We start from the raw sequence: 55646 nt of genomic DNA on the forward strand, positions 1-55646 counted from the left end.
GCCGGACAGTCGGTGACCGCGGGCGCCAACTTCTCCTACAGCGGCAGCAACGCGGCCCCCACCTCGTTCGCGCTGAACGGCGTCGCCTGCACCGGTGCGCACGCCGCCCCCACGGTCGCGCTCACCAGCCCCTCGGCGGGCGCGAACTACGCCGCCGGCGCGGCGATCCCGCTGGCCGCCAGCGCCGCCGCGGCGGACGGCGCGTCCATCAGCAAGGTCGAGTTCTACGACAACACCACGCTGATCGGCACGGCCACCACCGCGCCGTACACCTTCAGCTGGACGGGTGCCGCCTCCGGCAGCCACTCCGTCTACGCCAAGGCGTACGACAGCCTCGGTGCGACCAGCGAGTCGACCCCGGCCGGCATCACCGTCGCCGCCGGCCCGTCGATCACCGCGGTGCCCACCACCCTGTCGGTGACCCAGGGCAAGACCGGCACCTTCGCCCTGAAGCTGTCCTCGCAGCCCAGCGGGAACGTCACCGTCACCACCACCCGCACCTCGGGCAACACCGGGCTCTCCATCAGCGCCGGTGCCGCGCTCACCTTCACCCCGTCGAACTGGTCCACCGCGCAGACCGTCACCCTGGCGGCCGACGCCGGCTCCACCGGCTCGGCGAGCTTCACCTCCACCGCCACCGGCTACACCAGCTCGGTGGTCACGGTGACCGAGCTCGCCGCCGGGACGGGCGTCTACGACGACCGCTTCCTGCAGCTCTACAACAAGATCAAGGCGCCGGCGAACGGCTACTTCTCGCCCGAGGGCATCCCCTACCACTCGGTGGAGACCCTGCTGGTCGAGGCGCCGGACCAGGGCCACGAGACCACCTCCGAGGCCTACAGCTACCTGCTGTGGCTGGAGGCGCAGTACGGCCGGGTGACGAAGGACTGGTCGAAGTTCAACGCGGCGTGGACGCTCATGGAGACGTACATGATCCCCACGCACGCCGACCAGTCGACGAACGGCTTCTACAACGCGAGCAAGCCGGCGACCTACGCCCCCGAGCACCCGCTGCCCAGCGACTACCCGTCGCAGATGGACGGCTCGGTGACCCCGGGCAACGACCCGATCGCCGCGGAGCTGAAGTCCGCCTACGGCACCGACGACATCTACGGCATGCACTGGCTGCAGGACGTGGACAACGTGTACGGCTACGGCAACTCGCCCGGCACGTGCGAGGCCGGCCCGACCGACACCGGACCGTCCTACATCAACACCTACCAGCGCGGCCCGCAGGAGTCGGTCTGGGAGACGATCCCGCAGCCCACCTGCGACAAGTTCGCCTACGGCGGCAAGAACGGCTACCTGGACCTGTTCGTCAAGGACGCGTCCTACGCCAAGCAGTGGAAGTTCACCGACGCGCCGGACGCCGACGCCCGCGCCATCCAGGCCGCCTACTGGGCGGACACCTGGGCCAAGGCCCAGGGCAACGGCTCGCAGGTCGCGACCGCCGTGGCCAAGGCCGGCAAGATGGGCGACTACCTGCGCTACTCGTTCTTCGACAAGTACTTCAAGAAGATCGGGAACTGCGTCGGCCCGACCGTCTGCGCGGCCGGCTCCGGCAAGAGCAGCGAGCACTACCTGCTGTCCTGGTACTACGCCTGGGGCGGCGCCAACGACAGCAGCGCCGGCTGGGCCTGGCGCATCGGCGACAGCGCCGCGCACGGCGGCTACCAGAACCCGATGGCCGCCTACGCCCTGGTGAACAACACCGCCATGGCGCCCAAGTCGGCCACCGGCAGGACCGACTGGACGACCAGCCTGGGCCGCCAGGTGGAGTTCCTGCAGTGGCTGCAGTCCAGCGAGGGCGCCATCGCGGGCGGTGCCACCAACAGCTGGGACGGCGCCTACGCCGCCCCGCCGGCCGGCACCCCGACCTTCTACGGGATGTACTACGACGAGGCGCCGGTCTACCACGACCCGCCGTCCAACCAGTGGTTCGGCTTCCAGGCCTGGGGCGTGGAGCGGCTCGCCGAGTACTACTACGCGAGCGGCGACACCAAGGCCAAGGCCGTGCTCGACAAGTGGGTCACCTGGGCGCTGGCGAACACCACGTTCAACAGCGACGGCAGCTTCAAGATCCCGTCCACGCTGGCCTGGAGCGGCAAGCCGGACACCTGGAACGCGAGCGCGCCGGGCAGCAACGCCTCGCTGCACGTGACCGTCGTCGACCGGACCAGTGACGTCGGCGTCGCGGGCTCGTACGCCAAGCTGCTCTCCTACTACGCGGCGAAGTCCGGCAACGCCGCGGCGAAGACCGCCGCGCAGAAGCTGCTGGACGGCATGTGGGCCAACGACCAGGACGCGCTGGGCATCTCCGTCCCGGAGACCCGCACGGACTACAGCCGGTTCAAGGACTCGGTCTCCGTCCCGTCCGGCTGGACGGGCACCATGCCCAACGGCGACCCGATCGACTCGACGTCCACCTTCCTCTCCATCCGCTCCTTCTACAAGAACGACCCGGCCTTCGCCAAGGTCCAGTCCTACCTGGACGGCGGCGCCGCGCCGACCTTCACGTACCACCGCTTCTGGGCGCAGGCGGACATCGCGACCGCCCTCGCGACCTACGGGGAGCTCTTCAACTCCTGACGGCAACACGGGGTTGCACCCGTCGCGACCTGACGGACGAACAGGACAGGTGCCCGGCCCGGCTGACAGCGGGCCGGGCACCGCTGTTGTGCGCATTTCGTGTCCGTGGTCTTGCGGATCACCACGCGCGTTCAATAGCGTCCGGTCCACCTCACGTGCCACCGCCACCAGCGGGGCACACTTCGAGACTCCGGAGGGTCAACCCCTATGAGTGTTCCTCGGATACGCCGGACCAGGACGGCGGCGCTGGGCCTCGCCCTCGCCACGGCGGGAGCCATCGCGCTGCCGTCGGGAACCGCCGCCGCGGCCGGCGCCGCGGACGCGCCCGGCCCACTGCTCAGCTACGTGGTGAACACCAAGGCCAACCACGGCCAGGTGAAGAAGGCCGAGCGGGAGATCGCCGCCCTGGGCGGCACCGTGGTCGTCTCCTACGAGCAGATCGGCGTGGTCGTCGCCCGCTCCACCGACAAGGACTTCGCGACCAAGCTGCGTTCCTCGAAGACCGTCGACTCGGTCGGTGCCAGCCGCACCGCCGGGATCGTCCAGAGCAACGACGTCGAGGTGGCCGAACCGGCCGCCGTCCCCACCGCCGCGCCCGCCGACGGCTCCGAGCCGCTCTGGGCCAACCAGTGGGACATGCGGAAGATCGGGGTCGACAAGGCCCACGAGAAGACCCTCGGCAGCCGCCGGGTGGTCGTCGGCGTCCTGGACTCCGGCATCGACGCCACGCACGAGGACCTCGCGCCCAACGTCGACGCCTCGCTCTCCGCCTCCTGCATCAACGGAGGCAAGGCCGACACCTCCTGGCAGTCCTGGCAGCCCACCTCCAGCGACCACGGCACCCACGTGGCCGGCACCATCGCCGCCGCCAAGAACGGCAAGGGCATCGAGGGCATCGCGCCGAACGTCCGCCTCGCCGCGGTCAAGGTCGTCGACGACGGCGGGTTCATCTACCCCGAGTACGCCATCTGCGGCTTCGTGTGGGCCGGTGAGCACCACTTCCAGGTGACCAACAACAGCTACTACATCGACCCGTGGCTGTTCAACTGCAAGACCGACCCCGACCAGGCCGCGATCGTCACCGCCGTCAAGCGGGCCGTCGCCTTCTCGCAGCGCAACGGCGTGCTCAGCGTCGCCGCCGCCGGCAACGAGAACATCGACCTCGCCCACAAGACCACCGACACCACCAGCCCCGACGACACCACCCCCGCCCCCCGGCCGATCGACGACAACTGCGTCTCGCTGCCGACCGAACTGCCCGGCATCGTGGTGACCACCTCCGTCGGTGACAAGGGCGACAAGTCCTTCTACTCCAGCTACGGCCTCGGCAAGGCCACCGTCGCGGCCCCCGGCGGCGACTCCCGCTACCAGCTGCCGGACACCCCCGACAAGAACGGCCGGGTCCTCTCCACCGTCCGCGGCAACAAGTACGCCTACATGCAGGGCACCTCGATGGCCTCCCCGCACGCCGCGGGCGTGGCCGCGCTGCTCGCCTCCACCCACCCGTGGGCCGGCCCGGACGAGCTCCGCGCCATGCTGCAGCACCAGGCCGACGACCACTCCTGCCCGGCGACCTTCGACCCCAGCGGCGACGGCGCCTGGAAGGCGGTCTGCGAGACCTCCGGCCACGGCAACGGCTTCTACGGCGCGGGCATCGTCAACGCCGACAAGGCCGCCGACTGGTGGCGCCTGTGACGTCGGCGACGCCCTGGGCTTCGGCCGGCTGAACGACGGACGAACTCCCCTGCCCCGCCCGAGTATCCGTACTCAGGCGGGGCAGGGCCGTTTCCGGCGACCCTCGGTACGGGGGCCGGAGGAGCGGGGGAGTGGTCGGGATGGACGGGACGGACGGGACGGACGGACGGCGCAGGACCGGCGCGGTGCTGGTGCTCGCGGGCAGCCTGGTGGTCGCGGTACCGGGGCTGGTGCTGCTGGCGATCGGCGTCTGCTTCGGCGTGGGCGGGACGGCCGCGGCCGGAGCGGGAGACTGGCTGCGGGCCGGCCTCCTCGTGCTCGGCGGCCCGCTGGCCGGCCTGGCGGCGGCGGCGCTGCTGCTCTCGACCCCGCGGGTCCGCCGGTTGGATTCCCTGGAGCGGGCCGCACTGGTGGCGTTCTGCCTCTTCTGCGGCACCCTCGCCGAGGGACTCCTGCTCGCCGCCGGCGCCGAGCCGGTACCGCCCTTGTATTGAGGGAGTTCCCTCAGGGGCGCGGGGAACTGCGCAGATGTGGGGTACCACCCAGGGGCGCGGGGAACTACGCAATTCGGATGCGGAGACCGTACAAATCGGGGTTGGCCAGAACTGTCGTGACGACCACCCGGATTGCGCAGTTCCCCCCCCAGCCTTCGGCCGGAGGTGCCCCCAGGCGCCCCTGGGATGCTGCCACCTGAGGTCGCGCCGCCTATCGGTCCGCCCTCGTCAGCCGATGTGGCGGGTCCAGTCGGATTCGACCTGGGCGAGGCCGTGGCGGTTGGGGACCTGCTTGAGCCAGGCGGGGCGGGCGGCCATGGTGGCCGCGGCGCGGCGCTCCTCGGCGGCCCGCAGCTCCTCGGGCGAGGCGAACTCGGTCGGCAGCCAGGCGGCGGACCCCGCGGCCCGTTCGGCGAGGTGCGCCACGTACGCGTCGCGGACGGCCTGCGGCGAGTCGAAGCCGGTTTCGTCGGCCAGCCAGGGCTCCGGCACCAGTTCGACGACCTCGCGCAGCAGCTCCTCGGTGACCAGTGGTGCGAACTCCTCGTCGGCCGCGGCCACCGCCGGCCGGAACGCGCCGAGGGCGTGTGCGTTCATCGGGTACGGCTTGAGCACAGAGGCGGCCGCGCCGGACCACCGGTGATGGAAGATCAGCCCGGCGCCGTTGTCGATCAGCCAGAGCCGCCGGTGCCAGACCATCAGGTTGGGGTTGTGGACGGTGCGGTCGACGTTGCCGGTGAGGGCGTCCAGCCAGACGATCCGGCCGGCCTCCAGCGGGTCGACGGGCAGGGCGCCGGGGGTGAAGTCACGGGCGCCGGGCAGCAGGTCCATGCCGAGGTTGAGTCCGGCGCTGGATCGCAGGATGTCCTGGATCTCGGTGTCCGGTTCGTGGGCGGCGACGGCGGGGTCGAAGTCGACCAGGACGAGCGGCGGCACCCGCAGCCCCAGCCGGCGGGCCAGCTCGCCCACGATCACCTCGGCGACGAGGGCCTTGGCACCCTGGGCCGCGCCGGTGAACTTGACCACGTAGGTGCCCAGGTCGTCCGTCTCGACCACGCCGGGCACCGACCCGCCGGCACGCAGCGGATCGAGGTAGCGGAGGGCGGTCACCTGATCGAGCACACCGGCAAGCCTAACCCGCGCCCCGGGGTGAGTCGCGGGTGCGGCGGGGCCGGTGTGGTTGGCTTGGGCGCGTTCGGCCGGCGCCCCCGAGCGGCGGCGGCGAAGTCCAGTGAAGGAGAGCCCCCATGGGCAAGGTCCAGGCCATCACCGAGCGGGTCTACCAGGCGTCCCCGCAGCGGGTGTACGAGGCGCTCGCCGACTACGCCACCGTCCGGCCGCGGCTGCTGCCCGAGCAGTACAGCGAGTACGAGGTCCGTGCGGGCGGTACGGGCGCCGGCACCCAGGTGCATTGGCGGCTGCAGGCCACCGAGAAGCGGGTCCGGGACTGCCTGTTCTCGGTGACGGAGCCGCGGCCGCAGACCCTGGTGGAGACGGACGCCAACTCCAGCATGGTGATCACCTGGACGGTCACCCCGGCGGGGGAGGGCACCAAGGTCGTGGTCGACGCCTCCTGGCAGGGTGCGACCGGCATCGGCGGCTTCTTCGAGCGCACCTTCGCGCCCAAGGGCCTCAACCGGATCCACGGTGCGGTCCTCGACCGGCTCTCCACCGAGGTCGAGTAGCCGTCGGGCGGCCGTCGAGCAACCGGTCGCCGGCTGGTCGATCGGCCGTACGGCCCTGCGCACACCCGTGCGGACGACCCGCGCCGTACGGGTGGTACCCCGTCCCCGGGACGGGTGATCCCGGGCCCGCCGGAGGCCGCCCCGACCTAGGCTCGCGGCCGTGTATCTGACGATCCTTCATGCCGCGCAGCCGGTCGACGGCGGGGTGGCCCGGGTGGTGGTGGACCTCGTCCGCGGGCAGCGCGAGGCGGGCCACCGGGTGCTGCTGGCCTGTCCGCCCGGCGGGCTGCTCGGCACCGAGGCGGCCGCCGCCGGTGCGGAACTGCTGGACTGGCCGGCCGGCCGGGCGCCGGGCCCCGCCACCGCGGGGGAGGTGCGGCGGCTGCGCCGGGTCGTGCGTGCCGCCGAACCGGACGTGCTCCACCTGCACAGCGCCAAGGCCGGGCTGGCCGGCCGGCTGGCGGTGCGCGGGTCCGTCCCCACCGTCTTCCAGCCGCACGCCTGGTCCTTCGCGGCCGTCGAGGGCGCGGTGGCCCGGGCCGTCCTGAGCTGGGAGCGGTACGCCGCCCGCTGGGCGCACGCGCTGGTGTGCGTCAGCGAGCAGGAGCGGGCCGACGGTGCCGCGGCGGGGCTCGCGGCCGCCTGGCGGGTGGTGCCGAACGGGGTCGACCTGGAGCATCACGTGCCCGCCGGCGCCGCCGACCGGCGGGCCGCCCGCGCCGCGCTCGGGCTGGCCGGCGCCGGACTGGACCCGGAAGCCCCGCTCGCCGTCTGCCTGGGCCGGCTCTGCCGGCAGAAGGGCCAGGACGTGCTGCTGGACGCCTGGCCGCGGGTGGCCGAGGCCGTGCCCGGCGCCGGGCTGGCGCTGGTCGGCGGGGGTCCGGACGAGGCGGTGCTGGCCGAGCGGGTCCGGGCGCTGCCCGGGCCGCGCCGGGTGCTGATGGCGGGCGGGGTGGGCGATCCGCGGCCCTGGCTGGCCGCCGCGGACCTGGTGGTGCTGCCGTCCCGCTGGGAGGGCATGGCGCTGGCCCCGCTGGAGGCGATGGCGGCCGCCCGCCCGGTGCTGCTCACGGACGTGCCCGGGGCGCGCGAGTGCCTGCCGCCCGGGGGCGCCGTACCGCCGGTGCCGCCCGGGGATGCGGCCGCGCTGGCCGAACGCCTGGTCGAGGAACTGGCCGATCCGGACGCCTGTGCGCGCCGCGGGGGGCTGGCGAGGGCGTACGTGGCGGACCGGCACGACGTCCGCCGCACGGTCGAGCAGGTGGAGGCGGTGTACCGCGCGGTGCTGCCCGCGCGTCCGTCCGGTCGCCCCGATTCCCGTGTCCCCCAGGGATTCTGATCGTTTATCCGGCCGTGGGGGTCCCCGCGGGCCGCTGCCCAGTCCGCAGTCGCCGCCGGGTCGGGGGCGCCGCGTACGAGTCGTCCGACAGTCCGACCAATGAGCAGGTGGCATGACACGGCACGTCAACTCGCCGCAGTGACAACGGCGATCGTTATTGTCTGATTTTGCCTGATTCGCACCTGTTCGGAGGGTCCACTTCGTCGTGCCCGGCACCGGGCACGGTTCGGGCCGGTCGGCCGCCCCCGCGACCGCGGGTACACCACAGGGGAGTTCGCGCACCGATGACCATTGACCACGAGAGCGTGCCGCGGCCGGGGGGCTCGCTGTCGGCCCGGCGGCGGCTCGGCACCGAGCTGCTGGAGCGGCCCGCCGCAGGTCCCCGGGCGCGTCCGGCACCGCAGGTCGGCCGCCACCGCCGGCCGCTGCGCTCTCGGGTCGCCCTCCCGGCCGGACTCCTCGGCTGCGACGTCCTCGCCCTCGCCGCCGCCGCGGCCCTGACCGCCCCCGGCCCGCCGCCGCTGGCCGCCGCGCTGCTCGGCCTGCTCCTGCCGCTCAACCTGGCCGGCGGCCTCTACCGCAGCCGGCTCACCGTCTCCGCGCTCGACGACCTCCCCGCCCTCGCCGGACGCGCCGCCGTCTCCACCGCCTTCGCGGTCACCCTCGCCGCCTGCCTCGGCCGGTTCGTGCCCGGCCCGGCGGCGCTGTTCAGGTTCGCCGGACTGCTCACCGCCTTCACCCTGCTCGCCTGCCTGGGCCGGGCCGCCGCCTACACCCTGTTGCGCCGTGCCCGCCGCAGGCGCCCCAGCCCGACCCTGGTGCTCGGCGCCGGCCAGCTCGGCCAGCGGATCGCCGCCGTCCTGCTCGAACACCGCGAGTACGGTCTGCGGCCGGTCGGCTACCTGGACTCCCAGCCCGTCCTGCTCGCCCCGGACGCCCCGCTGCGGCTCCTCGGCGGCCACGACGCCCTGGAGAGCCAGATCCGCCGCAAGCGCATCCACCACGTGATCGCCACCGAGGGCGCCGCCGACGACGCCGCCACCGCCGCCGCGCTGCGCACCGCCGCCCGGCTCGGCTGCCGGGTCTGGGTGGTGCCCCAGCTGCGCGAGTACGCGGCCCTCGGCCGGCGCGGCACCGACCAGCTGTGGGGCTTCCCCTGCCTGCCGCTGGAGCGCCCGGCCGTCCGCCGCCCCGGCTGGGTCGCCAAGCGCGCCCTGGACGTCGCCGCCGCCGGGTTCGGCCTGCTGCTGCTCTCGCCGGTGTTGGCCGCCTGCGCGCTCGCCGTCCGCTGCGACACCGGCCCCGGGGTGCTCTTCCGCCAGCAGCGCACCGGCCTCGACGGCCAGGTCTTCACCCTGCTGAAGTTCCGCACCCTGCGCCCCAGCAACGAGCACGAGTCGGCCACCCGTTGGAACATCTCGCAGGACCACCGGATGGGCGCCGTCGGCCGGCTGCTGCGCCGCACCTCGCTGGACGAGCTGCCGCAGCTGTGGAACGTCGTCCGCGGCGACATGAGCCTGGTCGGCCCCCGCCCCGAACGCCCCTACTTCGTGATGCGCTTCGGCCAGGCCTACCCCGAGTACCAGGACCGGCACCGCGTCCCGGCCGGCCTCACCGGCCTCTCCCAGGTCAACGGCCTGCGCGGGGACACCTCCATCGAGGACCGGGCCCGCTTCGACAACCGTTACATCGAGAGCTGGAGTCTCTGGCAGGACGCCAAGATCCTGCTCCGCACCGCCGTCCTGATGCTCCACCCGGACGGGAGCTGACGTGACGTCAGGAACGCTGCCGGCCCGCACCGCGCCGCTGCCGCAGTGGTGGCGGCGGCTGCCCGCCGCACCCCGGCCCGCCGCGGCGGCCGCGGCCGCCACCGTGCTGCTGGTCTGCGTGCCCACCGGGGAGAAGGACGTCACCGCCGCCGTCCACGTCACCCCGGCCGACCTCGCCTCGCTGCTGCTGGTCGCCCTCACCGCCGCCGACCTGCTGCGCGGCCGCGCCCGGCTGGAGCGCACGGTCTGCCTGCTGTTCGGCGCGGTGGTCTGCGCGGCCGCCGCCGCCACCCTCGCCTCGATCGACCCGCAGGCGAGCACCACCGGCTTCGTCCGGCTGGTGCAGATCTTCGTGCTGGTGCCCGCCGCCGTCGCCTGCGCGCTGCGCACCCGCCGCGACCGCCGGCTGGTGCTGGGCGCCTTCGTCGCCGCCGCCCTGGTCGAGGGCGCGGTCGGCGCGCAGCAGTACCTCACCCGCACCGGCGCCTCGTACGCCGGCCAACCGGTCCGGGCCGTCGGCACCTTCGGCGCGCTGGACATCATGGCGATGTCCACCGTGGTCAGCTTCGGACTGCTCGCCGCGCTCGCCCTGGCGCTCGGCGAACGCGGCCCCGGCGGCCGGCCCGTCCTGCGCCGGGTGCTGTACGCCGCGGCCGCGCTGCTGACCTTCCCGCTCGCCGTCTCCTTCAGCCGCGGCAGCTGGATCGCCTGCGCCGCGGCCGTCGCCGTGCTGATGCTGCGCGCCGACGCCCGGCTCGCCCTGCGCTGCGCGGTGATCGGCGCGGCCGCCGCGGTGGTGCTGATCGGCGGACTCGGCCTCGGCGCCTCCGGCGTCGCCGAGCGGCTCGGCAGCATCGGCTCGGTGCAGGCCGCCCCCGACCAGTCGGTCAGCGACCGCTACGACCTGTGGGCGACCGCCGGACGGATCTGGCAGGACCACCCCACCACCGGCGCCGGGCCCAAGGCCTTCCAGCAACTGCGCGACGGCCACGCCCCGCTGCGGCTCTCCTCCGGCAGCGACGCCGAGGACGCCACGATCGGCTTCCAGCGCGAACCGCTGCTCTCACCGCACAACATGTACTTCCTGGTGCTCAGCGAGCAGGGCCTGCTGGGCATCACCGCGTACGCCGCGCTCTTCCTCGCCCTGCTGACCGGCTGCCTGCGCCGGGCCGGCGGCGGCGCCCTGGCCGCGCTCGCCCTGCTGGTCTGGATCCTCGTCGACTTCCTCTACGCCGACATCGGCGGCACCACCACCGTGCTGACCTCGGTGGTGCTCGGCCTCGCCGCCCGGGCCGCCTTCCCCGGCCCGGCGGACCCGGAGGCGCGATGAGCGGCGACCGGCCGACCGCGACCGCCCGGCCCGCCCGCGCCGCCGTCCCCGGCCCGCGGCACGCCGCCGCCCGGCCCCGGCGCGGCGGCTTCGTCGCCCGCGCCTTCGGCGTCACCGCGGTGCTCAGCGCCGCCGGGTCCGGTCTCGGCCTGCTCCGCGACCTGCTGCTCGCCCGGTACTTCGGCGCCACCCGGGGCACCGACGCCTTCCTCGTCGCCTGGACGGTGCCGGAGACCGCCGCGCCGCTGCTGATCGAGGACGCGATGGCCTTCCTGATGGTCCCGGCGTTCAGCCTGGCCCTGGTGCTGCGCGAGGAACGCCCGCACGGCCCTGACCCGGTACGGCAGTTGGTGCGCGCCACGCTGCCCTGGCTGCTGCTCGCGCTGTGCACCCTCACCCTCGCCGCGGCGGTCGGCGCCGGCCCGCTGGTCCACCTGCTCGCCCCCGGCCTGGCCGACCCCGCGCTCGCCGTCACCTGCACCCGGATCACCGCCCTGACCGTGCTGCCGTTCGGCGTGGTCGGCTACCTCTGCTCGATGCTCCGCGCCCACCACCGGTTCACCGCCCCGGCCGGCATCTACGTGGCGTACAACCTGGGCATCCTCGCCGTGCTGCTCGGCGGGCACGCCCTGCTCGGGGTCCGCTCCGCCGCGCTCGGCGTCACCTGCGGCAGCCTGCTGATGGCCGGACTGCTGCTCGGGCCCGTCCGGTGGATCCTGCCGGGCGCGCGACGCCGGATCTCCCCCGGTCTTCCGCCGGGAGGCGCCCCCACGACCGCACGCACGCCCGAATCGCCCGAGCGCGTCCAGCACGGGGACGACCCGGGCGCGCGCCCGGACGGGTGCCCGACGCCGCGCGCCGATCCGGCCGGATCCGCCGGACGGACCCGGGCCGCCCGACGGACGGCCCGCCCGGCCCGCGGTGCCGCGGCCGGCGGCCTGGTGCTGATCCCGCTGGCGATGCTGCCGGTCGCCGCCTTCACCCTCACCCGGCAGGCGCAGGTCTTCGTCGAGCGCTACCTCGGCTCCGGCCTGCCGCCGGGCACCATCTCGCACCTCAACTACGCCGCCAAGGTCTCCCAGCTCGCCATGACGGCGGGCATCCTGATCGTCACGGTGACCTTCCCGCTGGTCGCCAGGGCGCTGGCCGCCGGGGACCTCGCCGCCGCCCGCGACCGGGTGGAGAAGGACCTCGGCCAGGCCGCCGCGGTCGTGCTGCTCGGCACCGCCTTCCTGATGGCCTGCGCGCCCTCCGTGGTCGCGCTGCTCTTCCAGCGCGGCGCGTTCGGTGCGCACGACACCGCCGCCACCGCCGAGGTGATCCGGGTCTACAGCTTCGGGCTGCCCGCGCAGGCGCTGATCGGCGTGATGGTCCGGCCGTTCTTCTCGCTGCGGCCGGTGGTCCGCCGGGCCGGCGACCCGGAGCCGGCCGGGCTGAGGCCGCTGGACTGGTACCCGGTCGCCGCGATGGCCGTCGGCCTGCTGGTCACCGCCGGCGTCGGACTGGCCGCCACCCCGCGGTACGGCGCCCTCGGCCTCGCGGCCGGCAACGCGGCCGGCATCACCGCCGCCGCGGTGCTGCTGTTCCGCGGCCTGCTGCTGCGCGGCATCGCGCTGCGCCTGTCCCGGGTGCTCGGCGGCCAGGCCCGGCTGCTGGCCGCCGCGGTCGGTGCCGCCGCGGCCGGCGCGGTGGCCGCCTCCGGTCCGTCCGCGCCGCTGCCGGCCACCCTGCTCGGCGGTCTCACCGTCGTGCTCGTCTTCGCCGGGCTCGGCACGGTCCTCGGCGCACCCGAGGTCCGTGACCCGGTGCGCGCCCTCCTCCGGGCCGCGGGCCCGGTCACCCAGGCTGCTGAGAGGAAGCCCCATGGACGCTGAACCGGCCCGTGGCCCCGCCCTGCCCGCCCAGCCGCACCCGGCCCGGTCGGCGCCGTGGATCCTGATGTACCACTCGATCACCCACGAGGAGCGCGACCCGTACCTGCTCACCGTCAGCCCGGAGCGGTTCGCCGCGCAGATGGCCTGGCTGGCCCGGAGCGGCCGGCGCGGGGTGAGCGTCCGCGAACTCCTCCGGGCCCGGGCCGCGGGCGCCGCCGCCCGGCTGGTCGGGCTGACCTTCGACGACGGCTACGCGGACTTCGCCCGGTACGCCGTGCCGGTGCTGCGCCGGCACGGCTTCACCGCGAGCGCCTACGTGGTGCCCGACCTGCTCGGCGGCCACAACGGCTGGGACCCGGACGGCCCGCGCAAGCCGCTGCTCACCGTCGACCAGGTGGTCGAACTCGCCGCCGCAGGCTGGGAGATCGGCTCGCACGGGCTCTCCCACCGCAGGCTGCCGGGGCTGTCCGCGGACGAGCTCGCCGACCAGGCCCGCGGCAGTCGGCGGGCCCTGGAGCAGTTGGTCGGCGGCCCGGTGACCGGCTTCTGCTACCCGTACGGGGCGGTCGACCGGCCCGCGGCGGAGGCCGTCCGCGACGCCGGGTACCAGTACGCCTGCGCCATCGAGCACGGCGAGCTCACCGGCCGGTTCGCGCTGCCGCGCTGCTACGTCGGCGACCGCGACGGCGCGCTGCGGCTGCTCGCCAAGCAGGGCCGGCACCACTGGCGGGACGCCGTGACCGGACTGCGCGCCACCGCCCCGGTGCCCGCCGCCCGCCAGGAGGCCTTCCGATGAAGGTCCTGCACGTGGTCACCGGCCTCGCCGCGGGCGGTGCCGAGCGCCAGCTGCACCTGCTGCTGCGCCACCTGCCCGACCGCCACCACTGCGAGGTGGCCACCCTCACCAACCCGGGCACGGTCGCCGAGGCGCTGCGCGCGGACGGCTTCGCCGTGCACGAGCTGGACATGCGCGGCAACCGCGACCTCGCGGTGCTGCCGCGGCTCACCCGGCTGATCCGCCACCGGCGCTACCAGGCCGTGCACACCCACCTCTACCGGGCCGGGCTGTACGGCCGGCTCGCCGCCCGGCTGGCCGGCGTGCGGACGGTGCTGGCCACCGAGCACTCGCTGCACCCCGGGGTGATCGAGGGCCGGCCGGCCGGCCGCGGGGTCCGGGCGCTCTACCTGGCCGCCGAGCGCCTCGGCCGGACGACCGTCGCCGTCTCCGGACAGGTCGCCGCGACCCTGCACGACTGGGGCGTGCCGCCGCACCGGGTCCACCTGCTGCCCAACGGCATCGACGCCGCCGGGTACGCCGTGCCGGCCCGCACCCGGGCCGCCGTGCGGGCCCGACTCGGCCTGCCGGAGCGGGCGTTCACGGTCGGCGCGGTGGGCCGGCTGGTGCCCGGCAAGCGGTTCGAGGTGCTGGTGGAGGCGGTGGCCGCGCTGGCCGCCCGGCCCGGCCCGGACACCCGGCTGCTGCTGGTGGGGGAGGGGCCGGAACGCTCCGCCCTGGAGGCGCAGGCCGCCCGCGCCGGGGTGGCCGCCGTCTTCACCGGCGAACGCGACGACGTCCCCGAGCTGTTCGCCGCCATGGACGTGCTGGCGGCCCCCTCGACCGAGGAGACCTTCGGGTTGACGGTGCTGGAGGCACTGGCGGCGGGCCTGCCGGTGCTGCGCACCGCCTGCCCGGCCCTGGACGCGCTCGGCCCGGACGCCGCCCCCGCCGCCCGCCGGCTGCCGTCCACCGCCGGGGCCTACACCGAGGCCCTGGACGGGCTGCGCGCCGCACCGCCGCGCCGGCTCCCGCCGCCGCCCGCCGTCCACCACTACGACATCGCGCGGATCGCCGCCGAACTCGGCGACCTCTACGACCGGCTCGGCCCCGCCCGCACCGCGCCGCCCCGGCCGGCCGCCCTGCGGGCCTGAACGCGCGACACCACCGACCGAGCCAAGGAGTTCCGATGTCCGAACCGCGCCGATCCGTCCGGGCCGCCGTCCGCCGCTGGTGGCCGGTGGCCGTTGCCGTCCCGCTGGGCGCCGCCGCCGGCGCCGGCTACGCCGCCGTCGCACCCACCGCCTACACCGCCAACTCCTACGTGGTGGTGGTCGCGCAGAACCCGGGGGAGGGCGCCACCGCGGTCAACTTCGCGCAGGCGTACGGCCGGCTCGCCGGGCAGCCGCAGGTGCTGGTCGCGGCTGCCGCGAAGACCGGCCGCACCGTCTCCGCGCTGTCGGACAGCGTCCGGGGCACCACCTCGCCGGACGCCCCGATGATCGAGATCACCGGCACCGGCCCGCGTGCCGCCGACGCGGTGCGGGCGGCCGACGCGGTGGCGACCTCGCTGATCGCCTTCGCCAACACCAGCAGCCAGGACACCGGCGTCAAGCTCGTCCCGCTGGCCAAGGCCGCCTCCCCGGACGGCCCCTCCTCGCCGTCCGCGGCCCTGGACACCGCGGTCGGCGGGGCGGCCGGCGTGCTGGTCGGCGCCCTCGCCATGGCCGCCCGGCGCCGCCCGGCCGGGTCGGGCGGCACCGACGCCGCCGTGTCGGTGCCCGGGCAGCCGGTGGAACGGCAACCCGCCGGGGCCGTCCGATGACCACCGACACCCCCGCCCCGGCACGGGCCGGGGCCGCCGCCGAGGTCTGGACGGCCGAGGTGGACCGCGGGGACGACGCCCTCGACCGGATCGCCGCCGAGTGGGACGCGCTCGCCACCCGCTGCCGTACCGCCACCCCCTTCCAGGACGGCGCCTGGCTGCGCTCCTGGTGGCGCCGGTACGGCCGACCGGGCGCGCTGGTGCTGGTGCTCGTCCGACGGGACGGCCGGCTGGCCGGCGCCGCGGCCCTGCGCCGCCGCGGGGCCCTGGGCGGTCTGACCAACCTCGGCGGCGGGCTGGCCGACTTCACCGACGTGCTGCTCGACGACGACTGCCGCAGCCGGGCCGCCGCCGAACTGGCCGCCGCCCTGCCGCTGCGCCGCCCCTGGCACAGCCTGGAGCTGCGCGAGGTGCACCCGGAGGCCGCCGTCCAGCAGGTGCTCGCCCACCACCGCGGCACCACCCGGCGCTACCGGGACTCGCTCTGCCAGCACCTGCCCGCGCTGCCCGTCGAGGAGCTGCTCAAGCGGTTGCCCGGCAAGACCGCCCAGCGCAACCGGGTCAAGCTGCGGAAGATCGCCGCCTCCGGGGTGCAGGTGGACACCGCGCCGCCGGAGGAGGTCCCGCAGGCGGTGGCCGAGCTGCTGCGGCTGCACTTCCTGCAGTGGCAGGAGCGCGGGGTCACCGCCGAACACCGCACCGGGCGGTTCGCGGCGCACCTGGCCGAGTCGACGGCCTCGATGGCCGCCCGCGGCCGGGCCGCCGTGCACCGCTTCCGGCTGGACGGCGAGCTGGTCGCGGTGCACCTGGTGGTGCTCTGCCCGTCCTTCGGCGGCCTCTACCTGTACGGCGCCCACCCGCGGCTGCGCGAGCGGCTGGACGTCTTCGGGATGCTGTTCGGGGCGGCGCTGGACGAGGTCCGGGCGGTGGGCATCCCGGTGCTCAGCCTGCTGCGCGGCCAGGAGCCGTACAAGCAGCGGTGGCGCCCGGACGCCCTGCGCAACGAGCGGCTGGTGGTGGGCCCGTCGGGCCCGGCCCCGGCGGCGGCCCTGCTCGCCCTGCTGGTGCTGGCCCGGCAGGCGGCGGTGACCGTGCTGACCGCCCGGCTGCCGCGGCTGAAGGAGGCGCTAGCGGCGCGCCGGCGCGCGTGAGGAGACGCCGCCCGGCGCCCCCTTGGAGCCGGACATCAGCTGCCGGAAGACCGCGGCCGACCGCGGATTGCGGTCGCAGCCCCAGAAGCCGTGCGGGCAGTAGTCGGTGACGGTCTGGTAGGCGGTGTCGTGGGTGCGCATCCACTCGATCATGCGCCGCACGTACTCGGGGTTGTCGCCGTTGCGGAACAGCCCCCACTCCGGGTACGAGACCGGTTTGCCGCGCCGGGCGGCGAACTCGACCTGGTCCTGCAGCCCGTAGGGCTCGGTGACCATCTCCTCGAAGGAGGCGTCGGCCGGCATGTCGTAGGCGTCCATGCCGATGATGTCGACCACGTCGTCGCCCGGGTAGCAGCGCGTCCAGGGGATCGCGTCGAGCCCGCGGGTGGGGGTGAAGTCGAAGCGGAAGTGCTGGCCGGGCACCGAGCGCATCACGGTGACGATCCGGCGCCAGTACGCCTTCCAGGCCGCCGGGTCGGGCCGGCAGCGGGAGCTGTAGGTGGTGCCGTTCATCTCCCAGCCGAGCGTGAGCACGGTGTCGCCGCCGCCGAACCCGACGAGCTTGCGGGCCAGTTTGAGGAAGCGCTGGTCGAACTCGCCCTTGGTGCCGCGGGCGAGCAGTGCGGCGACCTGCCCGTCGCTCAGGTTGCCCTCGTTGGGCACCAGCATCGGCACGCCGAGCACCAGGGTGCGGGCCGGGTCGCGCAGCCGCCACTGCGACCACAGGCCCAGCACCTGGTTCTCGCCCTCGACGTCGGCCCAGCCGTTGCCCGCCAGGTAGGTGTGGCCGACCTGCAGGTCGGCGTTGCGCAGCCAGGTGGAGAGCTTGGCGATCTGCGGGATGTAGGTGTCCCAGGAGCCGACGAAGGCGCCGAACGGCACCTCGTGCGGGGGCCGCAGCACGGCGGGCTTCGGGGCGGCCCCGCGCCGGCCGTCCTCCGCGGTGTCGGCGGAGAAGACGTCGTGCCGCGCGGTCTGGCTGAGCGGTGTGCCCGAGGGCACGCTCGCGGTGGTCAGCAGCAGCAGCAGCGCGCTGGCGGCCAGCGCGAGACGGCCGAATCGCATGGGGCACTCCGGGAGCGGTGCGGGGGCGGGTGCTGCTCGTCCGACAGTAATCCCACAGGGCGTCAGAAATATCCGATATCACCCGAAAGTGGTGGTTCGCACGGGCGCCCGCCGAGGCCCGCCGGGCGCACGCACGGTGATCGTTTCGGTGCGGCCCGTACCACCTGTGTAACAGTCGCCCCGCCGGGCGGGCGCCCCCGGCGGCCGGGCGGCCCGCGGGCGGCGCCGCCGAGCCGCAGGTCGAGGGCGCCGCACCGGGGCCGCCGTGACCCTGCGCACATCCGTGGGGCGCCCCGAATTCCGGCTGACGTACAGGCGTGCGGCAGGTACGCTCCGCCCGTGTCCTGGAAGCCGCTGCGAAGCCTGACCCGCCGTTCCGTGCTGCCCGCGCTCGCCGCGCTGCTGGTGCTCGGCGCGGGTGCCGCCGCGCACGCCAACCGCCCGGTGCCGTTCGGCGACCGGGTCGCGGAGCCGGGCGTCGCGGACGCCAGCCCGGTCGGCGCGCAGGTCCTGGACGCGGGCGCGCTGGAGCTGAAGGTCGGCCCCGGCCTGGAGGCGTACGACCGCGCGACCGGCGACCACCTGTGGTCCTACCGCCGCGAGGACGCCACAGCCCTGCACCTCGCCATGGCCGGCGAGAGCGCGGTCGTCGTCTGGGACGACGGACTGGTCACCTCGGTCCGCCCGAGCGACCACCAGGTGCGCTGGCACCGCGCGGTGCCGGGCCTGGCCGACTGGCTGCGCGCGGACGGCGAGCCCGGCGCCGCCGACCGCACCGAGGAGCAGAAGCAGGCCACCGCGGTCCGCCGGGCCGCCGCCGCGCTGCAGACGGCCCTGGAGGACGAGCCCTGGGTGGCCGTCGTCACGCCCTCGCTCACCATGGGCTTCCGCGACCGCGACGGTGACCTGCGCTACAACTCCCGCCCGCCGCAGGGCTGCTCGTACGACCCGCTGCGCGCGGTGCACACCGACAACGCCGTCCTGGTGCCGCGCACCTGCGTCACCGGACCGAACACCGGCAAGCTGCTGCCCGGCGGCGTCAACGGCTTCCGGCTGGCCGGCCGCGGCTGGCAGCTCAACGCCGGGCCGGAGGTCGTGCTCAAGCGACTGGACGCCCACCGGGTGACGGTCGAGGACGGCCCGATCCTCGGCACCAGGGTCTTCGACACCCGGCGCGGCGCCCCGGAGACGGTCTGCACCAGCCCGCAGCTGCCGTTCGCGGCGGTCTCCCCGCAGGAGGGCTGCCCGACGGGCTGAGCGGCGGTCCGGCCGGGCTGCGCCCGGCACAGCCCACGGGGAATCCCCGGCCGCCCGGTAGACTGGGCCGTATGGCTGTGTTCCCCGGGCATTAGGCGCCGGTCGGCGAGCATTCGAAGGCCCGCCGCCGCCCCGCCCTTCCGCCTGCATTCCGCCCGGCCGCCGGGCCCCGCCCCCGTCCCTGGAGAGACCCAGCCATGATTTCCGCGAACGCCCTGGAGCTGCGCGCCGGCGCCCGCGTCCTCATCGAGTCCGCGTCCTTCCGGATCGCCCCCGGCGACCGGATCGGCCTGGTGGGCCGCAACGGCGCCGGCAAGACCACCATGACCAAGGTGCTGGCCGGCGAGGGCCTCCCGGCGGGCGGCACGGTCACCCGCACCGGCGAGGTCGGCTACCTGCCGCAGGACCCGCGGACGGGCGACCTCGACGTCCTCGCCAAGGACCGCATCCTCTCCGCCCGCGGCCTGGACACCGTGCTCCGCAAGATGCGCGAGAACGAGGACCGGATGGCGAACGGCCAGGGCGCCACCCGGGAACGCGCGATGAAGAAGTACGCCAACCTGGAGACCGAGTTCCTCACCAAGGGCGGCTACGCGGCCGAGGCCGAGGCGGCGACCATCGCGGCCGCGCTGGGCCTGCCGGACCGCATCCTCAACCAGCCGCTGCACACCCTCTCCGGCGGTCAGCGCCGCCGTGTGGAGCTGGCCCGGATCCTCTTCTCGGACGCCGACATCCTGCTGCTCGACGAGCCGACCAACCACCTCGACGCCGACTCGATCGCCTGGCTGCGGGACTTCCTGAAGACCTACAAGGGCGGTTTCATCGTCATCTCGCACGACGTCGACCTGGTCGAGACGGTCGTCAACAAGGTCTTCTACCTGGACGCCAACCGCGCCGCGATCGACATCTACAACATGGGCTGGAAGCAGTACCAGCAGCAGCGCGAGGACGACGAGAAGCGCCGCAAGCGCGAGCGCGCCAACGCCGAGAAGAAGGCCGCCACCCTCAACGCGCAGGCCGACAAGATGCGCGCCAAGGCGACCAAGACCGTCGCCGCGCAGAACATGGCCCGCCGCGCCGAGAAGCTGCTCTCCGGCCTGGAGCAGGCTCGGGTCTCCGACAAGGTCGCCAAGCTGCGCTTCCCCGACCCGGCGCCGTGCGGCAAGACCCCGATGACCGCCTCCGGCCTGTCGAAGTCCTACGGCTCGCTGGAGATCTTCACCGACGTCGACCTGGCCATCGACCGCGGCTCCAAGGTGGTCGTGCTCGGCCTCAACGGCGCCGGCAAGACCACCCTGCTGCGGATGCTGGCGGGCGTCGAGAAGCCGGACACCGGTGAGGTGATCCCCGGTCACGGCCTGAAGATCGGCTACTACGCCCAGGAGCACGAGACCCTGGACCCGGACCGCACGGTGCTGGAGAACATGCGCTCCTCCGCGCCGGACACCGACCTGGTGCAGATCCGCAAGATCCTCGGCTCCTTCCTGTTCTCCGGCGACGACGTCGACAAGCCGGCCGGCGTGCTCTCCGGCGGTGAGAAGACCCGGCTCGCGCTGGCCACCCTGGTCGTCTCCAGCGCCAACGTGCTGCTGCTCGACGAGCCCACCAACAACCTGGACCCGGCCAGCCGCGAGGAGATCCTCGGCGCGCTGCGCTCCTTCACCGGCGCGGTCGTGCTGGTCACCCACGACGAGGGCGCGGTCGACGCGCTCCAGCCGGAGCGGATCATCCTGCTGCCCGACGGTGTCGAGGACCTCTGGAGCCCGGCGTACGCGGACCTCGTCTCGCTCGCCTGAGAGCAGGTCCGAGCGCCGGTCCGGGCACCGGCCCGAATGCCGCCCGAGTGCCGACTTCCGGCGCCGAGTAGACACCGGATCAGCCGATCATCGTAGAAATCCCGGTCCGACGAAGACCGCGGGAATGCGTCTTCCGGTGAATGCGTTGACGACGGCCCCGCCGCGATTCCGCGGCGGGGCCGTCCGTTCTGATCAGCCGATTCTCGCCCGGCGGCCGACGCCCGCGGGGGCGCGTGCACCCAGGGTGAGCGCCCTTGTGCACTGCGGGCACCACCGGCAGACTGCGCTTTCCCGGGACAGACCTTGTCGAATGGGTGGCCAGGAGACTGGCTATGGGTGATCATGGGAATCTGACCGAGCACAGCTACGAGGAGGCACGGGTGGCCGAGACTCTGAAAAAGGGCAGCCGGGTAACAGGTGCCGCGCGTGAGAAGCTCGCGGCCGATCTCAAGAAGAAGTACGACTCCGGGGCGAGCATTCGCGCGCTCGCGGAGGAGACGGGTCGCTCCTACGGCTTCGTGCACCGCATGCTCAGCGAGTCCGGGGTGAATCTCCGGGGCCGCGGCGGTGCGACGCGCGGCAAGAGCAAGGTGACTGCCGCAGCGGGTTCCTGACGGTTCATCAGACAAGCCGGTTCCGTGTCGGACGGTCGGGGAGTGCCCCTGGTCCGGTCGCGGACGAGCAGCGATCCGGTGGTGGAGCAGCCGAGCCGGATCGGCCCCCGTGCGGTTGCCGGCGGCGCCCGAGGCGCGGCCGGCACGTGCGGACGGAACGGCGGCCGGGTCTCCCGGGCCGCCGTTCGTCGTTTCCGGTGCGGCCCTGTTCGGTCGCCCCGGCTTTTGTTACTCTCCAGTAGCTCTACTGTCCCCCGCTGGAGGTAACCCCCATGACCGCTCCCGCCGTCGGTACCGACCCCCAGGACTGGGCGCAGGTCGGCGTCCGCCTCGACGTCGAGGGCGAACTGGCGCTGGTCACGCTCTGCAACCCCGCGCGCCGCAACGCGCAGAGCCCGGCGATGTGGCGGGCGCTCGCCTCGGTCGGCCGCACCCTGCCCGGCACCGTCCGCGTGGTGGTGCTCCGCGCCGAGGGCGTCTCCTTCTCGGCCGGCCTCGACCGCCAGATGTTCACCCCGGAGGGCATCCCCGGCGAGCACTCCTTCCTCAAGCTCGCCGCCGGCAGCGACGAGGAGACGAGCGCCGCCATCGCCGAGTACCAGGAGGCCTTCACCTGGTGGCGCCGCCCGGACGTGGTCACCGTCGCCGCCGTCCAGGGCCACGCGGTCGGCGCCGGCTTCCAGCTGGCGCTCGGCTGCGACCTGCGGGTGGTCGCCGAGGACGTCCAGTTCTCCATGAAGGAGACCTCGCTCGGCCTCGTCCCGGACCTCGGCGGCACCAAGCCGCTCACCGACCTCGTCGGGTACGGCCGGGCGCTGGAGATCTGCGCGACCGGCCGCTGGGTCGGCGCCGAGGAGTCCGTGGCGATCGGCCTGGCCAACCTGGCCGTCCCGGCGGAGCAGCTGGAGGGCGCCGCCCGCGACCTGGCCGCCGCGCTGCTCGCCGCGCCGCGCAACGCCGTCATCGAGACCAAGGCCCTGCTGCAGGGCGCCGGCGGCCGCTCGTACGACGAGCAGCGCAGCGCCGAGCGGGCCGCCCAGCACCGCCGGATGCGGGACCTCGCCGGCATCGGCGACTGACCGCAGCCGCCCCGAGGGCCCGGACCGTCGCACCGGCGGTCCGGGCCCTCGGCGTTCCCCGGCCCGGCGTCCGGTGCCCGGGCCGTCCCGTTCCGCTCCCGACGCGCGGCCCGTGCGGCGAAATGTCAGAGTTGGGCTGATTTGCGATATAGCTGGAGACGACACAGGAGACCCCGCCATGCCGCAGACCCCCACCCCCGCCGACCTGCAGAAGGGCCACACCGGGCCCGAGGAGACCACGCTCGCGTCCGAGCGCGGCCGCACCGCGCTCGCCGTCGGCGTGATCGAGAAGATCGCCGGGATGGCCGCCCGGGAGATCTCCGGGATCCACGCCCTCGGCTCCGGCTTCACCCGGACCTTCGGTGCCGTCCGCGACCGCGTCCCGGGCTCGAAGTCCGGCGCGGGCCGCGGCGTCAAGGCCGAGGTCGGCGAGAAGCAGGCCGCCATCGACATCGCCCTGGTCGTCGAGTACGGGGTGGTGATCCCGGTGCTGGCGGCCGAGGTCCGGGCGAACGTCATCGACGCCGTCGAGCGGATGACCGGCCTGGAGGTCGTCGAGGTCAACATCGCCGTCAACGACGTGCACCTGCCGGACGAGCCGGACGAGGAGGAGCCGGAGCCGGTCGGCCGCGTCCAGTAGCACCCGCGGAGCACCACCCCAGCAGCACCCAGCACCGGGCGGCACCGTCTGCCGCCGGACACGAGGAGGAGCGGATGAACCTGGCGCTGGTCGGCCTGGTGGCCGGAATGGCCCTGGGCTTCGCCGGGTACTTCGGCGGTTTCGCCGCCTTCCTGCTGGTCGCCGTCCTCGGGGCGGTCGGCTTCGTCCTCGGGCGGCTGCTGGAGGGCGACATCGACCTCGGCGACCTGGGCGACCTCATCCGCGGCCGGGAGCGCCGGCGGTGACCGCCGCCGCAGTGATCCCCCCGGCCCGCCGCGGACGGCTCAAGGTCGCCGACCGGGTCTACGCCCGGCTCGCCGAACAGGCCGTCCGGCAGGCCCTCGCCGAGATCTGGGCGGCCCGTACGGCCCGCGGCAAACCGCCGCGGGCCACCGTGCTGGTGGTCGGCGGCAAGGCCAGGGTCACCCTCCACCTCGACCTGCCCTACCCGGCCGACCTCGCCGGCCTCTCCCGCCTCTGCCGGGACGCCGCCGCCGGTCGGGTCGCCGAACTCACCGGCACCCCCGTCACCGAGGTCGCGCTGCTGGTCGAGCGCCTCGTCCCGGAGACGACCCGGTGAGCGCACCGCCGACCCCGCCCCGGCCGGAGGAACCCGAACCGGACCGGCCCGCGCCGTACGCCGCCGAGCCGGCCGCGACCGCCCCGGAACAGCTCATCGGCGCCGGTGTCGCGCTGCCCGAACGCATCGGCCTGGAAGCCGAGTTGGCGCATCCCGAGGCCGAACCCGGCGGGGGACCCGAGGAGTGGGGCCCGACCGTCCCGTACGAGCGCCCGCACCGGCCGCGGTCGGCGCGGACGGCCGCCACCGCGCTGGTCGTGACCTGCCTGCTGGTGCTCGGCGGGGCCGCGCTGTACGACGCGATCTCCGAGGGCACCGGACACGCCGCCCGGCAGTGGCGGGCCGACCTCGCGCGGGAGACCGCGACCCGCCACCTCGACGACCCCTGGGTGCTCGGGATCGCCGGCGGCGCCGTGGCGGCCGGTCTGCTGCTCTGCTGGCTGGCCTTCGCCCCCGGGCTGCGCCGCTGGCTCCCGCTGCTCCGGCCGGGCGCCGCGATCGACCGCGCCGGGGTGGCCGCGCTGCTGTCCGCCCGGGCCACCGGGATCGAGGGCGTCGAGCGGTGCACGGTGAAGGCGCGCCGCCACCGGGCCGTCGCCACCGTCACCGGCAGCGCCGAACCGATCGCCGTGGAACGGGAGTTGAACGAGGAGCTGGCCGCGGTGCCGCTGCTCGGCCCGTACCGGCTGGACCTGCGGATCCAGCCCGTCCGCCCGGCCCGGCCGGACGACCGGCGGCACGGCCACCGCCGGCTCGCCCAGGAGGCACCCCGATGAGCATGTCCGCGGTGAACCGGACGATCCTCGCGGTCATCGGGATCGCCCTGCTGCTCGGCGGCCTGCTGGTGCTGGCCGGCGGACTCGACCTGTACGGCAGGCTGAACGCCACGATGCCGGACGGCTGGCCGCTCACCTCGCCGCACCAGCCGGTGCTCGGCGCCGCCACCCGGGCCGACTGGTCCGACCGGGCCTGGTTCTGGCCGGTGGTCATCGCCGTCCCGGCCGTGGTGGTCGTCGGCGCCCTCGGCTGGCTCTACGCCCAACTGCACCGGGCCGGCCCCAGCACCGTCACCGTGCCCGTCCCCGGCGGGGCGGGCGTGGCGCTGCGGATGCGCAAGCGCGCCCTGCAGGACGCGGTGGAGACCGAGGTGATCGACCTGCCGCAGGTCGACAAGGTGACCGTCCGGGCGAGCGGCGCCTCGCACCGGCTGCTGCTGCGGTCCACCGTGCGGCTGGAGCCGGGAGCCGACACCGCCCGCCTGGTGCGGACCCTCGACGACGGACCGTTGGAGAACGCCCGAACGAGCCTCGGACTCGCCGAACTCCCGTGCCACCTCAGGCTCACGGCGTCGGCCCGGCGCCGCAGCGCCGGACCGAAGGCGCGCCGGGTGGTCTGAACACCCTCACCCGCGAGCTGGTGTGAGCGACCGTCAGAGTCCGCGCAGGGCGCCGCCGTCGACCGGCACCATCACACCTGTCAGATAGGAAGCGGCCGGGGAGAGCAGGAAGGCCGCGACCTTGCCGAACTCCTCCGGGGTGCCGTAGCGGCCGAGCGGGATCGCCGCGCTCGCCCGCGCGCGGGCCGCCGACGCGTCGCCGCTCAGGGCGTCCAGCTCGCGCACCCGGTCGGTGTCGATCCGGGCCGGCATCAGGCCGACCACCCGGATGCCGCGCGGGCCGAGCTCGTCGGCCAGCGACTTCGCGGCCATCGCCAGACCGGGCCGGAGCCCGTTGGAGATCCCGAGGCCGGAGATCGGCTCACGGACGGAACCGGACAGCACGAAGCCGATCACGCCGCCCTCCGCCAGCTCCGCCGCGGCCGTCCGGGCGATCCGCAGTGCACCGAGGAAGACCGACTCGAAGGCGCCCCGCCAGGCCTCGTCCTCCGCCCGGAGCACCGGGCCGGCGGTCGGCCCGCCGACGCTGATCAGCACGCCGTCGAAGCGGCCGAAGCGCTCGCGCGCGGCCTCGACCAGCAGGCCCGCGGTGGCGGGATCCCCGTTGTCGGCGACCACGCCGTGCGCGTGCTCCGGCCCGCCCAACTCCTTCACCGCCGCGGCCACCGATTCCTCGTGCCGGCCGCTGACCACCACCCGGGCGCCGTCGGCGACCAGTTCACGCGCGGAGGCCAGGCCCAGGCCGCGGGTGGCACCGGTCAGTACGTACACCTTCTGCTGAAGTCCGAGATCCATGCGCCCATCCTCCCCGGTCCGGGCCCGGGGCGTCGATCGGGTCCCACCCCGCGGCGCCGGGTTGACGCGGGGGGAGAACTTAGGAAAACCTAACCTCGCTCTCACCCTCCCCCACCCCCACGGAGCACCACCATGCCTGAGTCCGACGAGCTCGCCCCGCTGTCCGGGACAGTGGCCCGTTGCCTCCTGGTCTCGATCGGGCTCTGCGTGCTCTGGGCGGGCAGCGCCTGGACGGCCGGCCACGTGCGGACCGACGCCTCGCTGCACACCGTCGCCCTCTTCGTGCACCTGGTGGCGCTGGTCGTCGGCTTCGGCGCCGTGCTCGCCGTGGACTACACGGGCGCCCTGTGGCTGCTCGGCCGCTGCACCCTCGCCCAGGCCGTGGAGTCCACCGGCCCGCTGCACGTACCGGTCTGGGCCGGCCTGGCCGGCCTCACCGCCAGCGGCATCCTGCTGGAGCCGCAGCTCGACTCCCCGCTGACCCGGGTCAAGCTGCTCCTGGTGCTGCTGATCGCGCTGAACGGGGTGCACGCCACGGCCCTGACCAAGCGCCTGGAGGCCGCGGGCCCGGGCCGGCCCGAGCGGCGGCTGCTGGTGCGCGGCGCCCTCTCCGCCCTGGTCTCCCAGCTCGGCTGGTGGGGCGCCCTCGCCATCGGCTTCTGGAACACCCAGCACTGACGCACGAGTGCAGGTGCACCTGCCCGAAGGCAGCTCCCCTGAGCGGCTGCCCCGTCGTCGGAACGTCTACGCGGGGGCGAGCTCCCCGGCCGCGGCCGCCGCGGCGGCCTCCTCGGCGCGTTCCTTGGCCTCGCGGCGGGCCAGGATCACCAGGCCGACCGGGAGCAGGCCGGCGAACAGCCACCACTGCACGGCGTACGCCATGTGCGGGCCGATGTCCGAGTGGTTCGGCTCGGCCAGCAGCACCGGGGAGCTGCCGACGGCCGGGGTGGCGGAGACCAGCTCCAGGTAGCCGCCGAGCACCGTGGCGCCGGTGGCCTTGGCCTGCTGCCCGCTGTTGATCAGCTTGTACTGGCGCTCCGGCAGGCCGCCGCGGTCGCGGATGCCGCTGCTGGCGGTGGTCTCGTCGGCCCGCAGCCGGCCGGTCACGGTCACCGGCCCGGCCGGCGGCGCCGGCACCGCGGGGTAGCTGGCGGCGTCCGTGCCGGAGTCCACCCAGCCCCGGTTGACCAGCACCGAGCCGCGGCCGTCCGCCAGCTTCAGCGGCGTGACGACGAAGTACCCGATGCTGCTGCCGTCCGGTTCGGTGCGCCCGCGGATCACGAACTCGTGCGCGGTGTCGTAGCTGCCGGTGGCCGTCACGGTGCGCCAGGTCAGGTCGCCGGGCACGGCGAAGCCGGGGGAGGACAGCGAGTCGAACGCGACCGGCGCCGCCTTCAGACTGCGGCCGATCAGCTCGTTGCGGGCGACCCGGGCCTCGTGCCGGTGCAGCTGCCAGAACCCCAGACGGATCATCACGGGGATCAGCAGCAGCACGGTCAGCGCGATGACCGCCCAGCGCCGGGACAGCAGAAATCGGTACACACCCGGCACGCTACGCCCTACTGATCCGCGGGCCGGACACCGGGGTGGGGTGCGACCTCGCGCAGCAGCTGGAGGAAGGCGTCCTCGCCCACCACCGGCGTGCCGTGCTCGCGGGCCTTGCGGGCCTTGCCGCTCCAGCTGCCCGGCTCGTTGGTGACGAGCAGGCTGGTGAGCCGGCTCACGGAGGTCGCGATGTGCAGGCCGGCCTCGACCGCGCGGTCCTCCAGCAGTTCCCGCTCGGTGGCGGTGTCGCCGGTGATCGCCACCCGCATGCCCTGGACCAGCGGGGAGCCGTCCTGCCAGCGGCCGGGGTTCGGGTACGGGCAGGCCGGCCGCTTGCGGCTCGGGCGGTAGGACGACGACCAGGACGTGCCGCGGGTCGGCGCGGGGGAGTCCTCGCCGAGGTCGGTGACGGCCACGCAGGCGGTCAGCGGCAGCGGCACCCCGAACTCCCGGGCCAGCTGCAGGCTGGGCCGGAACGCCTCGGCGAGCACCCGGGCGTCGTCCAGCGCGTTGTGCGCCTGCCGCTGCTGCACCCCGAAGTGCGCGACGAGCGAGGACAGCTTGCCGTTGGGCAGCGGCAGACCCAGGTCGCGCGAGAGCACCATGGTGCACAGCCGCTGCTCCACCGGGGCGCGCAGCCCGGCCCGGGCGAACTCGCGGGCGATCATGTTCCAGTCGAAGAGCGCGTTGTGGGCGACCATGATCCGCCCGCGCAGCCGCTCGGCCAGCTCCCCGGCGATCTCGGGGAAGGTCGGCGCGTCGGCCAGCATCTCGGCGGTCAGGCCGTGGATCCACACCGGCCCGGGGTCGCGCTCCGGGTTGACCAGCGTGTACCAGTGCCCCGTCACCTCGCCCTGCGCGTCCAGCTGGTAGACGCCCGCCGAGACGACCCGGTCGGTGCGGCCGAGCCCGGTGGTCTCGACGTCGACGACGGCGAAGCCGGTGTCGGCCTCGGCGGCGGGGCGGGGCGCCGGGAGGGCCGCGGGGGCCGCCAGGCCGTCCCACGGGGGCTGGATCGCATGCATGGTGCACCACTCTAAGGCCGACCGGCGTCGGGGCCGGGCCGATCGGCGGCGGGCGGTGGCCCGGGGCCGCCCGGAATAGAGTGGTCGTCGGAGTGGTCGTACATCCTCGCGACCCTCCCCGGTCGTCAGCACCCCGACGTACCACCCCCCCACCCCGTAAGGAAGCTCCATGCGCGCCACCGTGATCCACGGCCCCAACGACATCCGGATCGAGGAGGTGCCGGACCCGGTCGTGCAGCGGCCGACCGACGCCGTGGTGCGGGTGGTGAACGCCTGCATCTGCGGCAGCGACCTGTGGGCGTACCGGGGTGTGGCGTCCCGGGTGGCCGGCCAGCGGATCGGCCACGAGTTCCTCGGCATCGTCGAGGAGGTCGGCTCCGACGTGACCGGATTCACGCGCGGCGACTTCGTCGTCGCCCCGTTCGTCTGGTCCGACGGCACCTGCGACCACTGCCGCGAGGGCCTGCACACCTCCTGCCCGCAGGGCGGCTTCTGGGGCGAGGTCGGCTCCGACGGCGGCCAGGGCGAGGCCGTCCGCGTCCCGTTCGCCGACGGCACCCTGGTCAAGCTGCCGAAGGAGGCGGCCGGCGAGGAGAAGCTGCTGCCGGGTCTGCTCGCCCTCTCCGACGTGATGAGCACCGGCCACCACGCCGCGGTCGCCGCGAACGTCCGGCCGGGCGCCACCGTCGCCGTGGTCGGCGACGGCGCCGTCGGCCTGTGCGGCGTGCTCGCCGCGCACCGCCTCGGCGCCGGCCGGATCATCGCGCTGGGCCGGCACGAGCAGCGCACCGCGATCGCCCGCAGCTTCGGCGCCACCGACGTCGTCGCCGAGCGCGGCGAGGCCGCGATCGAGGCGGTCAAGGAGCTGACCGGCGGTCAGGGCGCGCACGCGGTGCTGGAGGCCGTCGGCACCGAGGAGTCGATGCGCACCGCGATCTCGATCGCCCGGGACGGCGGCGCGGTCGGCTACGTCGGCGTGCCGCACGGCGGCAGCGCCGGCGTGGACATCGCCCAGATGTTCGGCCGCAACGTGACGCTGGCCGGCGGTGTCGCCCCGGCCCGCGCGTACATCCCCGAGCTGCTGCCGGACGTGCTGTCCGGCGCGATCGACCCCGGCCTGGTCTTCGACCGCACCGTCGGCCTCGACGGGGTGCCGGACGGCTACCGCGCCATGCACGACCGCGAGGCGCTGAAGGTCCGCATCACCTTCTGACGCGCGGTCACACCCTCTGCACCCCCGGGGCGGTGCCGCACGCGCGGCACCGCCCCGGGCGGTTCGCGCGGACGGTTTTCGGCCAGATCGGGGACAGCCCGCGGCCGATCGTGCGCGGACGCTGTCGCGGGCCGCGCGGGTGGATCTAGCATGCAGCCGCACCGTGCCTGTGATGCCCCTCACACCCCAGTGATCCACCCGCGCACCCGCCGACGTCAGGAGACACCGCGTGGACACTCCGCCGGCCGCCGAGGCCGCCGCCGCAGACGTGCAACGGATCGAGGAGGGCGAGGAGTTCCGCGGCCTCAGGTCCGCCTTCCGGAGCTTCGCCTTCCCGGTCACCATCGGCTTCATCCTCTGGTACCTGCTGTACGTGCTGCTGTCGAGCTACGCCCCGGCGTTCATGGCGACCAAGGTCGTCGGCCACGTCAACACCGCCCTGGTGCTCGGCCTGCTGCAGTTCGCCTCCACCTTCGCCATCGCCGCCTGGTACGCCCGCTACGCGGACCGCCGCCTGGACCCGCCCGCCGAGGCGATCCGCGAGAGCCACGCGCCCGCCGCCGTCCACACCCCCCGGGAGGCCGCCGAATGATCCAGCTGGCCAGCGCCGCGAGCGACCACCGCGGCCTCACCATGACCCTGTTCGGCCTGTTCGTTGCCGCCACCCTCGGCATCACGATCTGGGCCGGCCGACAGACCAAGGACGCCGCCGACTTCTACGCCGGCGGCCGCGGCTTCACCGGCTTCCAGAACGGCCTCGCCATCTCCGGCGACTACATGTCCGCCGCGTCCTTCCTCGGCATCGCCGGCGCCATCGCGCTCTTCGGCTACGACGGCTTCCTCTACTCGATCGGCTTCCTGGTGGCCTGGCTGGTCGCCCTGCTGCTGGTCGCCGAACCGCTGCGCAACTCCGGCCGCTACACCATGGCCGACGTGCTGGCCTTCCGGATGCGGCAGCGCCCGGTGCGCACCGCCGCCGGCGTGTCCACCATCGTGGTGTCGATCTTCTACCTGCTGGCCCAGATGGTCGGTGCCGGCTCGCTGGTCGCCCTGCTGCTCGGGGTCAGCGGCGAGGGCGCCAAGCGCTGGACGATCGTCGCGGTCGGCGCCCTGATGGTGATCTACGTCGCGATCGGCGGCATGAAGGGCACCACCTGGGTGCAGATCGTCAAGGCGGTGCTGCTGATCGCCGGCACCGCGCTGATGACCGTCCTGGTGCTCGCCAAGTACCACTTCAACCTCTCCAGCCTGCTCGGCGCGGCCTCCGAGGCCAGCGGCAAGGGCGCCGCCTTCCTCGAACCCGGACTGAAGTACGGCACCACCGGCACCACCAAGCTGGACTTCCTCAGCCTCGGCCTCGCCCTGGTGCTGGGCACCGCCGGCCTGCCGCACATCCTGGTGCGCTTCTACACCGTGCCCACCGCGAAGGCCGCCCGGAAGTCCGTGCTCTGGGCGATCGGCATCATCGGCGGCTTCTACCTGATGACCCTGGCGCTCGGCTTCGGCGCGGCCGCCCTGGTCGGCCCGAAGGCCATCAAGGCGTCCAACGCGGCCGGCAACACCGCGGCCCCGCTGCTCGCCCAGGAACTCGGCGGCGGCGCCGGCTCCACCGGCGGCGCCATCCTGCTGGCGGTGATCTCGGCGGTCGCCTTCGCCACCATCCTCGCCGTGGTCGCCGGACTCACCCTGGCCTCCTCGGCCTCCTTCGCCCACGACCTGTGGGCCAACGTGATCCGCCGCGGCAAGGCCCCGGAGAAGGAGGAGGTCCGCTCGGCGAAGCTGGCCGCGGTGGCGATCGGCGCGATCGCCATCCTGCTGTCGATCTTCGCGGACAAGCTGAACGCCGCCGCCCTGGTCGCCCTGGCCTTCGCGGTCGCGGCCTCCGCCAACCTGCCGACCCTGCTCTACTCGCTCTTCTGGAAGCGGTTCAACACCACCGGCGCCGTCAGCTCGGTCTACGCCGGCCTGATCACCTCGGTCACCCTGGTGATCTTCTCCACGGTGGTCTCCGGCGGCAAGAACTCGCTCTTCCCGCACAGCGACTTCCACTGGTTCCCGTTGGAGAACCCCGGCCTGGTCTCCATCCCGGTCGGCTTCCTGGCCGGCTGGATCGGCACCCTCCTCTCCAAGGAGACCGCCGACCCGGCGAAGTACGCTGAACTGGAGGTCCGCTCGCTCACCGGGCTCGGCGCCCACTGACCGGAGCCCACTGGCCGGACGTACCCCGGACGGGTACCGCCCCGGTCGATAAGCTGGCCCGGCCCGCCCGCAACGGCGGCCGGGCCCGCGGGTTTTGAGCCCACGCACTCAGGAAGGGGGCCGCGATGCTGCTCGACACCTTCGGCCGGCAGGCCGTGGATCTGCGCGTGTCCCTCACCGACCGCTGCAACCTGCGGTGCACCTACTGCATGCCCGAGGAGGGCCTGCAGTGGCTGGCCAAGCCGTCCCTGCTCACCGACGAGGAGATCGTCCGGCTGGTCGGCATCGCGGTGCGCGACCTCGGCGTCCGCGAGGTCCGCTTCACCGGCGGCGAGCCGCTGCTGCGGCCCGGCCTGGTCGGCATCGTCGCCGCCTGCGCCGAACTGGAGCCCCGGCCCGAGCTCTCCCTCACCACCAACGGCATCGGCCTCGCCCGCACCGCAGCCGCGCTCAAGCAGGCCGGACTGGACCGGGTGAACGTCTCGCTCGACACCCTCGACGAGGACACCTTCCACACCCTCACCCGGCGGCGCCGCCACCACGACGTGCTCGACGGCCTGGCCGCCGCCGAGGCCGCCGGGCTCAGCCCGGTCAAGCTCAACGCCGTCCTGATGCGCGGCGTCAACGACCACGAGGCCGCCGACCTGCTCTCCTGGTGCATCGAGCACGGCTACGAACTGCGGTTCATCGAGCAGATGCCGCTCGACGCCCAGCACGGCTGGGACCGCTCGCAGATGGTCACGGCCGAGGAGATCCTCGCCCTGCTGCAGGACCGCTTCGACCTCACCCCGGAGCCGAGTGCGGCCCGCGGCGCGGCACCCGCCGAGCGCTGGTTGGTGGACGGCGGCCCCGCGCGGGTCGGCGTGATCGCCTCGGTGACCCGGCCGTTCTGCCGGGCCTGCGACCGCACCCGGCTCACCGCGGACGGGCAGGTCCGCAACTGCCTGTTCGCCACCGGCGAGACGGATCTGCGGGAGGCGCTGCGGTCGGGCGCCTCGGACGCGGAGATCGGCGAACTCTGGCGGAAGGCCATGTGGGGCAAGAAGGCGGGCGCCGGCATCGACGCCCCGACCTTCCACCAACCCGACCGCCCGATGTCCGCCATCGGCGGCTGAACGGCGCAGCCACCAGGGGCGCGGGGAACTGCGCAATTCGGATGCGGTCGCCGAGACGGATCAGGGGTCGGCCCGTGCTGCAGTGATGCCCGCTCCCGGCCTGCGCAGTTCCCCGCGCCCCTGGTGGTGTCCGCCACAGCCCCGCGCCCCCGGGGCGCTACTCCGTGAAGGGGAGGACTTCCTTCAGGAAGCCTCGGACGCCGAGGAACTGCGAGAGGTGCTCGCGGTGGTCGTCGCAGGCCAGCCAGGTCTTCCGGCGGTCGGGGGTGTGCAGCTTGGGGTTGTTCCAGACCAGCACCCACCGGGCGTCCTCGCGGCAGCCCTTCGCCGAGCAGACCGGCGGGCCGTCGGGGCCGGCGGAGGCGTCCGCGGTGCCGAAGAGGCCGAGCGAGGGGGTGTCCATGGTGGGCCGTCCTGGGGGGAGCTGCCGGAGCTGTCACGGCCAGTCTCGCACCTCGGGAAAGCGCTCCCGCACGCGGGCACGACGACGCCGGGCAGCCACGGGGGGAGCCGCCCGGCGTCGGTCTGTCGCTCCGACGGGGGATGCGGAGCGCGTACGCAGTATGTCACGCCACAACCCCCGTGTGGCTAGGCCTTTCATGATTAATCTGAGCCTCTGTTGAGGGTTCTGCCGGGCGAATGCTGACAGAACCGGACGGATCGGTAGACCCGTCCGTACGCGGCTCAGTCGGCGGCGGGGGAGTCCGTGCCGTCCCGGTCGGCGCGCGGGTCCGCGTCGGTGTCCGGGGCGGGGCGTCCGCCGCCGCCCGTTCCGCCGGGGCCGAGCATCAGCGGGGTCTCCGGCGGCACCGCGAAGGTGCTCGGCAGACCCGGGGCGCGCTCGCGGCCGGCGTTGGCGATCACCACCGCGAAGTACGGCAGCAGCACGCCGCCGGCCAGCGCGATGAACGCCAGGACCCGTTGGACGTCCCAGAGCACGACGGCCAGCAGCACGCAGAGCGTGCGGACCAGCATCGAGATCACGTACCGCCGCTGGCGGCCCCGCACGTCCTCCGTGAGGCCCGTCCGGGCCCCGGTGATCCGGAAGACCTGCCCGTTGCCGGAGTTCTTCGCCATGGTTACCGCCTTCGTCCGTCACCGCGCCCCCGTGGGTCCGGCCCATTCACGGTACGCCGTGCCGGACGTCACAGGGGCTCCGGGGCTCAGGCTTTCCGCAGGTAACCGGGCGGGACGGCGTCGGTCAGCCAGACGCCGTTGGCGCTGACCCGGAAGACGTGGCCGTCGCGGGCCATCGCGGCGGCGTCCACCAGCAGGACGACCGGCCGGCCGTGCCGGGAGCCGACCCGGGTGGCCGTCTCGGTGTCGGCGGAGAGGTGCACGTCCCGGCGGGCCATCGGGCGCAGCCCCTCGTGGAAGATCGCGTCCAGGACCCGCCCGGTGGTGCCGTGGTACAGCACCGCGGGCGGGTCGCTGGGCGGCAGGCCGAGGTCGACGTCGACCGTGTGGCCCTGGCTGGCGCGGATGGAGAGGCCGTCCTCGGAGAAGGCGAACCGGCGCTTGTTGTTCGTCTCCACGACGTGGTCCAGCTCGGCCCGGCTGACCGCCCGGCCGTGCCGGGCCAGCGCCGCGAGCAGGGTGTCCACCCCCACCCAGCCGGCCCCGTCCAGGGTGATGCCGACCGAGCCGGGGTCGTGCCGCAGGATGCGGGACAGCCGCTTGGAGACCCTGACCGTCTGCTTCTCGTCCATCGTTCCGGGAACCTCTCCCCCCGTGCCGGGCTCCGCTAGGAGGCCTGGCTGACCGAACTCATGTTGAAGTCGGCCACCCGGACCGGCGGCATCGCCGCCCGGGTGAACCAGTCGCCCCACTCGCGGGGCAGGCAGCGCTCGGTGCGTCCCACCTCGGTGATCCGTCCGAGGATGTCGACCGGCGACTCGTTGAACCGGAAGTTGTTGACCGCGCCGACCACTTCGCCGTCCTCCACCAGGTACACGCCGTCCCGGGTGAGGCCGGTGAGCAGCAGCGTCGCCGGGTCGACCTCGCGGATGTACCAGAGGCAGGTGAGCAGCAGGCCGCGCTCGGTGCGGGCGATCATCTCCTCCAGGGTGGGCGCGGACGACTGCTCCGCGGTCTCCAGGACGAGGTTGTCCACCGGCGGGTGCAGCGGCAGGCCGGTCAGGCCGGCCGAGTGCCGGGTGGTGAGCAGGTTGGCCAGCTCGCCGTCGCGGATCCAGTCGGTGGCGGTGAGCGGGTGGCCGTTGTCGAAGACCGAGTCGTTGTCGCCCGAGGAGTGGGTGAGGACGAACGGCGCGGCCTCCAGACCCGGCTCGGCCGGGTCGGAGCGCAGGGTCAGCGGCAGCGGGCTGAGCCGCTCGCCGACCCGGGTGCCACCGCCCGCCTTGGAGAAGACGGTGCGGCCCTCGGCGGCGTCCCGTCCGCCGGAGGACCAGCTGAGGTAGACCAGCAGGTCGGCGACGGCGGAGGGCGGCAGCAGCGTCTCGTAGCGGCCGGCCGGCAGGTCGATCCGCTTGCGGCCCCAGCCGAGCCGCCGGGTGAGCCCGGTGTGCAGCTCGGTGACGTCGACGTCGGTGAAGTCGCGGGTGGCCGCGCCCGCCCAGGCGGAGCCGGTGAGGTCGGCGGTCTTGGCGTTCAGCTCGACGGTGCCGGTCGGCTGGTCGTGCCGCAGCCGCAGGCCGGTGGAGGTGCCGAGGTAGCTGCTGGTCACCTCGTGCCGGGCGAAGCCGTACAGCAGCTCGCCGTTCTTGCGGGCCCGGGCGAAGGCCTCGCCGAGGGCCGGGGCGAAGGCCGCGAACACCTCGGCGGAGGTCTCGGCGGGCGGTGCGGTGAAGTCGGCCGAGGCCGGGCGGGACGGGATCAGCGGCTGGGCGTCCTCGGCGGGCCCGGCGTCGCGGGCGGCGGCCTCGGCGGCGCGGACCAGCGACTCGACCTCGTCGAGGGTGACGGCCTCGCGGGAGACCACGCCGGACGCGGTGCCCTCGGCGCCGTCCACGGTGGCGATCACGGTGAGCCGGCGGCCGCGGGTGACGCCGTTGGTGGTGAGGCCGTTGCCGGCCCAGCGGAGGTTGGCGGTGGAGTCCTCGTCGGCGATGACGACGCAGCCGTCCGCGCGGGACAGCTCCAGGGCGCGCTCGACCAGCTCGTGGGGCTTGACGGCGTTCATCAGTGACCGGCCTCCTGCTGGGTGTTGAGCACGTTGACGTTGCGGAACAGCGCGGACGGACAGCCGTGGCTGACCGCCGCGACCTGGCCCGGCTGGGCCTTGCCGCAGTTGAAGGCGCCGCCGAGCACGTACGTCTGCGGGCCGCCGACGGCGCTCATCGAGCCCCAGAAGTCGGTGGTGGTCGCCTGGTAGGCGAAGTCCTTGACCTGCCCGGCGAGGCGGCCGTTCTTGATCGCGTAGGCGCGCTGGCCGGTGAACTGGAAGTTGTAGCGCTGCATGTCGATCGACCAGGAGCGGTCGCCGACGATGTACAGCCCGTTCTCCACCTGGGAGACCAGCCCGTCCGTGGCGGGGCCGCCGGCGGCGGGCTGCAGCGAGACGTTCGCCATCCGCTGCACCGGGACGTGCGCGGGGGAGTCGGCGAAGGCGCAGCCGTTGGAACGGCCGAGGCCCTTGAGCCGGGCCATCGCCCGGTCCAGCTGGTAGCCGACCAGGACGCCGTCCTTGACGAGGTCCCAGGACTGCGTGGCGACGCCCTCGTCGTCGTAGCCGGTGGTGGCGAGGCCGTGTTCGGCGGTGCGGTCGCCGGTGACGTGCATCAGCTCGGAGCCGTACTTCAGGGTGCCGAGCTTGTCGAAGGTGGCGAAGGAGGTGCCCGCGTACGCGGCCTCGTAGCCGAGGGCGCGGTCCAGCTCGGTGGCGTGGCCGATCGACTCGTGGATGGTCAGCCACAGGTTGGACGGGTCGATCACCAGGTCGTAGCGGCCGGCCTCGACGCTCGGCGCCTTCATCTTCTCGGCCAGCAGACCGGGCAGCTCGGCGAGTTCGGCGTCCCAGTCCCAGCCGGTGCCGCGCAGGTACTCGAAGCCGCGGCCGGCCGGCGGGGCGAGGGTGCGCATCGAGTCGAAGGCGCCGGTGCGCTCGTCGACCGAGGTGGCCTCCAGCGAGGGGTGCAGCCGGATCCGCTGCTGGGTGGTGACGGTGCCCGCGGTGTCCGCGTAGAACTTGTTCTCCTGCACCGTCAGCAGGGCCGCGGACACGTGCGACACGCCCTCGGCGGCCAGCAGTCGGTTGCTCCACTCGGCGAGCAGGGCGGTCTTCTCCGCGTCCGGCACCTCGAAGGGGTTGACGTCGTAGGCGGAGACCCAGACCGCATCGGCGTGCACCGGCTCGTCGGCGAGCTCCACCGCCTCCTCGGAGCCGGCGGCACGGCTGATCCCGCCGGAGAGCCGGGCCACCGCCACCGCCTGCTCGGCGACCCGGGCCGCCGCGTCGGTGGTGAGGTCGACCCCGGCGGCGAAGCCCCAGGCCCCGTCGAGCAGGACGCGGACGGCGAAGCCGAGCTGCACCGAGTCCGAGGTGCCCGAGGGGCGGGCGTCACGCAGCCGCCAGGAGGCGCTGCGGACCCGCTCCAGGCGGAAGTCGGCGTGGCCGGCGCCGAGTTCGCGGGCCCGGCTGAGGGCGGCGTCGGCGAGGGCGTGCAAGGGGTAGCCGAGGAACAGCGGGTCGACGGTGCGGCTTGTGGGCGGCATCGGGCTCCCTGGGTCGGACGGTCGGGGGCGGCGGGCGCCCCCGGGCAGGGGAACCCGCATCGCATCATGGACCGCCGAACACACCCGGGGCCAGCGAATTCACCCGAAACCGCGCGCGTCGCCCGCCGCACCACCCGTACCGACGGACCGTCAGGCGACCGTCTCCCACCAGCCGTCCAGCTCCTGCGGCTGGTCGACGTCGACCCGCTCGCCGGGCCGCGGCACGACCAGCGGCACGGCCTGCGCCTTGGCCTCCACCAGCAGCCGCTCGATCGGCTCCGCCCACGGGTGCAGACCCAGGTTGAAGGTGCACCAGTGCACCGGCACCAGCAGCCCGGCCTTCAGCTCCCGGTGGGCGCGGACGGCGTCCTCCGGCGTCATGTGGATGTCGGCCCACGCCTCGTCGTACGCGCCGATCTGCACCAGCGCCGCGTCGAACGGGCCGTGCTGCTCGCCGATCCGCGCGTAGCCCTCGAAGTAGCCGGAGTCGCCGGTGTAGTACACCTTGCGGTTCGGCCCGGCGATCACCCAGGAGCCCCACAGCGTGGTGTTGCGGGTGGTGCCGCGGCCGGAGAAGTGGTGCGCCGAGGTCAGGGTGAGGGTGAGCGAGCCCAGGGTGCAGGTCTCGTCCCAGTCGAGCTCGATGATCCGGTGCTCCGGCACGCCCCAGCGGCGCAGGTGGCTGCCGATGCCCAGCGGCACCAGGAACGGCGCCGACTGCAGGGTGACCAGCCGCTTCACGGTCGCCATGTCGAGGTGGTCGTAGTGGTCGTGCGAGATCAGCACCGCGTCCACCGGCGGCAGCTCGGAGAGCGCGGCCGGCACGGGGTGCAGCCGCTTCGGGCCGACGTGCGCGGACGGGGAGCAGCGGTCGCTCCAGATCGGGTCGAGCAGCACCCGGCTGCCCTCGATCTCCACCAGCACGGAGGCGTGCCCGTACCAGACCACCTCCACCCCCTCGGCGGGCCGCTCGCCGTGCTGCGGGCGCACCGTCGGCACCGGCAGTGCGGGGGTGCGGCCCTCGCGGTCGAACAGCATCCGGCGGACCGTCTCGGCACCGGGCGTGGACGCGCGTGCCAGCTCCGAGGGGGCGTTGTGGAACACGCCGTCCCGGTACTGCGGGGAGCGGCGGATCCGCTCCTCGCGCTCGCCGTCCGGCCGTCCGCCGAACGCCGCCGGCAGGTCGCGCAGCGCCCACGCCGCGCCGCCCGCCGCGGCGGCCAGCGCGGTCAGGGCCAGCAGGCGGCCGCGCCGCCCGGTCGAACCGGTGGGCCGTACCTCGGTCATTCGTGCTCCCGCTCTCTCGTCACCGACCGTGTGCCGGGCCTCGCTGATGGTGCGGCCCGCGACCGGGACGCCCAGAGGGCAACGGGTACGGCCCGCCCGGTTGTTCCCGTCCAAGTCGGACGCGTTGTCGGGATGCGACAGTTCCCGCCGGACGGACCTGTGGGAGGTCGATTCGCCGCAGGATCACCGGGACCGATAGCGTCACAGTGCGTACGCGTCACGGCGTACCGCTGCGGCCCGGCGGCCAACCGGCCGCCGCTCGACGGGCCGCCGCCAACTACGGAGAGAGGTGGATCGTTGAGCCGCTCGGTTCTCGTCACCGGAGGCAACCGGGGCATCGGCCTCGCGATCGCCAAGGCCTTCGCCGAAGCCGGCGACAAGGTCGCCATCACCAGCCGCTCGGGCGAGGTCCCGGCCGAGCTGGCCGCGCACGAGGTCCTCGCCGTCAAGTGCGACATCACCGACGCGGCCCAGGTCGACGCGGCCTTCGCCGAGATCGAGGAGAAGCAGGGCGCCGTCGAGGTGCTGGTGGCCAACGCCGGCATCACCAAGGACACCCTGCTGCTGCGCATGTCCGAGGACGACTTCAGCTCCGTCATCGAGACCAACCTCACCGGCACCTTCCGGGTGGTCAAGCGCGCCGCGACCAAGATGCTCCGCGCCCGCAAGGGCCGCGTGGTGCTGATCTCGTCCGTGGTGGGCCTGCTCGGCTCGCCCGGCCAGGCCAACTACGCCGCCTCCAAGGCCGGCCTGGTGGGCTTCGCGCGCTCCCTCGCCCGCGAGCTCGGCTCCCGCAACATCACGATCAACGTGGTCGCGCCCGGCTTCGTCGACACCGACATGACCGCCGTGCTCAGCGAGGACCGCCGCAAGGAGATCGTCGCCGGCGTGCCGCTCGGCCGTTACGCCGCGCCCGCCGAGGTCGCCGCCGCGGTCCGCTTCCTCTCCTCCGACGAGGCCGCATACATCACCGGAGCCGTCATTCCCGTCGACGGCGGATTGGGCATGGGTCACTGAACCATGAGTGGAATCCTTGAGGGCAAGCGCATCCTGATCACCGGTGTGCTGATGGAGTCGTCCATCGCCTTCCACACCGCGAAGCTGGCCCAGGAGCAGGGCGCGGAGATCATCCTCACCGCCTTCCCCCGGCCGAGCCTCACCGAGCGCATCGCCAAGAAGCTGCCGAAGCCGGTGAAGGTCCTGGAGCTGGACGTCTCCAGCGAGGAGCAGCTGGCCGGCATCGCCGACCAGGTCCGCGAGCACCTGCCGACCCTCGACGGCATCGTCCACTCGATCGGCTTCGCCCCGCAGGACGCGCTCGGCGGCAACTTCCTCAACACCCCGTGGGAGTCCGTCGCCACCGCCATGCAGGTCTCCGCCTTCTCGCTGAAGTCGCTGACCATGGCGCTGCTGCCGCTCATGCAGGACGGCGGCTCGGTGGTCGGCCTGACCTTCGACGCGCAGTTCGCCTGGCCGAAGTACGACTGGATGGGCCCGGCCAAGGCCGCGCTGGAGGCGACCAACCGGTACCTCGCCCGCGACCTCGGCGAGCGCAACATCCGCTGCAACCTGATCTCGGCGGGCCCGATCGGCTCGATGGCCGCCAAGTCCATCCCGGGCTTCGGCGAGCTGGCCGACACCTGGAACCAGCGCTCGCCGCTCAAGTGGGACCTCTCGGACCCGGAGCCGGCCGGCCGCGGCGTCGTCGCCCTGCTCTCCGACTGGTTCCCGAAGACCACCGGCGAGATCGTCCACGTCGACGGCGGCCTGCACGCCATCGGCGCCTGACGCCCGGCGCACCCGGTGCGCCACTGAGGGGCGCGGGGCTCACCTGCGCGAAGGGTGAACCATAGGGGCGCGTGGGGGCACCTCCCGGCCGGAGGCCGGGGGAGAACCGCGCGCATCGGAAGACGGCCGAGCTCGGCCTCTCCCGTCCCGCGCAGTTCCCCGCGCCCCTTTTGGGTTTGCCCGAACGGACAGGGCCCGCCGCTCCCGAGTTGCGCAGTCCGCCGCGCCCCTGGAGTCGCTGCCCCTAGTCGCTCTGGGCGGCCTCGCTGCCGCAGGTGCCGATGGCGCGGCCGGCCTCGGCGGAGGCCCGCTGGGCGTCGCCGCCGCGGATGGCGTCGAGGATGCCGTCGTGGCCGACGTACCGTTCGGCGATCAGCTCGGGGCCGACGTCGTGCCGCAGGTGCGCCCGCATGACCTCCCCGAGGTCCGCGTAGACCGCGGCGAGCACCTCGTTGTGGGCGGCCGCGACCACCGCGGAGTGGAAGGCCGCGTCGGCCTGCACGAAGTCCTCCGGGTCGCCGGAGTGCCAGGCCCGCTCGCGGCGGTCGAGCGCCGAGCCGAGCAGTTCGAGGTCCCGGTCGGTGCGCCGGGAGGCGGCCAGCCCGGCGGCGGACATCTCCAGGGTGGCGCGCAGTTCCGCGACCTGGGACTGGTCGGCGCCCGCGAAGCGGCGGTGCATGACGCCGGCGAGTTCGCTGGTGGCCAGCACGTACGTCCCCGAGCCCTGCCGGATGTCGAGCAGGCCGTTGTGGGCGAGCGCCTTCACCGCCTCGCGGACGGTGTTGCGGGCGACGCCGAGCTGCTCGACGAGGGCGGCCTCGGTGGGGATGCGGGAGCCGACCGGCCATTCGCCCGAGGTGATCTGGGCCCGCAGCTGCGCGATGACCTGATCGGACAGCGGGGTTCGGCGGGTGCTGGACAGCGCCATGGCTCGGACTCCTCCTCTTCCTCGCTCCCCCGGGGGAGGAGCCTCAGACCTTAGCCGTTTCGGGACGTTCTGGGGCGAGCATTCATCCCATCATTCTATGATGGGCGCTATGTCGACCGCAGCGGACTCCGCCACCCACCGCCGCGCCGAGCCCGTCCCGGCCGCGCCCGCGCCCTCCCGCGCCCGTCTCCAGACCGTCCTCCTCGCCGTCGGCATCGCGCTGGCCGCCGTCAACCTGCGCCCCGTGGTCACCAGCCTCGGTCCGCTGCTCGACGACGTCCGGGCCGACCTCGGCATGAGCGCCGGCGTCGCCGGCCTGCTCACGGCGGTGCCCTCGCTCTGCTTCGCCCTGTTCGGCCTGGCCGCCCCCGCGCTCGCCCGCCGGATCGGCCCGATCGCGGTGGTCGCGGCCGGCATGGGTGCGATCACCCTCGGCGTGCTGGCCCGCTCCTACGCCGGCGGCACCGCCGTCTTCCTGCTGCTGACCGCCGTGGCCCTGGCCGGCGTCGCGGTCTCCAACGTGCTGCTCCCGGTGGTCGTGAAGCGCTGGTTCCCGCACCGGGTCGGCCCGATGATCGGCCTCTACTCAATGGCCCTGTCGGTCGGCACCTCGCTGGCCGCCGCCGCCACCGTCCCGCTGACCGCGGAGATGGGCGGCAGCTGGCGGGCCGGCCTCGGGATCTGGTCGCTGCTCGCCGCCGCGGCGCTGGTGCTGTGGGCGGTCGTCGCCCTGCTGCGCCGCGACCGCTCCGGCGCCGGGCGGCCTGCGGCGGGGGAGGGGCGGACGGCCGCGGAGCCGTCCGGGCCGATCGTCCGCAGCCGGACGGCGTGGGCGCTCGCCGTCTTCCTCGGCCTGCAGGCCACCAGCGCCTACGCCACGATGGGCTGGCTGCCGAAGATCTACCAGGACGCCGGGGTCTCGGACGGCGCCTCCGGCGTGCTGCTGGCCGTGGTCATGGCGGTGAGCGTGCCGGCCTCGTTCGTGCTGCCGAGCCTCGCCGCCCGGCGCGGCGACCAGCAGCTGTTCGTCGTGGTGCTCGGAATCTGCGGGATCGCCGGCTACACGGGCCTGGCGTTCGCCGCGGGCACCGCCTCCTGGCTGTGGGCCTGCCTGGTCGGCCTGTCGATGTGCGCCTTCCCGCTGGCCCTCACCATGATCGGCCTGCGGGCGCGGACCCCGGGCGGGGTGGCGCGGCTGTCGGCGTTCTCGCAGTGCGTCGGCTACCTGATCTCCATCCCCGGGCCGATCGCGGTCGGCGCGGTCTACCAGGCCACCGGCAGCTGGTACCTGCCGCTCGGCCTGCTCGCCGCCCTGCTGGTGCCGCAGATGGTGTTCGGCGCGCTGGCCGGTCGGCCCCGGCACATCGAGGACGAACTGCCCCGCGTCCCCGCCACGACCTGACCCCGGTTTCCGGACGGAACCGTCGGAATGCGACACTCTGCGCATGCCAGTTCTCGAACCCGAGCCGCAGGACGGCCAGAAGAAGCTGCTCCAGCTGATGGGCGTGATCGCCGGGGTGGTCGTGCTCGTCGCGGTGATCGCCATGGTCGCCGCCCGCCTGGGCTGACGGGGTCCGCACACCGTCCCCACTCCTGCGGGTGGCGACCGCGCGGACCCCGCGCCCGGGAGCGCATTTTCTGCAAAGCTCTAGGGGTATGAGCGCCGACACACCCCGAAGGATCATCGTTCTCCGTCATGCCAAGGCCGACTGGCCGAACCAGGTGGCCGACCACGAGCGGCCGCTGGCCGACCGCGGGCGGCACCAGGCGCCGGAGGCGGGCCGCTGGCTGGCCGATTCCGGCATCAACCCCGACTACGTGCTCTGCTCCACCGCGCTGCGCACCAGGGAGACCTGGAAGCTGGCGGCACACGAACTGCCCAAGCGCCCGCGCCGCACGGTCTACGAGGACCGGGTGTACGAGGCCAGCCCGGGCGAGATCATCGCGGTGCTCCAGGAGACCCCGGACGAGTTCGCCGACCTGATCCTGATCGGCCACAACCCGGGCGTGCTCGGCCTCACCCAGGTCCTCGCCGGCGACGAGGGCGACGTGGACGCGCTCAACCGGCTGAGGCTCAGCAGCTTCCCGACCGCCGCGATCGCCGTCCTCAGCTTCGCCGGCCCCTGGAAGTCGGTCGAGCCCGGGGTCGCCAAGCTGGACTCGTACCACACGCCGCAGGACTGAGGCCCGGGACGGCCGGTACGCCGGGACGGCCGGTACGTGAAGGGTGGCCGGGGCCTACGCCCGAGCCACCCTCCGTGCTGGTGCGGTGCCGCCGCCGGATCAGTCGGTGACGCTGCCGTCCAGGGCGTCCGCCGCCTCGACCTCGTCGCGGGTGATGCCCAGCAGGTAGAGCACGGTGTCCAGGAACGGCACGTTGACCGCGGTGTGCGCGGCCTCGCGGACCACCGGCTTCGCGTTGAACGCCACGCCCAGCCCGGCCGCGTTCAGCATGTCGAGGTCGTTGGCGCCGTCGCCGATCGCCACCGTCTGCGCCAGCGGCACCCCGGCCTGCTCGGCGAACCGGGCCAGCCAGCGGGCCTTGCCCGCGCGGTCCACGATCTCGCCGGTGACCCGGCCGGTGAACCTGCCGTCCGCGACCTCCAGGGTGTTGGCGGCGGCGTAGTCCAGCCCCAGCTGCTCGACCAGGTGGTCGGTGACCTGGGTGAACCCGCCGGAGACGATCGCCACCTGGTAACCGAGCCGCTTCAGGGTGCGGATCAGCGTGCGGGCGCCCGGAGTCAGCCGAACCTCGGCGCGGACCTTCTCCACCACGGCGGCGTCCAGCCCGGCCAGCAGTGAGACGCGGGCCCGCAGCGACTCCGCGAAGTCCAGCTCGCCGCGCATCGCGGCCGCCGTCACCTCGGCGACCTTCGCCTCGCAGCCGGCGTGCGCGGCGAAGAGCTCGATCACCTCGTCCTGGATCAGCGTGGAGTCGACGTCCATGACCACCAGGCGCTTGGCCCGCCGGTGCAGGCCGGCGCCGACCACCGCGATGTCCACGCCCAGCGCCGAGGCCTCCGGCGCCAGCCGGGCCCGCAGCTGCTCGGTCGGCAGACCGGAGACGGCCAGCTCCACCGCGGTCACCGGGTACTTGGCCAGCCGGAACACCCGGTCGATGTTGCCGCCGGCCTCGCTCACCAGCCCGGCCAGCGCGGCCACCGCCGCGGCGGTCAGCGGATGGCCGAGCACGGTGACGTGCGAGCGGCCCTCGCGGCGCGGCCGGTTGTCGCCGGTGCCGGAGATGATCTCGGCCTGCAGCTTGAGCTCCTCGGCCCAGCGGTGCACCGTCACGCGCAGCCCGCCCTCGGACGCCTGCCCGGAGGGCGGCGTGACCAGGGCGCACAGCGTTATCCGGCCACGGGTGACGACCTGCTCGATGTCGATCACGTCCACGCCGTACTCGGCGAGCGTGGCGAACAGGCCCGCGGTGATACCGGGGCGGTCCTTGCCGAACACCTTGACGAGCAGCGTCCGCTCGTCGTCGGTCCGTGGCTGCTGGGCGGGGCCGGGCTCGGCGGCCGGATCAGTCGCGTTCATGGTGCCTCCCACGCTACCCGCCCGGCGTGCGGTGCCACGCCCGGCGTCCGCACGCTGGGACGACGCGGCGGCCCCGATTTCGTTGCCGCCCGGTCACAAAGGCCGAGGTGACTTTCAGGTACGACCGCGGGGCTGGAATGATTCCCCCGTCAGATCAGACGCACAACTCCCCACGTGGGGAGCCAATCGGGGGACCGAGAGAGCGGGGGCAGGCGGACGTGCCGCAACTCGTACTGGAGCTCAACGGGCAGCAGACCGTCCTGGAGCCGGGCCGCGCGTACACCATCGGACGGGACCCGGCCTCGGACTTCACGTTCGAGGACGCCAGGGTCTCCTGGCGGCACGCCACGATCGCCTTCGACGGGGCGGGCTGGCAGCTGCAGGACCACGGATCCACCAACGGCACCTACGCGGGCGGTGCCCGCACCCAGCACGTGCCGCTCCACCCCGGTGCGGTGGTCAACCTCGGCAACGCCGAGAACGGGCCCCGGCTCGCGTTCTCCGCGCCGGCCCAGGCGCCCGCGCCGCAGCCCGGCGTGCACGAGGCCGTGACCAGCCGGGCCGCACCGCCGCCGGCCGCTCACCAGGCCCCGGCCAATCGGGCACCGGCCCAGCAGCCCTGGGCGCAGCACCAGCAGCCGCCCGTCCACCAGCAGTGGGACACCCCGGCGCCGCAGCCGGTCGTGCCGCACCAGGGGCAGCAGCACGCCCCCGTCCCGCCGCAACAGGGCCGGTCGCCGCTGCCGAACGGGCTCGGCAACCCGACCATGGTGCGCAACCTCACCGCCGGCATGCGCACCATCCGCATCGGCCGCGCCCTGGACAACGACATCGTCGTCTCCGACCTGCAGGTCTCCCGCCACCACGCGGAGCTGCGGCAGCTCGCCGACGGCCGCTGGGAGATCGTCGACCTCGGCAGCCACAACGGCATCTTCCTCAACGGCCAGCCGGTGCAGCGCCAGCTGATGGGCCCGCAGGACCGCCTGACGGTCGGCCACTCCAGCTTCGTCCTGGTCGGCGACCAGCTGCAGGAGTTCGTCGACACCGGCGCCGTCACCTTCTCCGCCCGCCACCTGACCGTCGAGGTCGAGTTCAAGGGCGGCAAGAAGGTCCTGCTCAACGACGTCTCCTTCTCCGTCCCGGAGAAGTCCCTGGTCGCCGTCATCGGCCCGTCCGGCTCCGGCAAGTCCACCCTGCTGCGCGCCCTGACCGGCTACCGCCCCGCCGACCGCGGCGAGGTGCTGTACGACAACCACAACCTGTACCAGCAGTTCGCCGAGCTCCGCTCGCGCATCGGCCTGGTGCCGCAGTCCGAGATCCTGCACAAGGAGCTCACCGTCCGCAGCGGCCTCAAGTACGCCGCCCGGCTGCGTTTCCCCGGCGACACCGAGGCCGCGGAGCGCGAGCGCCGGATCGACGAGGTGCTGTACGAGCTGCGCCTCGACAAGCGCGCCGACAACCGGATCACCGCCCTCTCCGGCGGTCAGCAGAAGCGCGTCTCGGTCGCCCTGGAGCTGCTCACCAAGCCGTCCCTGATCTTCCTGGACGAGCCGACCTCCGGCCTCGACCCGGGCATGGACCGCGAGGTCATGCAGACCCTGCGGGGTCTGGCCGACGACGGCCGCACCGTCCTCGTCGTCACCCACTCGGTGGCCGAACTCGCCCTCTGCGACCGGCTGCTGGTGATGGCGCCGGGCGGCTCGGTGGCCTACTTCGGCCCGCCGTCCGAGGCCCTGCACTTCTTCGGCTACGAGACCTGGGCCGACGTCTTCCAGGCCTTCGAGAACTACCCCGACCACGACTGGGCCGGCCGCTACAAGGGCTCCGTCCACTACCGGCAGTACTCCGCCGACGTGGACGCCCCCGTGCAGCACGCCACCCCGAGCGTGCCGCTGGCCCAGGTCCGCCCGCCGAAGCCGCAGAGCTGGGGCTCCCAGCTGTGGACGCTGATCAGCCGCTACCTCGCGGTGATCGGCTCCGACAAGGGCTTCATGCTGCTCTCCCTGGTGCTGCCGCTGGTCCTCGGCGGGGTCTCGGTGCTGATCCCCGACCACTGCGGACTGGCGGCCTGCCAGGCCTCCGGACGCAACGACATCGCCAAGATGATCCTGCTGGTGGTGGCCTTCGGCGCCTGCCTCTCCGGCTCGGCGAACTCCGTCCGAGAACTGATCAAGGAACGGGCGATCTACGAACGGGAACGGGCCACCGGCCTCTCCCGCTCCGCCTACCTGGTCTCCAAGATCGTCGTGCTCGGCCTGGTCAGCTTCGTCCAGGGCGGCGTCATCTCCGCGATCGCCTTCAAGACCCGCGACCTGCCCGCCGAGGGCCTGCTGCTGAAGAGCATGCCCGCCGCCGAGATGGCGATCGGCGTGATCCTGCTGAGCTTCACCTCGATGCTGGTCGGCCTGACCATCTCGGCGCTCGTGAAGACCGCCGAGAAGACCATGCCGCTGCTGGTCATGTTCGCCATCGTGCAGATGGTCTTCACCGGTGCCATCTTCCAGGTCTTCGACAAGCCCGGCCTGGAGCAGTTCGCCTGGCTGATGCCCGGCCGCTGGGGCCTCGCCGCGACCGGCAACACCCTCGACCTGGCCCACAGCTCCGCCGTCACCTACAACACCGACGTCCGCCCGCCCACGCCGGTCGTCGACCCGCTGTGGGACCACACCGTCGGCCACCTCTTCCTCAACTGGTTCGCCCTGATCGCCATCTCCGTCGGCCTCGCCTTCCTCATCCAGCGCTTCCTGCGCCGCCACGAGCCCGAGGTCATGCAGAAGGGCTGACACCCCGCACTGCACACCACGGGCGGCACCCCCGGCACCGGGGGCGCCGCCCGTCGGCGTACCCGGGCCGGAGGCCGCCGTACGCCCCCGGACCTAGGCCGGTCGCCCCATGCCCCGGCCCCTCGCCCGGCGGTAGCGTGGGGGCATGCCGCCCGAGGAACCCGCCCCCGCCTGCGACCCCTGCCTGGGCGGGATCGAGGCGATCAGCACCGCCGTGCTCGCGATGAGCCGTCACCTGGAGGTCCGCGAGGTCCTCCGGCGGATCACCGCCTCCGCCCGCAGTCTGCTCGGCGCCGAGTACGCCGCCCTCGGCGTCCCCGACGACCACGGCGGCTTCGCCCAGTTCGTCGTCGACGGCGTCACCGACGAGCAGTGGCGCGCGATCGGCCCGCTGCCCCGCCAGCACGGCGTCCTCGCCGCGATGCTCCACGAGCTGACGCCCACCCGGCTCGCCGACGTCCGCACCGCGCCCGACTTCGGCGGCTGGCCCGCGGCCCACCCCGAGATGACCGACTTCCTCGGCATGCCGATCGTCGACGGCACCGAGATCCTCGGCGCCGTCTTCCTCGCCAACAAGCCCGGCGGCTTCACCGCCCACGACGAGGAGCTCCTGCGGATCCTCGCCGCGCACGCCGCCATCGCCCTCTCCAACGCCCGCCTCTACGAGCGCAGCCGCGAACTCACCCTCGCCGGGGAACGCGCCCGCATCGCGCACGACCTGCACGACGCCGTCTCGCAGAAGCTCTTCTCGCTGCGCCTCACCGCCAAGGCCGCCGCCACCCTCGTCGACCGCGACCCGGACCGGGCCCGCGCGGAACTCGCCGAGGTCGCCCGGCTCGCCGCCGAGGCCGCCGACGAACTGCGTGCCGTCGTCGTCGAACTGCGCCCCGCCGCACTGGAGGAGGACGGCCTCACCGCCACCCTCGCCTCCCAGGTCCAGGTGCTCGACCGCGCGCACACCGCCGCCGTCAGCTTCAGCGCCCTGCACATGAGGGCGCTGCCCGCTGCCCAGGAGGCCGCCCTGCTGCGGGTCGCCCAGGAGGCCCTGCACAACGCACTGCGGCACTCCGGCGCCCGGACGGTCGACGTCACCCTCGCCGGGACCCCGGCCCGCGGCGCCGTCCTGCGGGTCGTCGACGACGGGCAGGGCTTCGACCCGGACTCCGTCCGGCGGGCCGGCCGCCACCTCGGCCTGGTCTCGATGCGGGACCGCGCCGCCGCCGTCGGCGGCACCCTCACGCTGGAGTCCGCCCCGGGCAAGGGGACGGTCGTGGAGATGGAGGTCCCCGGTGCCTGACAGCCGGTCGATGATCCGCGTGCTGCTGGTCGACGACCACCAGGTCGTCCGGCGCGGACTGCGCACCTTCCTGGAGGTCCAGGACGACATCGAGGTGGTCGGCGAGGCCGCGGACGGCGCCGAGGGCGCCGCCCTCGCCCAGCAGCTCGCCCCCGACGTCGTCCTGATGGACCTCAAGATGCCCGGCGTCGACGGCATCGAGGCCCTCAAGATCCTCCGCGACCAGGGCAACCGGGCCAAGGTCCTGATCGTCACCAGCTTCACCGAGCACCGCACCGTCGTGCCCGCCCTGCGGGCCGGCGCGGCCGGCTACGTCTACAAGGACGTCGACCCGGAGGCGCTCGCGGGCGCCATCCGCTCGGTGCACGCCGGACACGTGCTGCTCCAGCCCGAACTCGCCGAGGCACTGCTCTCCGACGACGGCCCGCGGCCCGCCCAGGGACGCGGCGGCACCCTCACCGACCGCGAGCGCGAGGTGCTCGGCCACATCGCGGACGGCCGCTCCAACCGCGAGATCGCCCGCGCGCTGCACCTCTCCGAGAAGACGGTGAAGACCCACGTCTCCAACATCCTCATGAAGCTCGACCTCGCCGACCGCACCCAGGCCGCCCTCTGGGCCGTCCGCAACGCCGAGGCGTAGGGCCGGGCACCTGCCGGGGGAGCACCCCGGGGGCGCCGGCCCGCGCCCCCGGTGGTCGGCCTACCGGGGCTCGTCGACGAGGGCGTTGTAGGCGGCGACCTGGGCGCGGCGGGCCGTGCGCTCCAGCGGGGCGAGGACCTCGCGGCGGGCCGCCATCTCCGAGGCGGAGACCGCCGCGCCGTGCCCGCCCGCGGCGATCGACAGCAGGGCCGACACCTGCCGGGCGGACTCCAGCACCCGCACGGCGCGGGCCGGGTACCCCGGCGCCAGCAGTTCGGAGTGCCCGCGCCGGCGGTACGACTCCAGCGCCTTCAGCGCCTCGGGCCCGGCGCCGGCGACATCGAGGCGGGTGAGCAGCACGGTGGCCTGCCGCAGCCCGTCCGCGAGCTCGAACTCGGCCTCGTGCAGCGAGGGGACGTCCGCCGGCGGGGTGTCGTTGACCTCCGAGCAGCGCCACAGCACGGTCGCCGAGCGGTCCCCCTCCGGTCCGAAGACGCTGATCTCGGGCACCAGCCCGATCGGTACGCCGACCGCCAGGACGGCCTCCCCGGCGCCCATCGCCCCGGCGTTGAACGGGGCCGGCCCGGTCAGCCCCAGCGGGTGGCCGGCCGAGGGCAGTGCGAGCCGCAACCCGCGGACGCCGAGGACGCGGAGCCGTCCGAGCGCCCAGGTGAGGCCGTGCAGCTCGCCGTCCGCGTCGCCGGGCAGGCCGGTGACCCGGTGGGACTCGTCGCCGCCGATGACGGCCGCGGCGGCGTCGTCGGGCGAGGCGGAGCCGGCGAGCAGGGCGTTGCCCCAGGCGGTGAGCCGGGCCGAGCGCGGCTCCTGGAAGGGATTGTCGGCAGGTGTGGCGAGCATCCCGCCAGCCTACGGACAACTCCGCCATCGGCGTGGCGTAGGTTTGGGCTGTGCTGTGCGCGGCGCATCCCGTCCCGCCCGCCGGACCGGCGGGAGTACGCTGCCCGCGCACCGACTGTCGAGACCACTGGACCGAACCCCGAGGCCCGATGCCGCCGGCCCTCGGACGGCCGACATCTGCATTGGGGAAGGCTAGGCATGAGTGACGTGCTGGAGCTCGTCGACGTTTCCGTGGTCCGGGAGGGTCGCGCGCTGATCGACCGGGTCTCCTGGGCGGTCGCCGAGGGCGAGCGCTGGGTGGTCCTGGGTCCGAACGGGGCGGGCAAGACGACGCTGCTGCAGGTCGCCTCCACGTACCTCTTCCCGACCTCCGGCACCACCGCGGTGCTCGGCGAGAAGCTCGGCTCGGTCGACGTCTTCGAGCTGCGGGCCCGGATCGGCCTGGCGAGCGCCGCGATGTTCGACAAGCTGCCCGGCGAGCAGACCGTGCTGCAGACGGTGCTGACCGCGGCCTGGGGCATGACGGCCACCTGGAACGAGCAGTACGACAGCAGTGACGAGGCCCGGGCGCTGGCCCTGCTGGACCGGCTCGGCATGGCCGGTTACACGACCCGCAAGTTCGGCACCCTCTCCGAGGGCGAGCGCAAGCGCACCCTGATCGCCCGCGCGCTGATGACCGACCCCGAGCTGCTGCTGCTGGACGAGCCGGCCGCCGGCCTCGACCTCGGCGGCCGCGAGGACCTGGTGCGCCGCCTCGGCGCGCTCGCCCAGGACGAGTACGCGCCGTCGATGGTGATGGTCACCCACCACGTCGAGGAGATCGCCCCGGGCTTCACCCACGTGCTGATGATCCGTCAGGGCAAGGTGCTGGTCGCCGGTCCGATCGACACCGAGCTGACCGCCCGCAACCTGTCGCTCTGCTTCGGCCTGCCGCTGACCCTGGAGCGCCGCGGCGACCGCTGGTCCGCGCAGGGCCTGCCGATGGGCTGACCGCCCGTCCGCGACGGCCGCCGGGCCGCGCACCCGCTCCGGCGGGCGCGCGGCCCGGCGGGCGTTCCGGTGCCCGCGGCGGCGCCGCCCGGCGGCGCTGAACCACTGAACTCCGCTGAACACCCGCTCCCCGTACGGGCGGCCGGTTTCCGCCTGTTCACCTGCGGGAAGCTAGGCGTCACAAGCATCCCCCTCCCTAGGATGGCGTCGTGGACAGCTGGATCTGGTGGCTCCTGGCCGCCGTCGGCCTCGGCATACCGCTGGTGATCACCGCGATGCCGGAGTTCGCCATGTTCGCGATCGGAGCGGGTGCCGCGGCGCTCACCGCGGCGCTCGGGGCCGGGGTGGTGCCGCAGTTCCTGGTGTTCGTCGCGGTGTCGGTCGCCCTCCTGGTGTTCGTCCGGCCGATCGCGTACCGCCAGTTGCAGAAGGGCCCGGCGATCAAGACGGGCATCGAGGCGCTCGAGGGCGCCACCGCAGTCGTACAGGAGAAGGTCGACGGGGAGGGCGGCCGGATCAAGCTCAACGGCGAGATCTGGTCGGCCCGGGCACTCCACCCCGGCAGTGTCTACGAGCCGGGGCAGCAGGTCGACGTCGTCGAAATCCAGGGCGCCACCGCCCTGGTCGTCTAGGGGAGAATCGTGGAACCCGTCCTCATCGTGCTGGTCGTCCTGGTCGTGGTGGCCTTCATCGCGCTGATCAAGACGATCCAGGTGATCCCGCAGGCCAGCGCGGCGATCGTGGAGCGCTTCGGCCGCTACACCCGCACGCTGAGCGCGGGACTCAACATCGTGGTGCCGTTCATCGACACCATCCGCAACCGCATCGACCTCCGCGAGCAGGTCGTGCCGTTCCCGCCGCAGCCGGTCATCACCTCGGACAACCTGGTCGTCAACATCGACACCGTCATCTACTACCAGGTGACCGACCCGCGGGCCGCGACCTACGAGGTCGCCAGCTACATCCAGGCCATCGAGCAGCTCACCGTCACCACGCTGCGCAACATCATCGGCTCGATGGACCTCGAGTCCACCCTGACCTCCCGCGAGGTCATCAACGCGGGCCTGCGCGGCGTCCTCGACGAGGCCACCGGCCGCTGGGGCATCCGCGTCAACCGCGTCGAGCTGAAGGCGATCGAGCCGCCGACCTCCATCCAGGACTCGATGGAGAAGCAGATGCGCGCCGACCGCGACAAGCGCGCCGCGATCCTCACCGCCGAGGGCGCCCGGCAGGCCCAGATCCTGCGGGCCGAGGGCGAGAAGCAGGCCGCCGTCCTGCAGGCCGAGGGCGAGGCGCAGGCCGCGGTGCTGCGCGCCGACGGTGAGGCCGCCGCGATCCGCACCGTCTTCGAGGCCATCCACGAGGGCGACGCCGACCAGAAGCTGCTCGCCTACCAGTACCTGCAGACCCTGCCCGAGCTCGCCAAGGGCGACTCCAACAAGCTGTGGATCATCCCGAGCGAGGTCGGCGACGCGCTCAAGGGCCTCGGCGGCGCCTTCACCGGCCTGACCGGCGGCAACGGCGCCGGACCGGCCGCCGCGGCCGCCCCGCGCCCGGTGGACACCGAGACCAAGCACATCGCCCGCCCCCGGGTCGAGACCACCCGCGAGTACCCGCGGATCGACCCCGAGTGAGCCGGCCGTAAGGCCCCGGCAGACCCCTCCGGCCTGCGCCGCCCGTACCGGGCCGGCGCAGGCCGGCTCCGCATGTCACACCCGGGCATGTCACACCCGCACGGGCTGCGTCGTCCCCCTGGCATGAGAATCGCCATCGTCGGAGGAACGGGGACGCTGGGAAGCCACGTCACCGAGGAACTGCGCGCCCGCGGCCACGAGGTCCGGGTGCTGAGCCGCCGCTCGCCCGAGCACCCGGTCGACCTGACCACCGGGGCCGGACTGGCCGCCGCCCTGGCCGGCTGCGAGGTCGTGGTCGACGCCGCCAACAGCCGCTCGGCGAAGGGCGCCGAACGCACCCTGGTCGACGGCACCAGGAACCTCCTCGCCGCCGAACGCGCCGCCGGCGTCGGCCACCACGTCTGCGTCTCGATCGTCGGCTGCGACCGGGTGCCGGTCGGCTACTACGCGGTGAAGACCGCCCAGGAGCGGGCCGTCGCCGAGGGCCCGGTGCCGTGGACGGTCGTCCGGATCACCCAGTTCCACGAGCTGATCGGCGAGGCCTTCGCGGCGCTCGGCCGCTGGCGCCTGCTGACCGTGCCGAAGGCCCGGCTGCAGACGATCGCCGCCGTCGACGCCGCCCGCGCCGTCGCGGACGCCGCCGAACGGCCCGCCCGCCTCGGCCGGACGGAGGCCGCCGGCCCGGAGACGGCCGACGCCCGCGAACTCGCCCGCACCTGGCGGGCCGTCACCGGCCGCCGCGTCCTGCAACTGCCCCTGCCGCTGCCCGGTGCCCTCGGCCGGGCGCTGCGCGCCGGCGGCCTCACCGCGGACCGGCCCGACACCCGCGGCACGACGACCTTCGCCGACTGGCTGGCGGGTGCCGCCGCCACCACCACTACCGCCGCCACCGCCACCGAACCAAACCGCACGCCCGCCCGGTGACCACCCGGCCCCGCGGGAGGGCGGCGAGCCCCCGCGGGGCCGGAGCGGTCCGGATCGTGGATCACCCCTGGCCCGGCCCTCCCTCCTCCGGCATGATCCTTAGTGACAGGAGCGAAGGAGGGAATCACGGATGTCGGTCTGGGAAGCGCTGGCGGTCCTGCTGGCCGGTGTGGGTGCGGGCACCATCAACACCGTCGTCGGCTCCGGCACGCTCATCACCTTCCCGGTGCTGCTCGCCCTCGGCCTGCCGCCCGTCACCGCCAACGTCTCCAACACCCTCGGCCTGGTGCCCGGCTCGATCAGCGGCGTCATCGGCTACCGCCGCGAACTCACCGGCCAGCGCCGCCGGCTGCTCCGCCTCGGCACCGCCTCCCTGATCGGCGGCCTCACCGGCGCCTACCTGCTCACCAAGCTCCCCAGCAAGGCCTTCGACGCCATCGTCCCCGCGCTGATCCTCTGCGCCCTCGTGCTGGTCGTGATCCAGCCGCGGGTCTCCCGCGCCGTGGCCGCCCGCCGCGGCCGCGGCGGAGGCAGCAGCAGCACCGAGGGCGGGCCGCTGCTCTTCGCCGGCGTCCTGCTCGCCGGCGTGTACGGCGGTTACTTCGGCGCCGCCCAGGGCGTCCTGCTGCTCGCCCTGATGGGCATGCTGCTCCAGGACGACATGCAGCGGATCAACGCCACCAAGAACGTCCTCGCCCTGATCGTCAACGGCGTCGCCGCGGTCTTCTTCCTCTTCGTCGCCCCGATCGACTGGACGGCGGTGCTGCTCATCGCCGCCGGATCGGTGGTCGGCGGCCAGATCGGCGCCAAGGTCGGCCGCCGCCTGCCCCCGCCCGTGCTGCGGACGGTCATCGTCGTGGTCGGCCTCGCCGCCGTCACCCGGCTGCTGCTCACCTGACACCCGTGTCGCCCGGCCGCGGCGGCCCCGCCTTCCTATGCTCCTTGTGACGCACCCCGCGGCCGGCGGCCCGCCCGCCGCGGGCCCGCCAGCGACCCACCGGGAGCACCCGTGAGCCGAACCCGGCTGACCGAGGACGAGATCACCACCGCCCTGGCCGCCCTGCCCGAGTGGCACCGCGAGGGCGAGGCGATCGTCCGCACCGCGGAGACCGCCAGCTTCATGACCGCGATCCGGGTCGTCGACACCGTCGCCGTCGCCGCCGAGGAACTCGACCACCACCCCGACATCGACATCCGCTGGCGCACCCTGCGCTTCGCCCTCTCCACCCACAGCGCGGGCGGCCTCACCGGCCTCGACACCACCCTCGCCGCCCGCATCGACGACGTGCTGCGCACCACGTCCTGAGGCCCGGTCAGCCCGCAGCGCACCCCGTTCCGGCGGGGTGCTCCGGCCGCCATGAGATGCTGGGCGCTTGCAGCAGCAGTCGGGACGGACGGATTTCATGGCTCAGGACCCTCCCCGGACGTACGACCAGG

At 74.1% G+C, this 55646-nt stretch carries 55 protein-coding genes (1 of these 55 running past the window's edge); 41 read left to right on the forward strand and 14 right to left on the reverse strand.

The window, feature by feature from the left end:
* The 3 genes from AB0442_RS26650 to AB0442_RS26660 form a co-directional block, all read left to right on the forward strand.
* Window positions 1-2589 (forward strand): glycoside hydrolase family 48 protein (locus AB0442_RS26650; protein WP_366165881.1); only part of this gene is annotated, 2589 nt, incomplete at its 5' end.
* A 207-nt stretch (window positions 2590-2796) separates the two neighbouring features.
* Window positions 2797-4284, forward strand: a complete 1488-nt coding sequence (locus AB0442_RS26655; RefSeq protein ID WP_366165883.1) for a S8 family serine peptidase — start codon at window positions 2797-2799, stop codon at window positions 4282-4284.
* Window positions 4285-4424: 140 nt separating this feature from the next.
* On the forward strand, window positions 4425-4778 hold the full coding sequence (locus AB0442_RS26660; protein ID WP_366165885.1) for a hypothetical protein: 354 nt from the start codon (window positions 4425-4427) through the stop codon (window positions 4776-4778).
* 228 nt (window positions 4779-5006) lie between these two features.
* On the opposite strand, the gene AB0442_RS26665 is transcribed toward AB0442_RS26660, so the two are convergent.
* Window positions 5007-5900: a HipA family kinase gene (locus tag AB0442_RS26665; RefSeq protein WP_366165887.1), complete on the reverse strand. Its 894-nt coding sequence runs from the start codon at window positions 5898-5900 to the stop codon at window positions 5007-5009.
* Between the two features lie 125 nt (window positions 5901-6025).
* On the opposite strand from AB0442_RS26665, the gene AB0442_RS26670 reads away from it, so the two are divergent.
* The 9 genes from AB0442_RS26670 to AB0442_RS26710 all read left to right on the forward strand — a co-directional run bounded on the left by AB0442_RS26670 (window position 6026) and on the right by AB0442_RS26710 (window position 16526).
* The gene (locus AB0442_RS26670) at window positions 6026-6463 is read left to right on the forward strand and encodes an SRPBCC family protein (RefSeq protein WP_366165889.1); all 438 of its coding nucleotides are present in this window, start codon (window positions 6026-6028) and stop codon (window positions 6461-6463) included.
* 160 nt (window positions 6464-6623) lie between these two features.
* Window positions 6624-7802, forward strand: a complete 1179-nt coding sequence (locus AB0442_RS26675; protein WP_366165891.1) for a glycosyltransferase family 4 protein — start codon at window positions 6624-6626, stop codon at window positions 7800-7802.
* A 284-nt stretch (window positions 7803-8086) separates the two neighbouring features.
* Window positions 8087-9571 (forward strand): sugar transferase, encoded by a 1485-nt coding sequence (locus tag AB0442_RS26680; protein WP_366165893.1) that lies wholly within the window; start codon window positions 8087-8089, stop codon window positions 9569-9571.
* A gap of 1 nt (window position 9572) precedes the next feature.
* The gene (locus AB0442_RS26685; RefSeq protein WP_366165894.1) at window positions 9573-10901 is read left to right on the forward strand and encodes an O-antigen ligase family protein; all 1329 of its coding nucleotides are present in this window, start codon (window positions 9573-9575) and stop codon (window positions 10899-10901) included.
* A complete protein-coding gene (locus tag AB0442_RS26690) occupies window positions 10898-12775 on the forward strand; it encodes a lipid II flippase MurJ (RefSeq protein WP_366165896.1) in 1878 nt (625 codons plus the stop codon). The genes AB0442_RS26685 and AB0442_RS26690 overlap by 4 nt, the downstream gene beginning before the upstream one ends.
* Window positions 12765-13571 (forward strand): polysaccharide deacetylase family protein, encoded by an 807-nt coding sequence (locus tag AB0442_RS26695; protein ID WP_366165897.1) that lies wholly within the window; start codon window positions 12765-12767, stop codon window positions 13569-13571. The genes AB0442_RS26690 and AB0442_RS26695 overlap by 11 nt, the downstream gene beginning before the upstream one ends.
* Window positions 13568-14704 (forward strand): glycosyltransferase, encoded by a 1137-nt coding sequence (locus AB0442_RS26700; protein ID WP_366165898.1) that lies wholly within the window; start codon window positions 13568-13570, stop codon window positions 14702-14704. Before AB0442_RS26695 ends, AB0442_RS26700 begins: the two co-directional genes overlap by 4 nt.
* A gap of 35 nt (window positions 14705-14739) precedes the next feature.
* Window positions 14740-15375, forward strand: coding sequence for a lipopolysaccharide biosynthesis protein (locus AB0442_RS26705; protein WP_366165899.1), 636 nt, complete (start codon window positions 14740-14742; stop codon window positions 15373-15375).
* The gene (locus tag AB0442_RS26710) at window positions 15372-16526 is read left to right on the forward strand and encodes a GNAT family N-acetyltransferase (RefSeq protein ID WP_366165901.1); all 1155 of its coding nucleotides are present in this window, start codon (window positions 15372-15374) and stop codon (window positions 16524-16526) included. Before AB0442_RS26705 ends, AB0442_RS26710 begins: the two co-directional genes overlap by 4 nt.
* Here the strand turns inward: AB0442_RS26710 and AB0442_RS26715 are convergent.
* On the reverse strand, window positions 16503-17591 hold the full coding sequence (locus AB0442_RS26715; RefSeq protein WP_366165902.1) for a glycosyl hydrolase: 1089 nt from the start codon (window positions 17589-17591) through the stop codon (window positions 16503-16505). The genes AB0442_RS26710 and AB0442_RS26715 overlap by 24 nt on opposite strands.
* A gap of 339 nt (window positions 17592-17930) precedes the next feature.
* Here AB0442_RS26715 and AB0442_RS26720 point away from each other — a divergent pair, with 339 nt between their 5' ends.
* The 9 genes from AB0442_RS26720 (at window position 17931) to AB0442_RS26760 (ending at window position 24974) form a co-directional block, all read left to right on the forward strand.
* Window positions 17931-18848, forward strand: coding sequence for a hypothetical protein (locus AB0442_RS26720; protein WP_366165904.1), 918 nt, complete (start codon window positions 17931-17933; stop codon window positions 18846-18848).
* Window positions 18849-19045: 197 nt separating this feature from the next.
* Entirely contained in the window at window positions 19046-20644 is a 1599-nt protein-coding gene (abc-f, locus tag AB0442_RS26725; RefSeq protein WP_344621928.1) for a ribosomal protection-like ABC-F family protein, read from the forward strand.
* A gap of 380 nt (window positions 20645-21024) precedes the next feature.
* Window positions 21025-21258 carry a helix-turn-helix domain-containing protein gene (locus AB0442_RS26730; RefSeq protein ID WP_030266747.1) on the forward strand — a complete coding sequence of 78 codons (234 nt, stop codon included), beginning with the start codon at window positions 21025-21027 and terminating at the stop codon, window positions 21256-21258.
* Window positions 21259-21530: 272 nt separating this feature from the next.
* The gene (locus AB0442_RS26735; protein WP_344621927.1) at window positions 21531-22337 is read left to right on the forward strand and encodes an enoyl-CoA hydratase/isomerase family protein; all 807 of its coding nucleotides are present in this window, start codon (window positions 21531-21533) and stop codon (window positions 22335-22337) included.
* Window positions 22338-22515: 178 nt separating this feature from the next.
* Window positions 22516-22977: an Asp23/Gls24 family envelope stress response protein gene (locus AB0442_RS26740; RefSeq protein WP_363547394.1), complete on the forward strand. Its 462-nt coding sequence runs from the start codon at window positions 22516-22518 to the stop codon at window positions 22975-22977.
* A gap of 74 nt (window positions 22978-23051) precedes the next feature.
* On the forward strand, window positions 23052-23243 hold the full coding sequence (locus AB0442_RS26745) for a hypothetical protein (protein WP_030266756.1): 192 nt from the start codon (window positions 23052-23054) through the stop codon (window positions 23241-23243).
* A complete protein-coding gene (locus AB0442_RS26750) occupies window positions 23240-23578 on the forward strand; it encodes a hypothetical protein (RefSeq protein ID WP_366165907.1) in 339 nt (112 codons plus the stop codon). Before AB0442_RS26745 ends, AB0442_RS26750 begins: the two co-directional genes overlap by 4 nt.
* A complete protein-coding gene (locus AB0442_RS26755; RefSeq protein ID WP_366165909.1) occupies window positions 23575-24354 on the forward strand; it encodes a DUF6286 domain-containing protein in 780 nt (259 codons plus the stop codon). The genes AB0442_RS26750 and AB0442_RS26755 overlap by 4 nt, the downstream gene beginning before the upstream one ends.
* Window positions 24351-24974, forward strand: coding sequence for an alkaline shock response membrane anchor protein AmaP (locus AB0442_RS26760; protein WP_366165911.1), 624 nt, complete (start codon window positions 24351-24353; stop codon window positions 24972-24974). Before AB0442_RS26755 ends, AB0442_RS26760 begins: the two co-directional genes overlap by 4 nt.
* A gap of 33 nt (window positions 24975-25007) precedes the next feature.
* Here the strand turns inward: AB0442_RS26760 and AB0442_RS26765 are convergent, their stop codons facing one another.
* Window positions 25008-25769, reverse strand: a complete 762-nt coding sequence (locus tag AB0442_RS26765) for an SDR family oxidoreductase (RefSeq protein ID WP_344621922.1) — start codon at window positions 25767-25769, stop codon at window positions 25008-25010.
* 132 nt (window positions 25770-25901) lie between these two features.
* Between AB0442_RS26765 and AB0442_RS26770 the strand changes: the two genes are divergently transcribed.
* The gene (locus tag AB0442_RS26770) at window positions 25902-26447 is read left to right on the forward strand and encodes a hypothetical protein (RefSeq protein WP_366165913.1); all 546 of its coding nucleotides are present in this window, start codon (window positions 25902-25904) and stop codon (window positions 26445-26447) included.
* A 66-nt stretch (window positions 26448-26513) separates the two neighbouring features.
* Here the strand turns inward: AB0442_RS26770 and AB0442_RS26775 are convergent, their stop codons facing one another.
* Together AB0442_RS26775 and AB0442_RS26780 are read right to left on the reverse strand one after the other, a co-directional pair.
* The gene (locus AB0442_RS26775; RefSeq protein WP_366165914.1) at window positions 26514-27311 is read right to left on the reverse strand and encodes an SURF1 family protein; all 798 of its coding nucleotides are present in this window, start codon (window positions 27309-27311) and stop codon (window positions 26514-26516) included.
* A gap of 17 nt (window positions 27312-27328) precedes the next feature.
* Entirely contained in the window at window positions 27329-28339 is a 1011-nt protein-coding gene (locus tag AB0442_RS26780; protein WP_366165915.1) for a DEDDh family exonuclease, read from the reverse strand.
* Window positions 28340-28508: 169 nt separating this feature from the next.
* Between AB0442_RS26780 and AB0442_RS26785 the strand changes: the two genes are divergently transcribed.
* The 4 genes from AB0442_RS26785 to moaA all read left to right on the forward strand — a co-directional run bounded on the left by AB0442_RS26785 (window position 28509) and on the right by moaA (window position 32866).
* The gene (locus tag AB0442_RS26785) at window positions 28509-29552 is read left to right on the forward strand and encodes a zinc-dependent alcohol dehydrogenase family protein (protein WP_344621918.1); all 1044 of its coding nucleotides are present in this window, start codon (window positions 28509-28511) and stop codon (window positions 29550-29552) included.
* A 229-nt stretch (window positions 29553-29781) separates the two neighbouring features.
* Entirely contained in the window at window positions 29782-30144 is a 363-nt protein-coding gene (locus AB0442_RS26790) for a DUF485 domain-containing protein (RefSeq protein ID WP_363547370.1), read from the forward strand.
* The gene (locus tag AB0442_RS26795; RefSeq protein ID WP_366165918.1) at window positions 30141-31751 is read left to right on the forward strand and encodes a cation acetate symporter; all 1611 of its coding nucleotides are present in this window, start codon (window positions 30141-30143) and stop codon (window positions 31749-31751) included. The genes AB0442_RS26790 and AB0442_RS26795 overlap by 4 nt, the downstream gene beginning before the upstream one ends.
* 125 nt (window positions 31752-31876) lie before the next feature.
* Window positions 31877-32866 carry a GTP 3',8-cyclase MoaA gene (moaA, locus tag AB0442_RS26800; protein WP_363547364.1) on the forward strand — a complete coding sequence of 330 codons (990 nt, stop codon included), beginning with the start codon at window positions 31877-31879 and terminating at the stop codon, window positions 32864-32866.
* A 157-nt stretch (window positions 32867-33023) separates the two neighbouring features.
* Here moaA and AB0442_RS26805 read toward each other — a convergent pair whose 3' ends face one another.
* The 6 genes from AB0442_RS26805 to AB0442_RS26830 form a co-directional block, all read right to left on the reverse strand.
* Window positions 33024-33269: a hypothetical protein gene (locus AB0442_RS26805; RefSeq protein WP_366165920.1), complete on the reverse strand. Its 246-nt coding sequence runs from the start codon at window positions 33267-33269 to the stop codon at window positions 33024-33026.
* A gap of 281 nt (window positions 33270-33550) precedes the next feature.
* Window positions 33551-33943 carry a DUF3099 domain-containing protein gene (locus AB0442_RS26810; protein ID WP_366165922.1) on the reverse strand — a complete coding sequence of 131 codons (393 nt, stop codon included), beginning with the start codon at window positions 33941-33943 and terminating at the stop codon, window positions 33551-33553.
* A gap of 86 nt (window positions 33944-34029) precedes the next feature.
* The gene (locus AB0442_RS26815) at window positions 34030-34575 is read right to left on the reverse strand and encodes an RNA 2'-phosphotransferase (RefSeq protein ID WP_366165924.1); all 546 of its coding nucleotides are present in this window, start codon (window positions 34573-34575) and stop codon (window positions 34030-34032) included.
* A gap of 35 nt (window positions 34576-34610) precedes the next feature.
* Entirely contained in the window at window positions 34611-36008 is a 1398-nt protein-coding gene (locus tag AB0442_RS26820; RefSeq protein WP_363547354.1) for a metallopeptidase TldD-related protein, read from the reverse strand.
* A complete protein-coding gene (locus tag AB0442_RS26825; protein ID WP_366165925.1) occupies window positions 36008-37540 on the reverse strand; it encodes a TldD/PmbA family protein in 1533 nt (510 codons plus the stop codon). Before AB0442_RS26825 ends, AB0442_RS26820 begins: the two co-directional genes overlap by 1 nt.
* 150 nt (window positions 37541-37690) lie before the next feature.
* Complete coding sequence (locus AB0442_RS26830; RefSeq protein WP_363547350.1) at window positions 37691-38827, reverse strand: MBL fold metallo-hydrolase; 1137 nt, start codon at window positions 38825-38827, stop codon at window positions 37691-37693.
* A gap of 297 nt (window positions 38828-39124) precedes the next feature.
* Between AB0442_RS26830 and fabG the strand changes: the two genes are divergently transcribed.
* Window positions 39125-39844, forward strand: coding sequence for a 3-oxoacyl-[acyl-carrier-protein] reductase (gene fabG / locus AB0442_RS26835; protein WP_344621908.1), 720 nt, complete (start codon window positions 39125-39127; stop codon window positions 39842-39844).
* Window positions 39845-39847: 3 nt separating this feature from the next.
* On the forward strand, window positions 39848-40615 hold the full coding sequence (gene fabI, locus AB0442_RS26840; protein WP_363547347.1) for an enoyl-ACP reductase FabI: 768 nt from the start codon (window positions 39848-39850) through the stop codon (window positions 40613-40615).
* A gap of 244 nt (window positions 40616-40859) precedes the next feature.
* Here the strand turns inward: fabI and AB0442_RS26845 are convergent, their stop codons facing one another.
* A complete protein-coding gene (locus AB0442_RS26845) occupies window positions 40860-41543 on the reverse strand; it encodes a FadR/GntR family transcriptional regulator (protein WP_366165927.1) in 684 nt (227 codons plus the stop codon).
* A gap of 109 nt (window positions 41544-41652) precedes the next feature.
* Between AB0442_RS26845 and AB0442_RS26850 the strand changes: the two genes are divergently transcribed.
* The 3 genes from AB0442_RS26850 to AB0442_RS26860 all read left to right on the forward strand — a co-directional run bounded on the left by AB0442_RS26850 (window position 41653) and on the right by AB0442_RS26860 (window position 43727).
* Window positions 41653-42945 (forward strand): MFS transporter, encoded by a 1293-nt coding sequence (locus AB0442_RS26850; RefSeq protein ID WP_366165929.1) that lies wholly within the window; start codon window positions 41653-41655, stop codon window positions 42943-42945.
* Between the two features lie 43 nt (window positions 42946-42988).
* Window positions 42989-43111: an SGM_5486 family transporter-associated protein gene (locus tag AB0442_RS26855; protein ID WP_263103153.1), complete on the forward strand. Its 123-nt coding sequence runs from the start codon at window positions 42989-42991 to the stop codon at window positions 43109-43111.
* An 88-nt stretch (window positions 43112-43199) separates the two neighbouring features.
* A complete protein-coding gene (locus AB0442_RS26860; protein WP_363547341.1) occupies window positions 43200-43727 on the forward strand; it encodes a histidine phosphatase family protein in 528 nt (175 codons plus the stop codon).
* 99 nt (window positions 43728-43826) lie between these two features.
* Here AB0442_RS26860 and serB read toward each other — a convergent pair whose 3' ends face one another.
* Entirely contained in the window at window positions 43827-45083 is a 1257-nt protein-coding gene (gene serB, locus AB0442_RS26865; protein ID WP_366165931.1) for a phosphoserine phosphatase SerB, read from the reverse strand.
* Between the two features lie 218 nt (window positions 45084-45301).
* Here serB and AB0442_RS26870 point away from each other — a divergent pair, with 218 nt between their 5' ends.
* The 3 genes from AB0442_RS26870 (at window position 45302) to AB0442_RS26880 (ending at window position 49803) form a co-directional block, all read left to right on the forward strand.
* Window positions 45302-47866 (forward strand): FHA domain-containing protein, encoded by a 2565-nt coding sequence (locus tag AB0442_RS26870; RefSeq protein ID WP_366165933.1) that lies wholly within the window; start codon window positions 45302-45304, stop codon window positions 47864-47866.
* A 145-nt stretch (window positions 47867-48011) separates the two neighbouring features.
* The gene (locus AB0442_RS26875; RefSeq protein ID WP_366165935.1) at window positions 48012-49163 is read left to right on the forward strand and encodes a GAF domain-containing sensor histidine kinase; all 1152 of its coding nucleotides are present in this window, start codon (window positions 48012-48014) and stop codon (window positions 49161-49163) included.
* 10 nt (window positions 49164-49173) lie between these two features.
* Complete coding sequence (locus AB0442_RS26880; protein WP_344622036.1) at window positions 49174-49803, forward strand: response regulator transcription factor; 630 nt, start codon at window positions 49174-49176, stop codon at window positions 49801-49803.
* Window positions 49804-49863: 60 nt separating this feature from the next.
* Here AB0442_RS26880 and AB0442_RS26885 read toward each other — a convergent pair whose 3' ends face one another.
* Window positions 49864-50661 carry a hypothetical protein gene (locus AB0442_RS26885; protein WP_366165937.1) on the reverse strand — a complete coding sequence of 266 codons (798 nt, stop codon included), beginning with the start codon at window positions 50659-50661 and terminating at the stop codon, window positions 49864-49866.
* Between the two features lie 198 nt (window positions 50662-50859).
* On the opposite strand from AB0442_RS26885, the gene AB0442_RS26890 reads away from it, so the two are divergent.
* From AB0442_RS26890 to AB0442_RS26920, 7 genes are all read left to right on the forward strand, one after another.
* Window positions 50860-51651 (forward strand): ABC transporter ATP-binding protein, encoded by a 792-nt coding sequence (locus tag AB0442_RS26890; RefSeq protein ID WP_344621899.1) that lies wholly within the window; start codon window positions 50860-50862, stop codon window positions 51649-51651.
* 221 nt (window positions 51652-51872) lie between these two features.
* Window positions 51873-52283, forward strand: a complete 411-nt coding sequence (locus tag AB0442_RS26895; RefSeq protein WP_317634107.1) for an NfeD family protein — start codon at window positions 51873-51875, stop codon at window positions 52281-52283.
* Window positions 52284-52292: 9 nt separating this feature from the next.
* Window positions 52293-53285: an SPFH domain-containing protein gene (locus AB0442_RS26900; RefSeq protein ID WP_363547327.1), complete on the forward strand. Its 993-nt coding sequence runs from the start codon at window positions 52293-52295 to the stop codon at window positions 53283-53285.
* Window positions 53286-53408: 123 nt separating this feature from the next.
* Window positions 53409-54209, forward strand: coding sequence for an NAD(P)H-binding protein (locus AB0442_RS26905; protein ID WP_366165939.1), 801 nt, complete (start codon window positions 53409-53411; stop codon window positions 54207-54209).
* Window positions 54210-54339: 130 nt separating this feature from the next.
* A complete protein-coding gene (locus AB0442_RS26910) occupies window positions 54340-55107 on the forward strand; it encodes a sulfite exporter TauE/SafE family protein (RefSeq protein ID WP_344621896.1) in 768 nt (255 codons plus the stop codon).
* A 111-nt stretch (window positions 55108-55218) separates the two neighbouring features.
* Window positions 55219-55515, forward strand: coding sequence for a 4a-hydroxytetrahydrobiopterin dehydratase (locus tag AB0442_RS26915; RefSeq protein WP_344621895.1), 297 nt, complete (start codon window positions 55219-55221; stop codon window positions 55513-55515).
* Between the two features lie 97 nt (window positions 55516-55612).
* Window positions 55613-55646: the start of a PQQ-binding-like beta-propeller repeat protein gene (locus AB0442_RS26920; RefSeq protein ID WP_366165941.1), read on the forward strand. It continues 2108 nt past the right edge of the window; 34 of the gene's 2142 nt are visible here — the first part of the coding sequence; the start codon lies at window positions 55613-55615; its stop codon lies off the right edge, out of view.

This window comes from Kitasatospora sp. NPDC085895 (genome assembly GCF_040702125.1).
Lineage (GTDB): Bacteria > Actinomycetota > Actinomycetes > Streptomycetales > Streptomycetaceae > Kitasatospora > Kitasatospora arboriphila.

Excerpts from the sequence above, each read along its gene's own strand:
- AB0442_RS26655 (WP_366165883.1), top strand. The coding sequence starts at position 2,797 with ATGAGTGTTCCTCGGATACGCCGGACCAGGACGGCGGCGCTGGGCCTC.
- AB0442_RS26660 (WP_366165885.1), top strand. The coding sequence starts at position 4,425 with ATGGACGGGACGGACGGGACGGACGGACGGCGCAGGACCGGCGCGGTG.
- AB0442_RS26670 (WP_366165889.1), top strand. The coding sequence starts at position 6,026 with ATGGGCAAGGTCCAGGCCATCACCGAGCGGGTCTACCAGGCGTCCCCG.
- AB0442_RS26680 (WP_366165893.1), top strand. The coding sequence starts at position 8,087 with ATGACCATTGACCACGAGAGCGTGCCGCGGCCGGGGGGCTCGCTGTCG.
- AB0442_RS26690 (WP_366165896.1), top strand. The coding sequence starts at position 10,898 with ATGAGCGGCGACCGGCCGACCGCGACCGCCCGGCCCGCCCGCGCCGCC.
- AB0442_RS26695 (WP_366165897.1), top strand. The coding sequence starts at position 12,765 with ATGGACGCTGAACCGGCCCGTGGCCCCGCCCTGCCCGCCCAGCCGCAC.
- AB0442_RS26700 (WP_366165898.1), top strand. The coding sequence starts at position 13,568 with ATGAAGGTCCTGCACGTGGTCACCGGCCTCGCCGCGGGCGGTGCCGAG.
- AB0442_RS26705 (WP_366165899.1), top strand. The coding sequence starts at position 14,740 with ATGTCCGAACCGCGCCGATCCGTCCGGGCCGCCGTCCGCCGCTGGTGG.
- AB0442_RS26710 (WP_366165901.1), top strand. The coding sequence starts at position 15,372 with ATGACCACCGACACCCCCGCCCCGGCACGGGCCGGGGCCGCCGCCGAG.
- AB0442_RS26715 (WP_366165902.1), bottom strand. The coding sequence starts at position 17,591 with ATGCGATTCGGCCGTCTCGCGCTGGCCGCCAGCGCGCTGCTGCTGCTG.
- abc-f (WP_344621928.1), top strand. The coding sequence starts at position 19,046 with ATGATTTCCGCGAACGCCCTGGAGCTGCGCGCCGGCGCCCGCGTCCTC.
- AB0442_RS26735 (WP_344621927.1), top strand. The coding sequence starts at position 21,531 with ATGACCGCTCCCGCCGTCGGTACCGACCCCCAGGACTGGGCGCAGGTC.
- AB0442_RS26740 (WP_363547394.1), top strand. The coding sequence starts at position 22,516 with ATGCCGCAGACCCCCACCCCCGCCGACCTGCAGAAGGGCCACACCGGG.
- AB0442_RS26745 (WP_030266756.1), top strand. The coding sequence starts at position 23,052 with ATGAACCTGGCGCTGGTCGGCCTGGTGGCCGGAATGGCCCTGGGCTTC.
- AB0442_RS26760 (WP_366165911.1), top strand. The coding sequence starts at position 24,351 with ATGAGCATGTCCGCGGTGAACCGGACGATCCTCGCGGTCATCGGGATC.
- AB0442_RS26765 (WP_344621922.1), bottom strand. The coding sequence starts at position 25,769 with ATGGATCTCGGACTTCAGCAGAAGGTGTACGTACTGACCGGTGCCACC.
- AB0442_RS26770 (WP_366165913.1), top strand. The coding sequence starts at position 25,902 with ATGCCTGAGTCCGACGAGCTCGCCCCGCTGTCCGGGACAGTGGCCCGT.
- AB0442_RS26780 (WP_366165915.1), bottom strand. The coding sequence starts at position 28,339 with ATGCATGCGATCCAGCCCCCGTGGGACGGCCTGGCGGCCCCCGCGGCC.
- AB0442_RS26785 (WP_344621918.1), top strand. The coding sequence starts at position 28,509 with ATGCGCGCCACCGTGATCCACGGCCCCAACGACATCCGGATCGAGGAG.
- AB0442_RS26795 (WP_366165918.1), top strand. The coding sequence starts at position 30,141 with ATGATCCAGCTGGCCAGCGCCGCGAGCGACCACCGCGGCCTCACCATG.
- moaA (WP_363547364.1), top strand. The coding sequence starts at position 31,877 with ATGCTGCTCGACACCTTCGGCCGGCAGGCCGTGGATCTGCGCGTGTCC.
- AB0442_RS26805 (WP_366165920.1), bottom strand. The coding sequence starts at position 33,269 with ATGGACACCCCCTCGCTCGGCCTCTTCGGCACCGCGGACGCCTCCGCC.
- AB0442_RS26810 (WP_366165922.1), bottom strand. The coding sequence starts at position 33,943 with ATGGCGAAGAACTCCGGCAACGGGCAGGTCTTCCGGATCACCGGGGCC.
- AB0442_RS26815 (WP_366165924.1), bottom strand. The coding sequence starts at position 34,575 with ATGGACGAGAAGCAGACGGTCAGGGTCTCCAAGCGGCTGTCCCGCATC.
- AB0442_RS26820 (WP_363547354.1), bottom strand. The coding sequence starts at position 36,008 with ATGAACGCCGTCAAGCCCCACGAGCTGGTCGAGCGCGCCCTGGAGCTG.
- AB0442_RS26825 (WP_366165925.1), bottom strand. The coding sequence starts at position 37,540 with ATGCCGCCCACAAGCCGCACCGTCGACCCGCTGTTCCTCGGCTACCCC.
- AB0442_RS26830 (WP_363547350.1), bottom strand. The coding sequence starts at position 38,827 with ATGACCGAGGTACGGCCCACCGGTTCGACCGGGCGGCGCGGCCGCCTG.
- fabI (WP_363547347.1), top strand. The coding sequence starts at position 39,848 with ATGAGTGGAATCCTTGAGGGCAAGCGCATCCTGATCACCGGTGTGCTG.
- AB0442_RS26845 (WP_366165927.1), bottom strand. The coding sequence starts at position 41,543 with ATGGCGCTGTCCAGCACCCGCCGAACCCCGCTGTCCGATCAGGTCATC.
- AB0442_RS26850 (WP_366165929.1), top strand. The coding sequence starts at position 41,653 with ATGTCGACCGCAGCGGACTCCGCCACCCACCGCCGCGCCGAGCCCGTC.
- AB0442_RS26855 (WP_263103153.1), top strand. The coding sequence starts at position 42,989 with ATGCCAGTTCTCGAACCCGAGCCGCAGGACGGCCAGAAGAAGCTGCTC.
- AB0442_RS26860 (WP_363547341.1), top strand. The coding sequence starts at position 43,200 with ATGAGCGCCGACACACCCCGAAGGATCATCGTTCTCCGTCATGCCAAG.
- serB (WP_366165931.1), bottom strand. The coding sequence starts at position 45,083 with ATGAACGCGACTGATCCGGCCGCCGAGCCCGGCCCCGCCCAGCAGCCA.
- AB0442_RS26875 (WP_366165935.1), top strand. The coding sequence starts at position 48,012 with ATGCCGCCCGAGGAACCCGCCCCCGCCTGCGACCCCTGCCTGGGCGGG.
- AB0442_RS26880 (WP_344622036.1), top strand. The coding sequence starts at position 49,174 with ATGATCCGCGTGCTGCTGGTCGACGACCACCAGGTCGTCCGGCGCGGA.
- AB0442_RS26885 (WP_366165937.1), bottom strand. The coding sequence starts at position 50,661 with ATGCTCGCCACACCTGCCGACAATCCCTTCCAGGAGCCGCGCTCGGCC.
- AB0442_RS26890 (WP_344621899.1), top strand. The coding sequence starts at position 50,860 with ATGAGTGACGTGCTGGAGCTCGTCGACGTTTCCGTGGTCCGGGAGGGT.
- AB0442_RS26905 (WP_366165939.1), top strand. The coding sequence starts at position 53,409 with ATGAGAATCGCCATCGTCGGAGGAACGGGGACGCTGGGAAGCCACGTC.
- AB0442_RS26910 (WP_344621896.1), top strand. The coding sequence starts at position 54,340 with ATGTCGGTCTGGGAAGCGCTGGCGGTCCTGCTGGCCGGTGTGGGTGCG.